The sequence below is a fragment of the Caloramator sp. genome, from assembly GCF_020054765.1.
Lineage (GTDB): Bacteria > Bacillota > Clostridia > Clostridiales > Caloramatoraceae > Thermobrachium > Thermobrachium proteoclasticum.
In genome coordinates this window covers 1-40,732 of the sequence record NZ_JAIHAO010000016.1, presented here as the reverse complement: position 1 = coordinate 40,732, position 40,732 = coordinate 1, and the positions used below count along the sequence as shown (strand labels likewise).

The 40,732-nt window shown below is 31.6% G+C and carries 22 protein-coding genes, 1 pseudogene and 1 riboswitch; of the genes and pseudogenes, 18 read left to right on the top strand and 5 right to left on the bottom strand.

Going from position 1 to position 40,732, the window contains the following annotated elements; genetic code table 11:
- Positions 1-267: 267 nt before the first annotated feature.
- Entirely contained in the window at positions 268-2,229 is a 1,962-nt protein-coding gene (locus JG776_RS07235; RefSeq protein WP_291966108.1) for an LTA synthase family protein, read from the bottom strand.
- Positions 2,230-2,342: 113 nt separating this feature from the next.
- Between JG776_RS07235 and JG776_RS07230 the strand changes: the two genes are divergently transcribed.
- The 3 genes from JG776_RS07230 to hcp all read left to right on the top strand — a co-directional run bounded on the left by JG776_RS07230 (position 2,343) and on the right by hcp (position 5,494).
- Positions 2,343-3,386, top strand: coding sequence for an HD-GYP domain-containing protein (locus JG776_RS07230; protein WP_291966106.1), 1,044 nt, complete (start codon positions 2,343-2,345; stop codon positions 3,384-3,386).
- A 53-nt stretch (positions 3,387-3,439) separates the two neighbouring features.
- The gene (locus tag JG776_RS07225; RefSeq protein ID WP_291966105.1) at positions 3,440-3,709 is read left to right on the top strand and encodes an acylphosphatase; all 270 of its coding nucleotides are present in this window, start codon (positions 3,440-3,442) and stop codon (positions 3,707-3,709) included.
- Positions 3,710-3,853: 144 nt separating this feature from the next.
- On the top strand, positions 3,854-5,494 hold the full coding sequence (hcp, locus tag JG776_RS07220) for a hydroxylamine reductase (RefSeq protein WP_291966102.1): 1,641 nt from the start codon (positions 3,854-3,856) through the stop codon (positions 5,492-5,494).
- Between the two features lie 38 nt (positions 5,495-5,532).
- Here the strand turns inward: hcp and JG776_RS07215 are convergent, their stop codons facing one another.
- Positions 5,533-6,714 (bottom strand): DHHA1 domain-containing protein, encoded by a 1,182-nt coding sequence (locus tag JG776_RS07215; RefSeq protein ID WP_291966100.1) that lies wholly within the window; start codon positions 6,712-6,714, stop codon positions 5,533-5,535.
- Between the two features lie 275 nt (positions 6,715-6,989).
- Here JG776_RS07215 and JG776_RS07210 point away from each other — a divergent pair, with 275 nt between their 5' ends.
- The 7 genes and pseudogenes from JG776_RS07210 (at position 6,990) to treR (ending at position 18,110) form a co-directional block, all read left to right on the top strand.
- Positions 6,990-8,975: a sigma 54-interacting transcriptional regulator gene (locus JG776_RS07210; RefSeq protein WP_291966098.1), complete on the top strand. Its 1,986-nt coding sequence runs from the start codon at positions 6,990-6,992 to the stop codon at positions 8,973-8,975.
- 165 nt (positions 8,976-9,140) lie between these two features.
- The gene (locus JG776_RS07205) at positions 9,141-9,869 is read left to right on the top strand and encodes a gamma-glutamyl-gamma-aminobutyrate hydrolase family protein (protein WP_291966096.1); all 729 of its coding nucleotides are present in this window, start codon (positions 9,141-9,143) and stop codon (positions 9,867-9,869) included.
- Between the two features lie 2 nt (positions 9,870-9,871).
- Positions 9,872-11,166: pseudogene (locus tag JG776_RS07200) on the top strand (APC family permease).
- A gap of 55 nt (positions 11,167-11,221) precedes the next feature.
- A complete protein-coding gene (locus JG776_RS07195) occupies positions 11,222-14,044 on the top strand; it encodes an SNF2-related protein (protein ID WP_291966094.1) in 2,823 nt (940 codons plus the stop codon).
- Positions 14,045-14,190: 146 nt separating this feature from the next.
- Positions 14,191-15,612 (top strand): PTS system trehalose-specific EIIBC component, encoded by a 1,422-nt coding sequence (gene treP / locus JG776_RS07190; protein WP_291966091.1) that lies wholly within the window; start codon positions 14,191-14,193, stop codon positions 15,610-15,612.
- 100 nt (positions 15,613-15,712) lie between these two features.
- Positions 15,713-17,359, top strand: a complete 1,647-nt coding sequence (gene treC, locus JG776_RS07185; protein WP_291966089.1) for an alpha,alpha-phosphotrehalase — start codon at positions 15,713-15,715, stop codon at positions 17,357-17,359.
- A 34-nt stretch (positions 17,360-17,393) separates the two neighbouring features.
- The gene (gene treR / locus JG776_RS07180; protein WP_291966086.1) at positions 17,394-18,110 is read left to right on the top strand and encodes a trehalose operon repressor; all 717 of its coding nucleotides are present in this window, start codon (positions 17,394-17,396) and stop codon (positions 18,108-18,110) included.
- A gap of 108 nt (positions 18,111-18,218) precedes the next feature.
- On the opposite strand, the gene adhE is transcribed toward treR, so the two are convergent.
- Together adhE and eam are read right to left on the bottom strand one after the other, a co-directional pair.
- Entirely contained in the window at positions 18,219-20,804 is a 2,586-nt protein-coding gene (gene adhE, locus JG776_RS07175) for a bifunctional acetaldehyde-CoA/alcohol dehydrogenase (RefSeq protein WP_291966084.1), read from the bottom strand.
- Between the two features lie 248 nt (positions 20,805-21,052).
- The gene (gene eam / locus JG776_RS07170) at positions 21,053-22,276 is read right to left on the bottom strand and encodes a glutamate 2,3-aminomutase (protein ID WP_291966082.1); all 1,224 of its coding nucleotides are present in this window, start codon (positions 22,274-22,276) and stop codon (positions 21,053-21,055) included.
- A riboswitch (cyclic di-AMP (ydaO/yuaA leader) is annotated at positions 22,277-22,405 on the bottom strand.
- Positions 22,406-22,614: 209 nt separating this feature from the next.
- On the opposite strand from eam, the gene JG776_RS07165 reads away from it, so the two are divergent.
- Positions 22,615-23,484, top strand: a complete 870-nt coding sequence (locus tag JG776_RS07165; RefSeq protein ID WP_291966080.1) for a tRNA 2-thiocytidine biosynthesis TtcA family protein — start codon at positions 22,615-22,617, stop codon at positions 23,482-23,484.
- Between the two features lie 214 nt (positions 23,485-23,698).
- Here JG776_RS07165 and pulA read toward each other — a convergent pair whose 3' ends face one another.
- Complete coding sequence (gene pulA, locus JG776_RS07160; RefSeq protein ID WP_291966078.1) at positions 23,699-26,725, bottom strand: type I pullulanase; 3,027 nt, start codon at positions 26,723-26,725, stop codon at positions 23,699-23,701.
- 446 nt (positions 26,726-27,171) lie between these two features.
- Here pulA and JG776_RS07155 point away from each other — a divergent pair, with 446 nt between their 5' ends.
- From JG776_RS07155 to JG776_RS07125, 7 genes are all read left to right on the top strand, one after another.
- Positions 27,172-28,221, top strand: a complete 1,050-nt coding sequence (locus JG776_RS07155; RefSeq protein WP_291966076.1) for a carbamoyl phosphate synthase small subunit — start codon at positions 27,172-27,174, stop codon at positions 28,219-28,221.
- A 10-nt stretch (positions 28,222-28,231) separates the two neighbouring features.
- On the top strand, positions 28,232-31,405 hold the full coding sequence (gene carB / locus JG776_RS07150; protein ID WP_291966074.1) for a carbamoyl-phosphate synthase (glutamine-hydrolyzing) large subunit: 3,174 nt from the start codon (positions 28,232-28,234) through the stop codon (positions 31,403-31,405).
- Positions 31,406-31,843: 438 nt separating this feature from the next.
- Positions 31,844-32,488: an acetoacetate decarboxylase family protein gene (locus tag JG776_RS07145; RefSeq protein WP_291966072.1), complete on the top strand. Its 645-nt coding sequence runs from the start codon at positions 31,844-31,846 to the stop codon at positions 32,486-32,488.
- Positions 32,485-33,249, top strand: coding sequence for an SDR family NAD(P)-dependent oxidoreductase (locus JG776_RS07140; protein ID WP_291966070.1), 765 nt, complete (start codon positions 32,485-32,487; stop codon positions 33,247-33,249). The genes JG776_RS07145 and JG776_RS07140 overlap by 4 nt, the downstream gene beginning before the upstream one ends.
- Before the next feature lie 13 nt (positions 33,250-33,262).
- Positions 33,263-34,000, top strand: a complete 738-nt coding sequence (locus JG776_RS07135; protein ID WP_291966069.1) for an alpha/beta hydrolase — start codon at positions 33,263-33,265, stop codon at positions 33,998-34,000.
- A 26-nt stretch (positions 34,001-34,026) separates the two neighbouring features.
- Positions 34,027-35,160, top strand: a complete 1,134-nt coding sequence (locus JG776_RS07130) for a metallophosphoesterase (protein ID WP_291966066.1) — start codon at positions 34,027-34,029, stop codon at positions 35,158-35,160.
- A 168-nt stretch (positions 35,161-35,328) separates the two neighbouring features.
- Positions 35,329-40,608, top strand: a complete 5,280-nt coding sequence (locus tag JG776_RS07125) for an alpha-amylase family glycosyl hydrolase (protein ID WP_291966064.1) — start codon at positions 35,329-35,331, stop codon at positions 40,606-40,608.
- Positions 40,609-40,732 lie beyond the last annotated feature (124 nt).

Genomic DNA, 40,732 nt, shown 5'->3' with positions numbered 1-40,732 from the left:
GATTTCTTGGGCATCGATTCATTTCGCTAAGCAATTCTAAGCTTTTCTTTGTTTGAAAAAGTCCTACCCTCGCGATGCCATCGTCCTGATGGCCGCTCGCCTCGGCACGTCCTGTGCCGAATTACGGACTTTTTCAAAGTCGAAAAGCAATAATTGCTAAAGCTCATGAAATATGCTATTTTGAAATCCTTTCATGGGGCTTTTCATATTTTAGCTATCAAACATGTTTGTCAACAATCTGAAGGTCGGGTATTAGCCCGACCTTTATTAATTAAATAATTTTCTATAATAATCAAGTTCAAGTATTTTTTCTGATAAGAAAAATTTAATATCAACCATATTTTTAATTCTTTTTATATAATTATCATCTACATTGACACCCTCATTAGGTATAAATTTATTCTGTATTGAATCATACTTACCTTTATCAGTTATGAAGCTTTTATTTTGGAATATAACGAGAGGTTCAGAGTTTGAAAATATATCAGTTCCCATTAAAAGTCTTGAATCATACTCTAAACCTAAAAGGTTTGATATTGTTGGTATAATATCAAGACTTGAACAGGGCTTGTCTATAACTTTAGGTTCAATATTTTTGGTATATATTATAAGGGTACTTTTATAAAGTTCAAAATTTTTCTCAATCCTATGACCAGCAAGTTCGTCTATTGTTTCTTTACTTAAACCATATGGATAGTGGTCTGGGCTTATTACAATTAAAGTTCTTTTTAATAAATCTTTTTCTTCAAGTTTGTTTAAAAGATATTCTAAGGCTCTATCTAATTCTATTTGAGCGGCTATATATGCCTTTGCTTCATCAGAGAGATTTAAATTTTCTACATATTTTTTGTTTTTTAAAGACATTGCATTTCCAGAAAAGGAATAGCGTAAATGTCCACTAACGGTCATATAGTAAACGTGAAAGGGCTCACTATTTATATATTCTGGAATTGTTTTTTCCATCATTTCGAGGTCGGACTCAGGCCAAGATTTTTTTACATCAAGCCCATTGCCAACTCCTTTATATATGTATCCCATATTAGGATGGGATAGATTTCTTTTATAGTATGTATATGTATGGTTGTGGTATGCTAATGTTTTAAAACCAAGCTTTTTAAATTGATTTCCCATTACAAATGGTAAATAGTTTTTAGAGGATTCTTTAAAACTCCAAACTCCAGCTTTAGGAATAAGTCCTGTACAGGCAACGTATTCACCATCAGTTGTACTTACACCCCAAATAGGATTGTAGAAGTCAGTGAACCTATATCCTTCATTTACGAGCTTATATAAAGTTGGAGTTAAATCCTTGTTTACAGCATAAGGAGAAAGACTTTCAGCAGTAATAAATATGAGATTATACCCCTTGTATTTACCTGTATAATCGTTTTTTTCTGTTGGAGATACATTCTTAAAGTATGAATGCATTTTCTTTAATGTTGCATTTTTTTCTTTTGAAATTAACTCATCAAAATTAATATTCATCATATTGTATTCAACTTTTTTTTCTTCTTTCTCTTCGTTTTTTGTTTTTTGTACGTTTTCTTCCTCTTCTAATTTTTGACTTATCGTTTCTATTGATTTAGATTTTGCTTTATTATTAAAAATAAATTTTTTTATATCCATATTAACTGAAGCAAGTAATCCTAATTTGTGAGCTGTGACTGTTGATGAATTAGTGTTGTTTTTAAGTTCAAGCAATAATTCTCTTCTTTCTTTAGAGGCATAGATATATAAAGAGTTTATTATTTGTGATAAAAAGAATAACAATATTAAAAATACTACTTCTAATTTAGACAGTTTATTAGATGATATAATATACTTTTTAAAGAAAATCAAAACAAATAAAGGAACAAAGAATAATAAGATAAAATGTATATTTTTGCCTAATATAAAAAATATATCTCTCCAAAATTCAATTACTTGGGATGCGTTTGCAGCAGAATATAATGTATAAAATGTTTTAAATATCTTAAAATATATAAATTGGCTTGCAAATATTAGGCAAAATATAAAAACTATTATTTTGGAAATAATATAATTAGTTTTTTCGTTAAATAAATTAGATATAAGACAAAAAAATACCGAGATAGTAATACAAAACATAATTGTATAAATAAAAAGAGAATTGAAGGAATGAATATTTGTAAGTATTTTAAACAAAATTTCAAGAAATAAAAATGAACATATATAATACGATAGATTTTTTACAAAATTTACACCATTCATTATAATCCCCCCTAAAATGATTATAAATTAAAATTACAAAAAAATATATATATTATAAAAATTTATGTTATAATTATCTTACATATATTTTCAATTTAAAGGGGTTTGGTATATTGAAAAAAAGATTAATCAAGATTGATGATTGTTGCATTGGTGACAAAGTTGCATTAGATGTAATTACTGAAACAGGAGCAGTAATTGTTACAGAGGGAACAGTTTTAAATGAGTTTATAATAAACAAACTAAGAAATTTAGGGATAAATAATATACATATTTATTCTGAAAGTGAAAATTTAGATAGATCAAATATTGCCTTTGAAAATTTAAGCAAGGAATATTCAAAAAATGTAGATACAGTTAAAAATATAATAGGGGATTTAGCTTTAGGTAAAAAGCTTGACTATGGAGTTATATCAAATATAGCAGAGGATATAAAATTAGAAATGGAAAATAAGGATAATGTGATTAAGTTTTTATCAACATTTAAAGCCTATGATGAATATACATATAATCATAGTCTAAATGTGGCCTTTTACAGTATGCTTCTTGGAAAATGGCTTGGACTTAAAGAAGATGTAATAACAGAATTAACAAAGGCGGCAGTTATGCACGATTTAGGAAAGGCTAAAATACCAGAAGAAATATTAAATAAAAAGGGTCAACTTACTCAAAAAGAATTTGAAATAATGAAAAAGCACGCACAGTATGGTTACGAAATAGCAAAGAAGGATACTCGCATTAGCCTTGAAGTATTAAAGGGAATACTAATGCATCACGAAAATGAAGATGGAACAGGGTATCCTCTAAAAATAAAGGGTGATAAGATAAATTTATTTGCAAAGATTATTTCAATCTGTGATGTATATGATGCATTAACTCAAGAGAGGGTTTATAAGGGTAGAATGACTCCCTTTGATGCCTTTAAGATAATTGAATTAGAGGGATATACTAAGTTTGATACAAAAATATTGTTGACCTTTTTACATAATATTGCAAGTTATTATATAGGAATGCAGGTAGTTTTAAGTAATGGACGAGAAGGTGAAATTGTTTATATTACACCACAAAATGTTGCATATCCAATTGTAAAGGTTGGAGATGAGTTAATAGATTTAATGAATAGAAGGGACTTAAGAATAGTTTCTTTACTCAACTAAAGTGCCACCTACGTGAAATGTGAAATTATCCAATTTTTGTATGGGGTGTTTCTATGAAGAGGTATAGATTTAAATTTTATGGTAGAGTTCAGGGAGTTGGATTTAGGTATTTTGTTTATACAAAAGCATATACTTTAGGATTAAGTGGTTATGTTAAAAATTTAGATGATGGATCAGTTGAGGCAGAAGTTGAGGGAGAAGAGCAAATAATACATAAATTTTTAGATATAGTATTAAAGGGTAATGGATTTTCAAGGATTGATGATATTGAAAAAGAACAAGTAGATGTAAAAGGAGATAAAAAATTTAAGATACTTTACTAATAGTATTTTTGTTTATTAGCACCGTAATTTACGGTGCTTTTTTATAATAAACATATAAAAATTTATTTATGTGATATAAATCACTGAATCCCCAAAATATAGCAAGTATAATTAAGACATAAATAAATTTTAGGAGGGATTTAGATGAGTATGTTCTGTTATCAATGTCAGGAGGCTGCAGGCGGAAAGGGATGTAACTTAAGAGGTGTATGTGGTAAGAATGATATAGTTGCAAAGAGCCAAGACCTACTTATGTATACATTAAAGGGTTTATCAATGGTAAACCTTTCAGCAAAGGAAAATGGTATACAAAGAGATGATGTAGATAAGTTTATAATGGAGAGTTTGTTTGTAACTATTACCAATGTAAATTTTGACGACAAAGTTATATATGAAAGAGTATTAGAAGGTATAAAAATTAGAGAAGATATGAAGAATGAACTTAAGAATAAAGGAATAGATGTAACAAGTTTGTCTCACGATGCAGCAAATTTTGTAGTTTCAATTGAAGATGTACAAAAGAAGGCAGAGGAAGTTTCAATATTAAAAACGGAAAATGAAGATATAAGATCCTTAAGAGAATTAATAACTTATGGTGTTAAGGGGATGGCAGCGTATGCAAACCACGCCTATGTTTTAAAACACGTTGATAAGGAAATATTTAAATTTATGCAAAGGGCACTTGCTTCAACTTTAGATGATACACTTGGTGCAGATGAACTTGTTTCACTTGCACTTGAAACAGGAAAGTATGCTGTTGATGTTATGGCACTCCTTGACAAGGCTAATACATCAACCTATGGTAATCCAGAGATTACAAAGGTAAATATAGGTGTTAGAAACAATCCAGCAATACTAATAAGTGGACACGATTTAAAAGATTTAGAACAGCTACTTGAACAAACAAAGGGAACAGGTGTAGATGTTTATACACACGGAGAGATGCTTCCAGCCCATTACTATCCGGCATTTAAGAAGTATGAACACTTTGTAGGAAACTACGGAAATGCTTGGTGGTTACAAGATAAGGAGTTTGAATTATTCAATGGACCAATTCTAATGACAACAAACTGCTTAGTACCACCAAAGGATTCATATAAGGATAGATTATATACAACAGGTGTTGTAGGATTCCCAGGTGTAAGGCACATTAAGGAAGATGAAAATGGCAATAAAGACTTTAGTGAAATTATAGAACACGCGAAGAGATGTAAGCCACCTGTACAAATAGAAGAAGGTGAAATAATCGGAGGATTTGCCCACAACCAAGTGTTACAGCTTGCTGATAAGGTTGTTGAAGCAGTAAAGAGTGGTGCAATTAGAAAATTTGTTGTTATGGCTGGCTGTGATGGAAGAATGAAGTCAAGAGAATACTACACAGAATTTGCAAAGAAGCTTCCAAAGGACACTGTAATTTTAACAGCAGGATGTGCAAAATATAGATATAACAAGCTTGAACTTGGGGATATAGGAGGAATACCAAGAGTTTTAGATGCGGGGCAATGCAACGATTCATATTCACTTGCAGTAATTGCACTAAAGCTTAAGGAAGTATTTGAATTAAATGACATAAATGAATTGCCAATTGTATATAATATTGCTTGGTATGAACAAAAGGCAGTAACTGTACTTTTAGCTCTATTATACCTTGGAGTTAAGAATATTCACTTAGGACCAACACTACCAGCATTTCTATCACCAAATGTTGCAAAGGTTCTTGTTGAAAACTTTGGTATTGGTGGAATAACAAACGTAGATGATGATATAAAGATGATGATTGGATAATAGATGTAAAAGGACAGTAGGAAAACCTACTGTCCTTTTTAAGTTAAAGATTGCTTTTTTATTTTTTCTATTAATTTTTCAATAAAATTATTGATATCGGTCATATCTTCGAAAATTCCTTGAGCAAATTTTGATCCTCCTCCACCTCTACCATTAAAATTTGGTAAGATTTCCTTGAAAATTTGGCCGCAATTTAATTTTAGTTTTCCACTATGTGTAAGTATAATCTTTTTATCTGGTATAGATGATAAGATAAATATTTTATCACATAATAAAGAGGCTTTATTTCCTATCATTTGTATTTCATCAAATGTTTTATCTTCGAATATTTTTGTTATTATATATTCATCATATTTATCTATTAAGTCCTTTGCAATGTATTCTGAGTTTATTTCCTTTTGTAGATTAAGTTCCTTTGATAATTTTTTTATTTCATTTTGCATTGAATCAACCTTAATTAAAATTTCATTTTGAGGAACTGATAGTTTTTTACTTAAATTATTTATTATTAAATTTTTTTCCTGAAAATCCTTAAGTAGCCTTCTGCCACATTTAAAATACACTCTTGTCATATTCTTATATTTTTCTGTTTTTAATATTTTAACCATTCCAATTTCTCCAAGGCTTTTAACGTGGGTACCACAGCAGGGAGAGAAGTCTATTCCTTCTATTTCAACAATTCTTATATCAACATCTGTAGGTGGAAGTTTTCTTAAAGGCAATTTTTTAGCCTCATTAAAATCTACTATATAGGATTTTACTTGTATATTTTTAAAAATCAGCTCATTTACTCTATCTTCAACCCTTTTAACCATTTCATCTGTTATATTTTCTAAACCTACATCAATGCTTACATAATCATCTCCTAAGTGAAAACTATTAGTTGGAGCATCATAAAGTTCTATAAAAATAGAGGATAGAAGATGCTGACCAGTATGGTTTTGCATATGGTCAAACCTTCTTTCAAAATCAATTTTGCACTTTACAGTATCCTTTTCAATCTTTTTGTTAACAACGTGGCAGATTGTATCATTTTCTTCAAATAAATCAACAACCTCAATCCCATCGATTGTTCCATAGTCCCTTGGCTGTCCACCACCTTCTGGATAAAAGGATGTGGTAGAGAGTTCAACAATATAAAAATTATCCTTTTCCCTTTGGCTTATTATTTCAGCCTCCCATTCAAAAATATATGGATTTTCATAATATAGTTTTTGCATTATATCCTCCCCTTTTCTCAAAAGTGCCACCCAGGTGAATTGTGACATTATCCAATTTTATACAAAACATTATATAAATATTATGTATATTATAACTTTTTTTAGAAAATTGTTAAATGTTATTTTAAACAAATAATTCGATTTTCTTTATAAGAAAATAAAGTTAATGCTTTACTTTTTTTAAAAGTTTTCGATAACAAAAATAAATTACAAATGAAAAAATTTTTTTTAATATAGCTTTATTATATTTTACCTGCACTTAAGGAGGGATAGGTTTGAAGAGTATTGCACTTGTTACAAATAGAAAAGGCCCGCTATCTGAGTTTTTACGTGAAAACTTAAATGAAGTTTTTGCTAATAAGATTGATATAAATAACTATTATTTATATGAAATGAAGGAAGGAGAAAAGATAAAAGATAATGTAATTTTAGTTATGATAGATGAAAAGGCGTACGAAATTCAAAAATTTGTTTCAAAAGAGAGTTGTATTATTGTTATAGAAAGAACACTAAGAGAAAAAGAAATCTATAAAATTGCTGCAATCCCAAATGATACAAAGGTTTTAGTAGTTAATGATACTAAAGAGACTACTATTGAAACAGTTAACTTACTTCATAGAATAGGTATAAGTCATTTAAAACTAATACCTTATTTGGATAATAAAGTTTATGAAGATGTAAAGGTGGCAATAACGCCAGGAGAGAGTGACAAGGTGCCAGATTTTATTGAAACTACAATAGATGTAGGTCATAGGTGTATTGATATAGCAACATTTTTAAAAATATTTAATTGTTTAGAAATAAAAGATAAAGAGATAGAAGAAAATTTAATAAAGTATTCTGAAGGTATTGTAAGCAAGGATATGGGCATAAAAAGACAATATATGGACTTATTTATAAAGGGGCAGCAATTGGAGGTTCTAATTGAACATATACAGGATGCTATTGCTATTGTTGATAATGAGGAAAAGGTTGTTTTAACTAACAGTTCTTTTAATAATTTATTTAACTTTAAAATAGGTAGCAGTTTAATTTTTAATAATGAAGAAATAGATAATTTAATTAAAAAGGATGAGATAAAGGGTGAAATAATAAGGCACAGAAACCAAATTTTTAGTGTCAATAAGGAACCTATTAAATATTTAAATTACAAATCGGGATATATAATAAGCTTTGCAGATATTACAAATATAAAAAGGATAGAACAGAATATATCAAAAAAGATACGAGAAAAGGGTTTTTATGCAAAATACAATTTTGATATGATTATAACATATTCTAATAGGATGAAGGAATGTATAGATATAGCTAAAAAAATTTCAAAATCCGATTATACAGTATTAATTACAGGAGAGAGTGGTACAGGCAAGGAGATGATGGCACAGTCTATTCATAATTATAGTAATCGTTCAAATTATCCATTTGTTGCAGTAAATTGTGCTGCACTGCCTGAAAATTTATTAGAAAGTGAACTTTTTGGATATGAAAAGGGTGCATTTACAGGGGCGTTAAAGGAAGGAAAAACTGGTCTTTTTGAGATAGCAAATAATGGTACAATTTTTTTGGATGAAATAGGGGATATGCCTTTAAAGCTTCAGACAAGGCTTTTAAGGGTTCTTCAGGAGAAACAGATAATGAGGGTTGGTTCAGAGAATATTATTAATGTTAATGTTAGGGTTATTGCGGCTACAAATAAAGATTTAAAAAAATTAGTAGATCAGGGTTTGTTTAGAGAGGATTTGTATTTTAGACTAAATGTATTACCCATAAATTTACCTCCGCTTAGGGAAAGAAGAGAAGATATAATGCCATTATTAAAATGTTATCTTGAAAGAGATATAAAGTTTGAAAATGAAGTAGAGAAGTTACTTTTAAATTATAGATGGCCAGGCAATATAAGGGAACTTAAAAATATTGCTATCTATTTAAATGCAATGGAATTTGAAGGGGTTGCATTAAAGGATTTGCCACAATATATTTTAAACTCAGAACTAAACTTTGATAAGGAATTAGATTTTATAAAAAATAATTATAATCTTGAAAAGGTTTTGGATGTACTTGAATGTATAGAAAAAAGTGAAGGCGTTGGAAGAAGGTGTATAAGTGAAAAATTATCGTATATAGGTGAAGGGGAAGTAAGGGGAATATTAGAATTGATTAATGATTTAGGAATGATTAATAAAAATATAGGCAGAAGTGGAACGAAAATTAATAATAAGGGTAGAATGTTTTTAAATTGGACAAGAAACGGGATAAAATAGGTCTATTTTTATCCCGTTTCTTTTTGATTGTAATGAGGCTAAAATATATAAATTAATTTTATACAATGAATAACGAGGCTAATTTATTATTCAAATTACAAAAAAGTTAGAAATTTTATATTTGGCATCAAATTTGCTTGTTTTTATATAAAGGAGGCGTTGAAGATGAGACCAGTAATCGGAGTATTAGGAAATATACTAATAATGGAAGGAGGAATATTGCCAGGTATTGAGAGAGCATATGTTAATTACGATTATATTGACGCAATAATTAAGGTGGGTGGAGTACCTTATATTGTTCCTATGAATTTGGAGGAAGAAATTATTGCAAAACAAATAAGTTTATTAGATGGGCTAATATTATCAGGAGGATTTGATGTAAATCCACTACTTTATGGTGAACAACCTTCAAAACATCAGGACTATACGTATCCAGAAATAGATGAATTTTATCTTAAGAGCATAAATTTTGCATTGGACAAAAATATACCAATTTTAGGTATATGTAAGGGTATGCAAATGTTAAATGTAGCACTTGGTGGTAGTTTATATCAGGATATATCGCAGGTTGAAGGTTCATATATTAAACACGTACAATCAGCAAAAAGAAGTACACCAACCCATAGTGTTAGTTTTAATAAGGGTTCAAAACTATATGAAATATTTGGTGAAAAGACCTTTATAAACTCATATCATCACCAATGTGTTAAAAAGTTAGGACAAGGACTTATGGCGGTTGCCTTCTCAGATGACAATATAGTTGAAGCAATAGAACTTGAAGGCAAAGATTTTGTAGTAGGAGTTCAATGGCATCCAGAAATGATGGTTCAAAATCCAAAATCAAATATGATAAAACTGTTTGAGGAATTCATTAAATTTGCAGGGAGGGAGTAGTTATGGGAGATAATAAAAAGTTTGGTTTTTGGAGTATAGTTTTATTAGGTATTAATGGTGTTATTGGTTCAGGAATATATCTTTTGCCAGGTAAGGCTATGAAGATAATAGGACCAGGAAGTATATGGATTTATATTTTTGATACTTTGTTGGTTATGTCAATGGCGTTATGTTTTGCTGAAGTTGGTGGTCTTTTTAATAAAAATGGAGGCCCCTATGTATATGCAAGGGAAGCATTTGGAGAATTTGTAGGTTTTGAAGTTGGAATAATGAAATGGGCAATAAGCATCATTGCTTGGGCAACAATGGCAGTAGGATTTGCAACAGCATTATCCAAATTTATACCAGCAGCATCAACGCCCATTGCAAAGAATCTAATTGCAACAACAATTTTGGTGGGACTTGGATTAGTTAATATTTCTGGTGTAAAAGCTACAAAATATTTAAATAATATTGTAACAGTCGCTAAATTATTGCCTCTCATTTTATTTGTAATTATAGGTTTATTCTTTATAAAAGGTGGAAATTTTACTCCTATGTTTCCTAATGGGACAAGCGGTGCAACTATAGGTTCAGCTGCTATTCTAATCTTCTATGCCTTTACAGGTTTTGAATCAATTGCTGTTGCAGCAGAAGATATGGATGAACCACAAAAAATATACCAAGAGCAATTATAGCAACTATGATTTTAGCATCAATTGTCTATATTCTTGTTCAAATTATTGCTGTTGGTATCTTAGGAGGAGCACTTGCTGAAAGTACAACACCTGTAGCTGATGCAGCAAAGGTATTTATGGGAGGTTTAGGTGAAAAGTTTGTAGCAATTGCAACCCTATTATCAATTGGAGGTATAAACATAGCAGCTTCATTTAATGCCCCAAGATCAGGTGTTGCACTTGCAGAGGATGGAATACTTCCAAACTATATAGCAAAGAAAAATAAGCACGACGTACCTTATATAGCTGTAATTATAACTGTTCTTCTTGCAATACCTGTTGCAGTATCAGGTACATTTACACAACTTGCTATGATATCTGTTATATCAAGATTTGCACAATATATTCCAACTTGTCTTTCTGTAATAGTATTTAGAAAACGTGGTATGAAGAGTACTTATAATATGCCTTTTGGCAGCATACTACCAATAATTTCGGTTATAGTTAGTATATGGTTACTAACTAAAGCAACAAAGGAACAAATGTTATGGGGACTTGGTGCACTTATAATAGGAATACCATTATATTTTGTTTTAAAATGGGTACAAAATAGAAATACTGGAGTGGCTAAAGGTATGTAAATAATTTTCACCCCAGACTTCTACATAAAAATCACCATATATAAATATATTATATATGGTGATTTTTTTAGTTATAAAAGTTATAACTGATAAGGGTGAATATGATGCAGATGTTGTTATTGTATGTGTAGGATTTAAACCTTCAACTGAAATGTTTAAAGGTAAACTTAATATGATTTCAAATGGGGCAATAATTGTAGATGAATATATGAGAACATCAAGGGAAGATGTTTTTGCAGCAGGGGATTGTGCAGCAGTTTGGTATAATCCTACTAAGTCATATGAATATATACCGCTTGCAACAAATGCAGTAAGAATGGGAACATTGGCTGCAAGAAATCTTGTAGATAATAGAATTAAGTGGAGAGGAACTCAAGTAACATCGGGTATTAAGATATATGATTATAATATTGCATCAACGGGATTAATAGAAGAGGTTGCAAAACAAAATGGACTAAATATACAATCTGTTACAATAGAAGACAATTATAGACCAGAGTTTATGCCAACATATGAAAAGGCAAAACTTAAAGTGGTTTATGAAAGGGATACAGGAAGAATACTTGGTTCACAGATATTATCAAAACACGATTTGACACCACTTATGAATACAATGTCTGTTTTTATACAAAATGAAATGACAATTGATGATTTAGCCTTTACTGATTTGATGGATAAAAATAATATGATTGAGTTTAGTGGATCCTTAAAAAATGAACTATTGAAACAATTACCTAAAATAATAAAAAGTGATAATGTAATTATAAAAGGGGATTTAAACAAGAAAATTGTTGTAGAAGATTTAAAGACTTTAATTTATATTGATAAATATAAAAAGGGAATAAAATTAGATGTGATATTTAAATATGGAGAAAAAGAGATTAAGGCATTTACAAGTGACGAAAATACTTCTTTAATAATCAGAAATTTTGAAGCAGAGGGTAAAGTATTAAATTTACTTGAACAATCAGGCTTTAAGCAGGTTAATAATTATTTGGTATTAGAAGATGAAGGTGGATTATATATGTTTTTAAAACATATAATGCCGGCCTTAAAAGATTTAGCAGAAATATTCTATACAGATGCTGTTAAAGGAATTTATAGAGAAAGAAGTATATCAGTTAGTACCAAGATAAAAAATAATGGGAGTAATCTTATTGGATTTGAATTTGAAATAAGTGATATAGATAAAAAAGAAATAGTAAATGTATTAAAGTCAATAAAGGAGAAGAAAAATTATCACAGGTTAAAAAGTGGAGAAATAATTTCTTTAGAAGAAAAGAATATAGAAGAAGTAAAAAAGATACTGAACGAATTTGAAGATAGTGAAATAATTGAAAATGAAATTGATATACCAAAATATAGAGCATTAGCATTTTTAAATAAATTTGGTGATCATTTAAATATAGAGGGTAGAAAGGAAATTGATATTTTTTTAAGCAAAATAAAGAATGCAAAAGAAGAGATGATAGAAATTCCTGCATCATTGAAAAATATATTAAGAGATTATCAAGTAATATGTTTTAAATGGTTAAAAACTTTATCTAACCTTGATTTAGGTGGAATCCTTGCGGATGATATGGGGCTTGGTAAAACATTACAAACAATTACATTAATTTTAAGTGAAAACAAAAACAAGAAATTTTTAATTGTTGCACCATCTTCACTGCTATTTAATTGGAAGAGTGAATTTGAAAGGTTTGCTCCTGAAGTAAAGGTTTTGATAGTTGAAGGTGATAGAAAAAAACGAGAAGAACTTATATCAGAAATAGAAAATAACGATGTAATAATAACATCATATCCATTAATAAGAAGAGATATAGAGTTTTATAAAAACTATGAGTTTGATATGTGTATATTAGATGAAGCACAACATATAAAAAATCCTGAATCATTAAATGCCAGAAGTGTAAAAAAGATAAACAGTAGAGTAAGATTTGCGTTAACTGGAACTCCAATGGAAAATAATTTAAGTGAGCTTTGGTCTATATTTGATTTTGTACTACCTGGACTTTTATACTCAAAAAATGAATTTTTAGATAAATATGAAAAACCTATTTTAAAGTATAATGATAAAAATACATTGGAGTATTTAAAAAAGACAATTGCTCCATTTATCTTAAGAAGAAAAAAATCTGACGTGTTAAATGAATTACCTGAAAAGATTGAAACAAAGCTTATATGTGAAATGACAAAAAAACAAAATGAACTTTATAAAGCGTATCTTTTAAAGGCTCGGGAAGATGTAGAAAGGCTCATAAAAAATGGTGAATTTGAATCAAATAAAATACAGGTATTAAAGCTTCTTACAAGGCTTAGACAGATATGTTGTCATCCTTCAATTTTTTTAGAGGATTATAAGGGGGATAGTGGAAAATTTAATCAGCTTGAGGAACTGTTAGAAGAGTTAATCGAAGGAAACCATAAGGTTTTAATATTTTCACAATTCACATCGTTGTTAGATTTAACTAAGAAAATTCTTGAGGAGAAAAAGATAAAATATTCATATTTAGATGGTTCTACTGATGTTTCTAAAAGAAAAGTAATAGTAGATGAGTTTAACAATGGAAAAACAGATATTTTTCTTCTTTCATTAAAGGCAGGAGGGACAGGTTTAAATCTTACAACAGCAGATACTGTAATACATTTAGATCCTTGGTGGAATCCGGCTGTTGAAGAACAAGCATCCGATAGAGCACATAGAATAGGTCAAAAGAAAGTTGTACAAGTATTTAAAATGATAACTAAGGATTCTATTGAAGAAAAAATATATGATTTACAAAATAAGAAAAAAGAATTAATTGATTCTGTAATAAAAGAAGGAGAAGTTTTTATAAGTTCATTATCTGAAAAAGAAATATTGGATATATTAAAATAAGAAAAGATAGGGTGCTTATCACCCTATCTTTTCTTATTTAATTTTTCTTAAAATTTTCAAAAAAATATTGCCTTACTTGTACGTACATGATATTATATAAATGAAAATAAAGTTGTACGTACAAGTTAGGATGGAGGGGAACAAAAGTGAGTAAATTTGCAAATGATGTAAAAGAACTTTTAGAGTATGTGGGAGGAAAAGAAAACATAGCGGCAGTATCCCACTGTGCAACAAGAATGAGATTTGTTTTAAATGATCCAAAGAAGGCAGATGTAAAAAAGATTGATGCGATGAAGGTTGTTAAGGGAACCTTCACTCAAGCAGGACAGTTCCAAGTAATCATTGGAAATGAAGTTGCTGTTTTCTACAATGAGTTTGTTAGATATGCAGGCATCGAAGGTGTTAGCAAAGAAGAAGCAAAGAAGGCAGCAAGACAAAATATGAGTCTAATTCAAAGACTTATATCACATCTTGGTGAAATATTTGCACCACTTATTCCAGCAATTGTTGTTGGAGGTCTTATACTTGGTTTTAGAAATATAATAGGCGATATTAAGATGTTTGAAAATGGAACAAAGAGCTTAACAGAAATATCACAATTTTGGGCTGGAGTTCACCATTTCCTATGGCTTATAGGTGAAGCAATATTCTTCTTCTTACCAGTTGGTATAACGTGGTCAATATCAAAGAAGATGGGTACAACACAAATACTTGGTATAGTACTTGGTATAACACTTGTTTCACCACAGCTACTTAATGCCTATGCGGTTGCAACAGCAAAGGAAATACCAGTATGGAACTTTGGTTTTGCACAAGTTAAGATGATTGGTTACCAAGCCCAAGTAATCCCAGCAATACTAGCAGGATTTACTCTTTCATTCTTTGAATCAAAGCTTAGAGATATAGTTCCTTCATATATATCAATGATAGTAGTTCCATTCTTTGCACTTGTTCCAACTGTGCTAATTGCACATACAATATTAGGACCTCTTGGATGGGCAATAGGTTCAGCAATATCAAAGGTTGTTTATGCAGGACTTACATCAGCATTCGGATGGCTATTTGCAGCAATATTTGGATTTACTTATGCTCCACTTGTTATAACAGGTCTCCACCATATGACAAATGCAATAGACCTACAATTAATGAGCGAACTTGGTGGAACAAACCTATGGCCAATGATTGCACTATCTAATATAGCACAAGGTTCTGCAGTACTTGCAATTATCTATTTAAATAAGCACGATGAAGAAGAAAAGCAAGTTTCAATTCCAGCTTGTATATCCTGCTACCTTGGGGTAACTGAACCCGCAATGTTTGGTATCAATTTAAAATATGTATATCCATTCCTTGCAGCAATGATTGGTTCATCAATTGCAGCAGTATTTTCAGTAGGAACTGGTGTTTTAGCAAACTCAATTGGTGTTGGAGGACTTCCAGGAATCCTTTCAATAAAGCCACAATTTATGTTTAAGTTCTTTATAGCAATGCTAATTGCAATTGTAGTTCCATTTATGCTTACAGTACTGTTTAAGAAGAATAATATTCTTGTTAAGGATAACAAGTAATAATGTTGAATAGACTTTCCCCTAATTTAAAACTCACAATTGGGCTGTTTTCAAAACAGCCCAATTGTGTTAAAAAAAATTAAAGAATAGGAGTGACGAGATGAAGGACTTTAAAAAGAGTGTTGTATATCAAATTTACCCAAAATCCTTTAAAGACTCAAATGGAGATGGTTTTGGAGATTTAAGAGGTGTTATTGAGAAACTTGATTATTTAAAGTTTTTAGGGGTTGACTATATATGGCTAACTCCTTTTTATGTTTCACCCCAAAGGGATAATGGATATGATGTTGCAGATTATTATAATATAGATAGTAGATTTGGAACAATGGAGGATTTTGAAAATTTAGTTACGGAAGCACAAAAGAGGGATATTGGTATAATGCTTGATATGGTTTTAAACCATACTTCGACAGAACACGAGTGGTTTAAAAGAGCTCTTCAGGGTGATGAAAAGTATAAAGGCTTTTATATATTTAAAGAAAAACCAACAAACTGGCAGTCTAAGTTTGGAGGAAGTGCTTGGGAATACGTAGAAAAGTTTGGAGAATATTACCTACACTTGTTTGATGTAACCCAGGCGGATTTAAATTGGGATAACGAAGAGGTAAGAAAAAATGTATATGAAATAGTAAACTTTTGGCTGCAAAAGGGAGTAAAGGGACTAAGATTTGATGTTATAAATCTTATATCAAAACCAGCAGTATTTGAGGATGATTCAATAGGAGATGGAAGAAGATTTTATACTGATGGCCCAAACATTCATAAATATTTAAAGGAGCTTAACCAAAACACATTTGGTAGGTATGATGATATAATTACAGTAGGAGAGATGTCATCTACTTCAATTGATAACTGCATAAAATATACAAACCCAGAAGAAAAAGAACTTTCAATGGTATTTAATTTTCATCATTTAAAGGTAGATTATAAAAATGGTGATAAGTGGGCTCTTATGGATTTTGATTTTAAAGAGCTAAAGAAGATATTTAATGAATGGCAAACTGGTATGCAGAAAGGTAATGGCTGGAGTGCAGTGTTTTGGTGTAACCACGACCAACCAAGAGTTGTTTCAAGATTTGGAGATGATAAAAAATATCATAAAGAATCGGCCAAGATGCTTGCAACCTCAATTCATATGTTAAGGGGAACCCCATATATATACCAAGGTGAAGAAATAGGTATGACAAATCCATATTTTGACAAAATAGAGTACTATAAGGATGTTGAATCTATAAACTATTATAGAATCCTAAAAGAAAAGGGAATGGATGACGAAGAAGTAATGAAGATAATAATGGAAAGGTCAAGGGACAACTCAAGAACTCCAATGCAGTGGGATGATAGTGAGAATGCTGGTTTTACAGATGGACAACCTTGGATATCAGTTTCAAATAATTTTAAAGGAATAAATGTTGAAGCTCAGATAAATGATGCGGATTCAATTTTAAGCCATTACAGGGAACTTATAAGAATAAGAAAAGAGTATGACGTTGTTGCATATGGTGACTATATTCCACTTTGTGTAGAGCACGAAAGAGTATTTGCTTATGCAAGAAGGTATAAAGATGAGCTAATCATAGCTGTAAATAACTTCTATGGAGAGCCTACTAAGGTTAACTTAGAAGGAGAAATAGACATTAAAGGTAGAGTAGAAATATTATTATCAAATTATAAAGACAGTGGAGTAGACTTGTATAATTTAACTTTGAGACCCTATGAATCTGTAGTTTACTATATTGTAAAGTAATGTAAGGCGTGTTACAATATCATTGGTGATGAGAATGGAAAATAGTAAATATCTAATAATATATAATGACATTGTGGAAAAAATAGAAAAGGTAGAATATGAACCTAATGCTAAACTTCCTTCAGAAAACGAACTAATGCAGATGTACGATGTATCAAGGGATACTGTAAGAAAGGCCCTACTGCATCTTGAACAGAATGGATATATACAAAAGATTAAGGGTAAGGGTTCCTTTGTTCTTGATTTAAATAAGTTTGATTTTCAGATATCGGGTCTTATAAGTTTTAAAGAACTTGCAAGTAAAATGGGTGGTTCTGTACAAACAATAGTTGAGGAGCTTGAAGTTATAAGGCCTGATAAATATCTTCAAAAACAGCTTCAAATTAGTGAAAAAGATGAGGTTTGGAGGATAGTTAGGGCAAGAAAAATAAAGGGTAAACGAATAATACTTGATAAGGATTTCATTTTAAAAAGGGTAGCTGATGGATTTACAAAGGAAATATGCCAAAATTCAATATATCAATACATTGAAGAGGTGTTGGGATTAAAAATATCCTTTGCAAAGAAGGAGATAGTTGTAAAAAATGCAACCGATGAGGATAAAAAGTATTTGGATTTAGAAGGATATGACGTTGTTGTTGTCGTAAAAAACTATGTTTACTTAGAAGATATGACTCTATTTCAGTATACAGAGTCGAGGCATAGACCAGATAAATTTAAATTTGTTGATTTTGCAAGAAGGCATAAATAAAGAGCTAACAGAATAAAAACTGTTAGCTCTTTATTATATATCAATAATGCAAGGGGATAAACTATTAGGATAGGGGTAAACTAATGAAAACTATATGGAATTTACTTATTATCTGCCTTCAAAAGCATTTATATACATTTCCTTAATTTCGCTAATTAATGGATATCTTGGGTTTGCACCTGTACATTGATCATCAAATGCTTGTTCAGCCATTTCATCAAGTGTTGCATAGAATTTCTTTTCTGAAACTCCAGCTTCCTTTATTGATTTTGGTATATTTAGCTTTTCCTTAAGCTCATCTATAGCCTTAATTAGAAGTTCTACCTTTTCTTCTTCAGTCTTTCCACCAAGTCCAAGGTAATCTGCAATTCTTGCATATCTCCACTTAGCGTTTGGATACTTATATTGTGGGAATGCAGCCTGCTTTCTTGGATTATCTACTGCATTAAATCTGATTACTTCATTTATTAGTAGAGCATTTGCTATACCGTGTGGTATATGATGCATTGCACCAAGTTTATGTGCCATTGAGTGGCATACACCAAGGAAAGCATTTGCAAATGCCATACCAGCCATAGTTGAAGCGTGTGCCATCTTTTCTCTTGCCTTTTGGTTAGTTGGGCCTTCACTATATGCAAGAGGTAGATACTTAAATATCAATCTTATTGCCTCAAGTGCAAGTCCATTTGTATATTCTGATGCAAGAACTGAAACATAAGCCTCTATTGCGTGAGTTAGAGCATCTATACCTGAAGCTGCTGTTAATCCCTTTGGCATATTCATCATAAGTTCAGTATCAACAATTGCCATATCAGGAGTTAATTCATAATCAGCAAGAGGATACTTAATTCCAGTCTTTTCATCAGTTATAACTGCAAAAGGAGTAACTTCTGAACCTGTACCAGCTGATGTTGGAATTGCCACCATCATAGCCTTTTGTCCAAGTTCTGGGAATCTGTAAACTCTCTTTCTTATATCCATAAATCTCATTGCAAGATCTTCAAATCTAACCTCTGGATGTTCATACATTACCCACATAATCTTTGCAGCATCCATTGGTGAACCACCACCAAGTGCTATTATAACGTCTGGGTTAAATGCTCTCATTAAATCAGCACCCTTTTTAGCACAAGCAAGTGTTGGATCTGGTTCAACTTCAAAGAATACGCTTGTTTCAATTCCTATACTATCTAACACGTTAGTAACCTTCTCAGCATATCCTAAATCAAACAGTACCTTATCAGTTACTATGAATGCTCTTTTCTTGCCCATATCCTTTAGCTCTTGTAGTGCTACAGGAAGACAACCATATTTGAAGTATATCTTTTCTGGTACTCTAAACCAAAGCATATTTTCTCTCCTCTCAGCTACGTTCTTAATGTTTAGAAGATGCTTAACTCCTACATTTTCAGAAACAGAGTTTCCACCCCAAGAACCGCAGCCTAAAGTTAGAGATGGAGCAAGTCTGAAGTTATAAATATCTCCAATTGCACCTTGTGAAGAAGGCATATTTATTATTGTTCTTCCTGTCTTCATTGCCATACTGAACTTTTCAACTCTATCCTTGCACTTTATTGTATCTGTGTATAGAACTGAAGTATGACCAAATCCGCCGTGCTTAACAAGTGTTACTGCCTTATCAAGTGCCTCATCAAAGGAATGAGCTCTATACATTGCAAGAACTGGAGATAACTTTTCATAGGAGAATGGTTCATCAATTTCAACTGAATCAACTTCAGCAATTATTATTCTTGCATTGTCTGGTACCTTAACACCAGCCATTTCACCTATCTTTTGTGGGCTTTGTCCAACTATATTTGGGTTTATTGAGCCGTTAACAAGAAGAATCTTTCTAACCTTGTCAACCTCATCTCCCTTTAAGATATATGCTCCTCTTTCAATAAATTCATTTTTTACTTCATCATATACTTCATCAAGTACTATTACAGATTGTTCTGATGCACAGATAACACCATTGTCAAAGCTCTTTGAAAGAAGTATTGAGTTTACCGCCATTTTAATATGTGCATACTCATCAATTATAGCAGGTGTATTACCAGCACCAACCCCTATTGCAGGCTTTCCTGAAGAATATGCAGCCTTTACCATTCCAGGGCCACCAGTTGCAAGAATTAAGTCAGATTCTGCCATAACAAGCTGTGAAAGTTCAACAGATGGTTCATCAATCCATCCTATAATATTCTTTGGAGCACCAGCCTTAACAGCAGCGTCAAGTATTATTCGTGCAGCTTCTATAGTTGATTTTTTAGCACGTGGGTGAGGAGAGAATATTATACCGTTTCTTGTCTTTAAAGCAAGTAGTGCCTTGAATATTGCTGTTGATGTTGGGTTTGTTGTTGGAACTATAGCAGCAATAACTCCTATTGGTTCTGCTATCTTTGTAAGTCCCATAGTTTCATCCTTTTCAATAACGCCACAAGTCTTTTCATCTTTGTATTTGTTGTAGATGTATTCTGATGCGAAGTGGTTCTTTATAACCTTGTCTTCTACTATACCCATTCCTGTTTCTTCAACAGCCATCTTTGCAAGATATATTCTTGCATTGTTTGCAGCCATTGCTGCTTGTCTGAAAATCTCGTCAACCTGTTCTTGTGTATAGGTTGCAAATTTCTTTTGAGCTTCTCTTATTTCAGAGATTTTTTGAAGTAGTTCCTCTCTGTTTGTTACCGCCATAAAAAACACCTCACTTGTTAAAATAATAACATCATAAGAAATGTCGAAGTATAGTTAAAAGGGTACTTAATACTTGAAAGTTAAAATATTAACAAACTAAATCAAATATTAAGAGCACTAAAAAGTGCACGTATTACAAAAAGATTGTCATATATTTCACAATCATATTATAGTTTATAATTTTTATTTTTGCAATAGTTTTATAAAAAAAATTAGATAGGAAAAATCCTATCTAATTTTTTAATATATTATAAGTCATTTTCAATTTCAAATACATCATTTTTCCAGTTTCTAAATACAACTTTATCTTTTCCAAAATACAACAAATAATTAGGTAAAAGTGGGGTTTTACCTCCGCCTTTAGGAGCATTTACTATATAAGTTGGTATAGCCATACCTGATGTTCTTCCACGTAAACTTTCCATAATTTCCAATCCCTCTTGGAAATTAACCCAAAAATGTTTTGTACCTTTGACTTTTTTAGGATGGAAAATATAATATGGCCTAACTCTGATTTTTAATAGTGATTGGTTTAGTTTTCGAACAACGTATTTATCGTTATTTATGTTATTAAGAAGAACCATTTGATTTCCTAACGGAATACCGGCATTTACTAACAATTCACAAGCTCTTTTTGATTCTTCAGATATTTCTCTAGGATGATTAAAATGAGTATTGAGATATACTGGATGATATTTTTTAATCATATCAACAAGCTGTGGAGTTATTCTTTGAGGTAGAGTAACAGGAGCTCTACTACCAAGCCTAATTATTTCTACATGTGGTATTTCACGTAGAGATTTTAAAATCCATTCCAATTCACTATCTGAAAGCATAAGTGAATCTCCACCAGTTATTAGTATATCTCTAATTTGAGGATTTTGCTTTACATATTCAATTGCATTTTTAATATCATCTTTACAAGTATGTTTATCAGTTTCTCCAATCAAACGTCTTCTTTGACAAAACCTACAAAACATTCCACATATATTTGTAACATTTATTATCATTCTATCGGGATATCTTTGTGTAACTGAGTTAACAGGTGTAGTAAACTCTTCACCCATAGGATCAAGTTCACCAAATTCATCTAATTCTTCAAACTTAGGAATTGATTGAAGCTTAATTGGGCAGTTTGGATCGTTAGGATTAATTAATGATAGATAGTAAGGAGAAATAGCAAATCTGTACTTTTTAGCAACTTCATCGATTTGTTGTGCTTCTTGGTCAGTTAAAGGTATAACATGTTTTAAAATCTCAGAAGAAGTAATCCTATTTCTGAGTTGCCATTTATAGTCATTCCAGTCCTCTTCAGTTGCACCAAATATTTTTAAAATTTTTTGCTTTTGTTGTTCCACAACTTTTTTGTCTTCAAGGGCTGTTTTAATAGTGTCTTTAATTTTTAAATAATCATCAATTGTAGATTTGAGATTATTAAAGTTAGTATGCATGTTTGATTTTGAATTTTGCATAAAAATCCTCCTTTCAGCTTCCGAGGTTAGCTTATGGGTTCGGACTGGAGGTGCCCTACAGAAACAAACTGATTCACCCTAGATGGTTCCCCCGTATCCATTTAAAATGGAATTCAGCTAATAAATTTATCTCAATATTTAATTATAGATATGAGATAATATTGTGCAATAAAATACAAATTTGTAATTAATATTATAAAAATCATTATTAAAATTATAATATAAAAATATTTAGATGTCAAATTATATATTGCAATGCTATATAAATTATATTTGTATTTAAGTTTATGAATATATTATAATATTTGAGTATAAAATAGATTAAGGAGAGATGATGTATGAGTGAAAATAAACTTTCGGGAACTGGTTGTCCCATATTAGTTCCTTTTAGTGAAAGGAAACCTTTAAAGGATATAGAAAGAAGTATAATTAAAACATATAGAAATAAACTTTGGACTAAATTTGTTAAGGCAATAGATGAATTTAAACTTGTTGAAGATGGGGATAAGGTTGCTGTTGCAGTATCAGGTGGAAAAGATAGTATGCTTATGGCAAAGCTTTTTCAAGAGCTAAAAAGACACGGTAAGATTAATTTTGAGCTTGAATTTATAGCAATGGATCCTGGATATCACGAAAGTATAAGAGCACTTCTTATTGACAACTGCAACTATTTAAATATACCAATAAAAATATTTGAATCTGGAATTTTTGAAGTTGCAGATAGAATAGTAAAGGATTATCCCTGCTATATGTGTGCAAGAATGAGAAGAGGTGCCCTATATTCAAAAGCAAAGGAACTTGGATGTAATAAGCTTGCACTTGGTCATCATTTTAATGATGTTATAGAGACTATTATGCTAAATGTTTTGTATTCTGGTAACTTCAAAACAATGATGCCAAAGCTAAAGTCAGAAAACTTTGAGGGGATAGAGTTAATTCGTCCAATGTATTATATAGAAGAGAGACATATAGAACAGTTTACAAAGGCAAATGGTATATGGCCTATAAACTGTGCTTGTATGGTAGCAGCAGAAAAGATTGCAAATAAGAGATACGAAATTAAAGAGCTTATAAAGGAATTGAAAAAGAAGTTTAATGATGTTGATAAATCTATTTTCAATGCTTCAAAAAATGTAAATATGGACTGTATATTAGGCTGGAAAAAGGGAGATAAGGAATATTCCTTTTTAGATTTTTATAATGAATAGGATAAGGTTTAATAGTGAATTTTTAAATTGTTGATAAACCTGTTTGTTAGCTAAAGTATGAAAAAGCCCCATGAAAGGATTTTGAATTGGCATATTTCGTGAGCTTAGAATTGATTAGCGAAATGAACGAATGCCTAAGAAATCCTTCATGGGGCTAATCAATACATAACTTTTTAAACAGCTTGAGCCCTACAAAAGTAGGGCTCTAAATTAATCATCTCTTATTTAATTTGCTGTACATATGGTATCCAACAAATCCCAACATTCCAACAAGAATTATTGCTGACAAAACAAGTGTATAGTTTGTTGTCTTTTCATATAGAACATATGCTGTCTTTGGTGGAAGTGTAAGGGTTCCACCGTTTACAGTTTCAAGTGTTTTAACACCTGCCTTTTGTCCGTTTACAACAACACAATATTTTCCACGGCTTGGAAGAGTAATCTTTTGTTCTTTTTCAGTTCCATTGAAGGCAACTACAATATTCTTCCACTTATCTCCGTTCGCATTGTCCTTTAGAGTATATGCGATAACATTTGTTGGTGTATCTAAAAATTCAAGATGTTTTTTAATCATTTCAGCTGTTGGCATTCTAAAGGCAGGGTGATTTTTTCTAAGCTCTATTAATCCTTTATAATATTCAACTACATCAATGTTTTGGTCTTTTCTATCCCAATCGAGTCTGTTTATTTCGTCGCTTGCATTGTAACTGTTGTCATTTCCTTGTTTTGTTCTCATAAATTCCTGTCCTGCGTGTAGGAATGGAATTCCCTGTGAAGTTAGAACAATTGCACCAGCCAGCTTATGCATAGCTTTTATTTCTTCTTCAGATGCATTTGGATTAGTAAACTTTAGTTTATCATATAGGGTATTGTTGTCGTGGGCTTCACAGTAAACAACAGACTGAACGGGTTCAATATTACCCCAAGTGCTTATTCCACTTGAATAATCTATTCCACCTACAATACCAGACATAACTTTAAATTGTGAAGAACGACTTCCATTAACAAATCCAGGTTCGTTGTGGTTAAATACGCTTCCCTTTATACCATCTCTTATAGTGTCATTAAAATGGGCAATTCTTGGCATCTTTTCAGCATTCTTTTGGTTTGCCTTTAGGCTGTCATCAAGTGCTGTTGAGAGGTTCCAACCTTCTCCTATTATTAAAATAGATGGGTCTATTTTATCAAGTTCAGCTCTTATTGTATTCATAGTTTCAATATCTAAAAGTCCCATTAGGTCAAATCTGAATCCATCAACGTTATATTCCTTAGCCCAATAAACAACAGATTCAACTATAAATTTTCTTGCCATACTTCTTTCAGAAGCGACATCATTTCCACATCCAGAACCATTTGTGAGTTTACCTGATGCATCAGTTCTAAAGAAGTATCCTGGTACAAGTTTGTTAAAATTAGCAGCTTCAGCACTGTACATATGGTTGTAAACTACATCCATAATTACCCTTAAACCATTGTCGTGTAGTGTTTGAACCATAGTCTTAAGCTCAGACACTCTTGACATTGGGTTATATGGGTCAGTTGAGTAGCTTCCCTCTGGTGCATTGTAGTTTTTAGGATCATATCCCCAGTTAAATTGAGGTTTTGTTGAAGTTTCATCAATTGATGCAAAATCAAACATTGGCAGTATTTCTATATGGGTTACCCCTAAACTTTTAATATAATCAAGTCCAGTAGGTGTTCCCTTCTTTGTTTTAGTTCCTGTCTCTGTTAAACCTAAGAACTTTCCTTTGTTTTTAATTCCGCTATCTGGATGAACTGATAAATCCCTTATGTGAAGTTCGCAGATTATAGCATCTACAGGATTTTTAAATTGTGGCTTAGATTTTGGATTCCATTTTTCAGGGTTAGTTCTTGATAAATCAATAACAACTCCCTTATCGCCATTTACTGTAACGCTCTTTGCATAGGGGTCAACAGCTTCGTTCCAGCTGTCGCCTATTTTTACCTTATAGGTATAAATTGTTCCGTTTTGGTCACCATCTAATGTATATGACCATACGCCCTTTTCTTCCTTTTTCATTGCAAGTTCCTTACCCTGTTTATCATCCCATTTTGAGTAGATAACAAGTTTTGCTTCACTTGCAGTTGGTGCCCATACCTTAAAGGTCGTTTTTTCCTTTGAGTAGTTTGCACCAAGGTCATTTCCTGAATAGAAGTAAAGTTCATCAAATTCCTTAGAGCTAAATATTTGACCAAAGGTTGCAGTTTTTGTTCCATAGTCTTTAAATTCTACTGTAATTGTTTTATCAAGTGCTAATTTTTCATTAAGCACTATACTTAGTCTTCTTGCTTTATTGTCAACCTTTGTAGATTCGTCAACTTTTATCTCTTTAATTGTATATGTTTTTTCGTTATCCTTAATAGTTATCTTGTACTTTAGGGTATCATTAATTTCAAATGGGAAGTTAACTTCAATATTTATAGTGCTAATGCCATCAATTGATGCAGAAACTAATTTATGTGTTAAATCAAGTGTATCCATAGAATAGTGAACCCTTTCATCTCCTTGCATTAACCATATTTCAGCAGAACCATCATCTTTAAACTTAGTTATAAATCTATCACCAAATTCCTTTTCAGCCCAGTCATTGTTAGGTTCACTTCTTCTTGTTATGATTCCAAGTTTATCTACGCCTAAGGTATCATCAATAACAAATGTACCAACAACTCCAAAGCTATCCTTGCCTGTAAAATTGTATCCTTTTCCCTGCTTACCAAAAGGCCAAATCCAAAGATTCCATCCATCGTATTTTCCATCGTATCTATAGTAATGAACAGTAACCTTTGTTTTTTCTTTCAGCTCAACAGGTGCAGAATTTTTCTTATCTGGCTTTGAATAATAAATTTCAGGATCTCCAGGAAGCAGCCATATTTCAGCTACACCATCCTTAAACTTATCAACAAATCTGTCCTCTGCAACATCCTTTTCCCAATCATCAGTTCTTACTATAAACCCAACCTTATCATAGCTTTCATCAAATTCTATAACTGCATAGGGACCAAAGTTATCCTTTTTAGTAAACTCATATTTTTTACCATCTTTTCCTGCAGGCCAAATCCAAAGGTTCCAGTCCTTATTGGTATTTGGGTCCTTAGCATAGTGAATGATTAGTTTTGTTTTGCCTTGAGCAAACGTTTGCTTTGGCGGGAAAAAGTAAAATAGATTGATAAGCATAAAAACCACCAAAGTAAACGCAGCAAGTGATTTCTTTTTAGTCATAAAGATTCCCCCTTCTAAATTAACATTCAATTTAATAAAATTCGACACGTACTTTATTTTTCCTTCTTTTGTAGATGTAAATTCTCAATATATAAATATTATTTCTTTTTTAATTTTAGAAAAACAATATTCGGAAAAATTTTAAAATAAAAAATAATTCTTTTTGAATTGACACCGTGTTTATATTAGATTAAAATTTTAAAAAATACACTTTAAATTGGTCCCGTGAGGCCAGAAAGGAGTATGATAAATATGACAATTTTTTGTAATTTAATTAAAACTATTGCTTTGCCAACATATTTTCATGAAACATAATGGACACTTAAGGGATTAGTGTTTATAATCTCTTGAGTGTCCTTTTTAATTCAAAGGAAATATTGTATATGAAAATTATCTAATTTTAAATTATTTAATTTAGCCTCTAAAGAGCTTAAAGGAGGGAAAATATGAAGGCAAAGCTAATACTTGAAAATGGAATAGAGTTCATTGGTAATGCATTTGGAGACCTGCAAGAAACAGTTGGTGAAGTAGTATTTAATACTGGTATGACAGGGTATCAGGAGGTTTTAACTGATCCTTCATATTATGGACAAATAGTCGTTATGACATATCCTCTCATAGGAAATTATGGTATAAACTTTGAAGATGTAGAATCTGAAAATATTAAGGTTAAGGGATTTGTTGTTAAAGAAAAATGTACACTTCCAAGTAATTTTAGGTGTAAATTGAGCTTAGATGAATATTTTAAGAAAAATAAAATAGTAGGATTAGAGGGAATAGATACAAGAGCTTTAACTAAAATACTAAGAGATGCAGGTACAATGAAGGGGGTTATAGTACCTATTGACATTTCTTTTGATAGAGCAAAGGAAATGATGCAAAACTTTTCTAATAAGGATGCAGTGCTTAAGGTAACTACAAATCAAAAATATCAAATAGAAGGAAAAGGTAAGCACGTTGCGGTATATGACTTTGGAGTAAAGCAGAATATAATAAGAAGCTTTATAAAAAGAGGATGCAGATTAACCGTATTTCCAGCTACAGCATCATATAAAGAAATTTTAGAGGTAAACCCTGATTTGGTATTTTTATCAAATGGGCCAGGAGACCCAGAGGAGCTGCAATGTGTTATTCAAAATATAAAAGAATTAATAAATAAAAAACCAATTGTAGGCATATGCTTAGGGCACCAGTTAATAGCCCTAAGTCTTGGAGGAAGAACTAAAAAACTTAAATATGGGCATAGAGGCTGTAATCATCCTGTAAAGGATTTAATGAAAAACAAAATATATATAACATCTCAAAACCACGGATATTATGTTGACATTATTCCAGAAGATATGGAGGCGACACATATTAGCTTAAATGATGGTACAATCGAAGGAATGAGACACAAAAAGCTTCCAATTTATTCAGTTCAATTTCATCCAGAAGCTTGTCCTGGTCCAAAAGATAACGACTATATATTTGATGAATTTTTAAAATTAGTACTATAGGAGGGATATTATGGCACTTAATAGGAATATAAAAAAGGTACTTGTTATAGGTTCAGGGCCAATAGTTATAGGACAAGCAGCAGAGTTTGATTATTCAGGAACTCAAGCATGTATGGCAATAAAGGAGGAAGGAATTGAGGTTGTATTAGTAAATTCAAATCCAGCTACAATTATGACGGATAAAGAGGTGGCAGATAAGGTATACATAGAACCGTTAACAGTGGAGGTTTTAGAGAGGATAATAGAAAAGGAGAGGCCAGATTCACTTCTTGCAGGAATGGGTGGACAGACAGGTCTTAATTTAGCTGTTGAACTTTATGAGAAGGGTATACTTCAAAAATACAATGTTAATGTTATAGGTACAAAGATTGAGGCAATAAAGCGTGGAGAAGATAGGGAATTGTTTAGAGACCTTATGAAAAGAATAAATCAACCAATAATTGAGAGTGAAATTGTTACAAGCCTTGAGGATGGTTTAAAGTTTGCAAAGGAAATTGGATACCCTGTAATAGTAAGACCTGCTTATACATTAGGTGGAACAGGTGGTGGAATTGCAGAAAATGAAGAGGAACTGAAGAAAATTTTAGAAACAGGATTGAAATTAAGTTCGATAGGACAGGTTCTCATAGAAAAGAGTGTAAAGGGATGGAAGGAAATAGAGTATGAGGTTATACGCGATGGTCAAGGAAATTGTATAACTGTGTGCAATATGGAAAATATAGACCCTGTTGGAGTGCACACTGGAGACAGCATAGTTGTTGCACCAAGCCAAACATTATCAGATAGAGAATATCAGATGCTAAGAACAGCAGCAATAGATATAATAAATGCAGTTGGAATTGAGGGAGGATGTAACGTTCAGTTTGCACTAAACCCTAATTCCTTTCAGTATGCAGTAATTGAAATAAATCCAAGGGTGTCGCGTTCATCTGCCCTTGCTTCAAAGGCAACAGGCTATCCTATTGCAAAGGTTGCCACAAAGATTGCCCTTGGATATAGCCTTGATGAGATAAAAAATGAAATAACAAATAAAACCTATGCCTGCTTTGAGCCAAGTTTAGATTATGTAGTTGTAAAGATACCAAAATGGCCTTTTGATAAGTTTGTTCAAGCAGATAACACCCTTGGAACAAAGATGATGGCAACTGGAGAAGTTATGGCAATAGGAAGAAACTTTGAGGAGGCACTTTTAAAGGGAGTCCGTTCCCTTGAGATAGGTGCATATTCATTGGAATTAAAAAAATACAGAAATATAGATATAGATGAATTAAAACAAAGTATAAAGGAGCCTACTGATGAAGGTTTATTTATAATAGCAGAACTTTTAAGAAGGGGCATAGGTACTACAGAAATTTCAAATATAACTAAGATAGATAAATTTTTTATATATAAGATTAAGAATATAGTTGATAAAGAAGAAAAATTAAAGAAGTTAAGTTTAAGGGATGTAAATAGAGAGATACTAAGTGAATATAAAAAGATTGGTTTTTCTGATAGAGCAATTGCCGAATTTTTAAATGTAGATGTAGAAAAGATAAAGAACTTAAGAAGAGAATGGAACATAAATCCAGTCTACAAGATGGTGGATACCTGTGCAGGAGAATTTGAAGCAGAAACTCCATATTACTATTCAACCTATGAGGACTTTGATGAAGTTATAGTGACAAATAATAAAAAAGTTGTAGTAATAGGCTCAGGTCCAATTAGAATAGGTCAGGGTATAGAGTTTGACTACTCCTCAGTTCACTGTGTACTTGCCTTAAAAAGGCTTGGCTTTGAGACTATAATAATAAATAACAACCCTGAAACAGTAAGTACTGATTTTAATATGTCGGATAAATTGTATTTTGAGCCTCTAACAGAAGAAGATGTTTTAAATGTTATAGAAAAGGAGAAACCCTATGGAGTAATACTTCAATTTGGAGGACAGACTGCTATCAAGCTTGCTAAATATTTAGATAAAAGGGAAATAAAAATACTTGGAACTTCATCGGAGCAGATAGATTTAGCAGAGGATAGGGAAAGGTTTGATGAACTTCTTGAAGGGCTAAATATAAAAAGACCAAAGGGAAGGGCAGTGTGGTCAGTAGAGGAAGGAATAAAGGCTTCAAAAGAAATAGGTTTTCCTCTTTTAGTTAGGCCATCCTATGTGCTTGGCGGACAGGGTATGGAGATAACAAGGAGTGAAGATGAACTTAAATTCTATTTAATGTCTGCCTTTGAAAGGAATAATAAAAACCCAGTACTTATTGATAAATATATTTGTGGAAGAGAGATTGAGGTTGATGCAATTTCAGATGGTGAAGATGTGTTAATTCCGGGGATAATGGAACATTTAGAAAGTGCAGGTGTCCATTCAGGAGATAGTATAACAATATATCCAACGCAGGGTGCTTCACAAAAAATAAAGGAGAAGGTTTTAGAATATACAAAAAAGATTTCAAAGGCAATAGGTATTAAAGGAATGCTCAATATACAGTTTATAGAGCATCAAGATGAGCTATATGTTATAGAGGTAAATCCGAGGGCATCAAGAACAGTTCCTTTTATAAGCAAAGTTACAAAAGTTCCAATTGTTGAAGTTGCAACAAGAGTAATGCTTGGGGAAAAATTAAAGGATATAGGATATGGAGTTAATATATATAAAGAATCAGAAATTGTTGCAGTAAAGGTTCCTGTTTTCTCAACCGAAAAACTTAAGAATGCTGAAATTGCATTAGGACCTCAAATGAAGTCTACAGGGGAGGTTTTAGGTGTAGGAAGAAGTTTAAACGAAGCACTTTATAAGGGATTTTTAGGGGTAGGTTTAGATATAAGAAAAATTAAAAATATATTTGCATCAGTAAATGATTATGATAAATATGAATTTATCAATTTAGCCAAGAGATTGAAAAAATTAGGGTGTGAAATATATGCGACAGATGGAACGATGCAGGTACTAAAAAAAGAAGGAATAGACGTAAGATTGGTGAAGGATGATGAGATATTTGATTTTATTGACAGAGAAAATATAAATTTAGTCATAAATACACCGACAAAGGGTAATGATTTAGAAAGAGATGGATTTAAAATAAGAAGAAGAGCAATAGAGAGAAACATTAGGGTATTGACTTCGCTTGACACCTTAAGGGCTGTTATTGAGGTTATGGAAAATAGAGTGGATTATGATGTTTATAATTTGTAAAAATATTAAAATCTGCTTTATGCTATAATTAGAGCTCAGGCTTTTAAAAAAGATATGTATTGATTAGCCCTATGAAGGATTTTTTAGGCATTTGTTCTACGGCTTAAGCAATTCTAAGCTTTTCTTTGTTTGAAAAAGTCCTATCCTCGCGATGCCATCGTCCTGATGGTCTTTCGGCTCGGCACGTCCTGTGCCAAATTACGGACTTTTCTAAAGTCGAAAAGCTAAGAATTGCTAAAGCTAACGAAAGAGCCTGTTGAAATCCTTTCATAGGGCTTTTTCATACTTTAGCTAACAAGTGGGTTATCAACAATTGGAGCTACCTTATGCTTAAAATTATCTGTGTGTTATTATACGTATGTACACAAATTGTTAATACAATTTTAGTAAAAAATGTTATATAATAATTAATAAATAGTTAGTTTAAGGGGGATTTTTATGTATAAGGAGGCACCTTGGAGTTTAAAGGGAGATGGGTATATATTGCTCTATAAATTTAAAAAAAGCTTTATAAAGAATCACATATTTTCACAGGATTTTTTAAAGGATTGTCCCTGTGGTGGTTTAGGGTGTGTTATGATTGTGGACTACAAGGAGTCGGATGTAGGACCATATAGGGAGCTTCTTTTTATACCAGGAAAATTTAAATTCAATGGTAAAAAATTAAATACAATATCAAAAATATATGTAACAACACAAGAAAGCGTTGTAAATGGAATAAGGAATTGGGCTATACCAAAGGAGATTGCGGATTGCAACATAAAACAAAATGGGAATGTGAGTCAAGTAGAATTTTCAAAGGGAGAAGAAAGGATATTAAAAATAACTTTTAAAGATGGAAAAATGAAGTTTCCTGTAAATACAAAACTTTTACCATTTCCATTAGTTCAAAAACAAGAGGACAAATTATATTACACAAATTTTTATGGCAGCGGTAAGGGAAGTTTTGCAAGGATAGAACAAATAGAAATTAATGAAAATTATTTTCCTAATATACAATACTATAAACCAATTGCTGTTATTAAAGTTACTGATTTTAATATTGTATTTCCAAAGGCTGAAATAGAGGGGATGAAAGTATGAATTTAATGGGTAAAAATATTATATTAACAGGTGCATCATCTGGTATAGGTCTTGAACTTTTATATATGCTGTCACAAAAAGGGTGTAAAATAATAGCTGTTTCAAGGGATGTAGATAAAATACCTAAAATAAATAATGTATATCCCTATAAATGTGATGTTTCAAATAAAGAGGAATTAGATAAACTATTTGATTTTGCTTTAGAATTGTTTGATAAAATAGATATATTTATAGCTAATGCAGGTTTTGCATATTATGAAAAAATTGAAGAGGCAAATTATGAACATATAGAAAAGATATTTAAGACAAATGTATTTGCACCAATATATTGTTTAGAGAAGATGAAAAATATAAATAAAAATAATAGTTTTATGTATGTTATAACCGATTCAGCTGTTGCAAAGATGCCTCTTCCTGGATATGCACTTTATTCTGCAACAAAGAGTGCAGTAGATTCTTTTCAAAATGCATACAGATTTGAGATGGATAAAAACTGTCATCTAATGATTGTATACCCTATAGCAACAAGAACAAATTTCTTTAAAACATCAACAAAAACTGCACCAGTACCTTTCCCAAGTCAGTCTGCCCACTATGTTGCAGGATGTATAATAAAAGGTATGGAGAGAAATAAAAAATATGTATATCCATCAAAAACATTTGTTATAATTTCTGTATTAAATAGGATTTTTCCTTTTATTTATAAACTTTATCAGAAATCTCAGTATCATAAATTTAAGAGATGGTTAGAAAAGGTATAAGAGGTGAGAAGATTTGAAGAAGGCTAAAAAAATTGCAGGAGTCTTTTTAAGCTTACTTTGCATATTGACTGTGATGTTTTTAGTATGGGCAGTTCCAGCATACAAACCAAATTTTGATGTAGAAGCATTTATAAAATCTAATGAAAAAGTAAAAATACAAATAGACAGAAACATTGTTATAAATCCTTTAGATAAAAAAGCAGAAAAGGGAGTTATATTTTATCCTGGAGGGAAGGTTGAACCTTCAGCATATATTAAGATAGCATCTAAAATTGCAGAAAAAGGTTATAGGGTAGTTATAACCCCTATGCCCCTTAATTTAGCGATATTTGGTAAAAATAGGGCGGATGAAGTTATAAAGAAAAATAGCGATATAGACATTTGGGTTATAGGAGGCCATTCTTTAGGAGGAGTTATGGCATCAGACTATGCCTACAATCATTTAGATAAAATAAAGGGGCTTTTTCTTCTTGCATCCTATCCACAGGAAAAATTTAATTTTAAAGATAAAGATATAAAGGCTCTTTCAATATGGGGAAGCGAAGATAAAGTAGCAAATTTAGATAAAGTAAAATCTGCAAAAGATATTTTGCCTAATGATACAGTATTTGTAGAAATAAGAGGTGGAAATCACGGTCAGTTTGGAAGCTATGGAAAGCAAAAGGGAGATGGGGAAGCAAAAATAAGTGAAGAAGAGCAGCAGAATATAACATCTGAATATATCGTAAAGTTTTTGGATATAATCAAATAGAAAATATATACAAATGAGGAGATGTTATGATAGTTTTTTTTATACTAATAACAATTGTTGTATATGGACTTGGCAATTATTATTTAGGACTTAGAATGTTTAGAAACATAAAAAGAATAATGCCCTTTTTAAGTGCAAAGCTTTATTGGGTTGTAATTATATTTTTGTCCTTGAGTTTTATACTTGAGAGGTTTTTAAGGAAATACCTATCAAAAAATTTAAATTACATTATAAGCCTTATAGGTTCCTATTATATAGCTGTTTTATTTTATGTAATGATTGCCTTCTTTTTGGTAGATATCTTAAGGTTTGCACTTAAAATTTTAGTAAAGGGGTACGAAACACCCACAGCTCTGGCCTATGCTAATATTTTCGTTGCAGCCTTTATTATGCTTTTAATAATTATTGGTACAATTAATGCACTAAATACTAAAGTTACAGAATACAAATTAACAACTAAAAAAGAGGTTGATAAAGATTTAAATATAGTTATGGTAAGTGATGTTCATCTTGGAACAATCATCACAGAGAGAAGATTAAATAAACTTGTCAATCTAATTAACAGCCAATCTCCTGATATTGTAATATTTGCAGGGGATTTGATAGATGATGATATTAATATCTTTGAAAAAAGAAGATATGTCGATGTGCTTAAAAATATAAAGTCAAAATATGGTGTTTATGCTGTACTTGGAAATCACGAATATATATCAAGGGATATAGAGAAAGTAAAAAAATGTTATTATGAGGCAGGTATAGAATTGCTTATTGATGATGTGAAGAAAGTAGGTGGAGTATATTTAGTAGGTAGAGATGACCTATCTTCATCAAGGGTTAATGGAAAAGAGAGAAGGAGTATAAAGGATTTAGTAGAAGGTTTAAATAAAAATGAATATATAATGGTAGTTGACCATCAGCCAAGAAATATACAGGAGGTAAAAGAGGCAGGAGTAGATTTGCAATTAAGTGGTCACACCCATAAGGGTCAGTTCTTCCCTATAAATTATATTACAGGAAAGATATATGATATTGACCACGGTATAATGCATGATGGTGATTTTACTCTCGTTGTTTCAAGTGGATATGGTACTTGGGGACCACCGATTAGAGTTGCAACAATGAGTGAAATTGTAAGCATAAAAGTTTCAAAAAGTAAATAAAAATTTTTGAAAGAGTCCTATGTAAGATTAAAAATCTTAAATGGGACTCTTTTAATGTTTACAAACTTAATTTTTTAATAAAAAATAAGTTTGTAAATTATTGAAAAAAATTCAAAAATTCTTTACAATTATAATGAACAAACGATTGCATAGAGGGGGGACTAAAAAATGCAAAAAATCAAAAAACCTCTAAGTTGGCTATTGGTGTTCTTTTTTATGTTCACTCTATTTCCAAGGTTAACACCAAGGGCAAGTGCAGAGGTAAACTATTTATCTGCTGACTTAATCGTTTCACTTGTTGGTAACTTTACTCCAGATGGCGACAATAAGGATTCAAACTGGAGGCCAGATAATCCTGAAGGTTTTATGAAACTATACCAAAATGGTGTTTATGAAAAGGCAGTAACCTTCAAAAAAGCAGGAGACTATGAGTATAAGGTGGCCTTCAATGGTAAGTGGGATGGATGTATCCCAGGAGGGGATAACAGAAAATTAAAGGTTCCTGCTGACAATACTAAGGTAATTTTCAGATTTGATGCAAAAAATAAGGAAGTTTATGATTCCATTAATGAATCTCAAAGATTTAAAAAAAGTGCAACACTTGTAGGTACACTTAATGGATTTTTAGAAAATGGACAAGATTGGAACCCAGCAGATACAAATTTTGACCTTGAGTATATAGGTGGAGGATTCTATAAGGGTACATTTACTTTAACTCCTCAGGATAAGGACTTTGAATATAAGGTTGCCTACAATCACGTTTGGGGAGCAGGAGAAATACAAGGAAGCAATAGACTTATTAAAAAGGATAAGTTAACAGATAAGGTGGATGTTACATTCCTTGCTAATCCAGAATTAAATGTATGTGTAGATTCAGTAAACAATCCAGAGATTAGTACTGTTGTTTCACTAATTGGGCCAATAAGAGAAGTCCAAAGTGGAGAGTGGGATGCAGCACTTAAGGGATTTGAGTTTTATTATTTAGATGGACAAGGAAAATTTATCTTTTCAAAATATTTTGCACCACAGAGTGAAGATAGAACCTTTGATTATAAGGTTTGTGAGAATTACAGCTGGGATGGAGGAGGCATACCTTCAAGTGGTAATTTAAGAGTGACAATACCAAAGGAAGGTAAAATAGTCTACTTCATTGCTGATGTAAAGGAAAGAAAACTTTATGATAGCATAAATAATACTGATAAAGTTGCAGAAATATTAGGACTTGAGGCACCTATTATAAGTCCAGAAATTTATCCAGATGGAAGAGTTGTATTTAGATATAAAAATAATAATGCTAATAAAGTTTATTTAGCTGGAGATTTTAATGGATGGAATGCAGAAAAGGATTTAATGGTAAAGGATGAAAAGGGAGTTTGGAGTATTGAATTAACTTTAAACCCTGGTGAATATAAATATAAATTTGTAGTAGATGGAAATTGGATAACTGATCCATCAAATCCAAACCAAGCAGATGATGGATATGGTGGCAAAAATTCAGTTGTTAAGGTTCCAGCAAGGGTTAAAAGCCCAGTAGTAAATGGAACAAGTGTTACTTTTAATTACTTAGATTTGACAGGAAAGGTTAAGAAGGTAGAACTTGCAGGTTCAATATTAGATGAAGACTGGAAGGAAAGAAGAACCTTTGAAAAGCAAGGAGACATATTTACAATAACTTTAGATAATATACTGCCAGGGATTTATCAATATAAGTTTATTGTTGATGGTAACTGGATTTTTGACCCTGTAAATCCAAGAAAAACAGGGGATGGTACCTTTGATAATTCAGTTGTTTATGTTCCAGGATTAATTGATCTACATGTTCCTTTTGAAGTGCAAATGGATTCAGAACTTACTTTAAAGGGAAGAGTACTTAAAGAGGATGGAAGTGTAGAAGATTATTTAGATGTTGAATGGAGTCTTGTTGAAAATCCAAATAATATTGCAAAAATAGAAAATGGAAAGCTTGTTGTTTCAACATTACCAGAGGGTGTTGAAGAGGTTGTTTTAAAATTAAAGGGAAAGGATAAAAATTCAGGTATTGAATTAACAAAGGAAACAAAGATTGTTAGAGAGCTTTCTGAAGTTCCTGGTGGAAGAACAGTAATATTAGTAGGTACGCTACAGCATTTTGTAGGCGGAGGAGACTGGGATCCATCAAATCAAAATACAAGAATGAAGCATATAGGAGACAATCTATATAAATTAACAATTAAAAATCTTCCAGTAGGTATATATGAATATAAAGTTGCTATGGGTTCTTGGAATGAAAACTACGGAAACAATGGAGAAAGAAACGGTGCAAACATAACAATGCAAAACCCAAAGACTCAGGATGTAACCTTCTACTATTCTGATATAAGCCATATAGTAACAGATTCAACAAAATATATACCAAGGCTATCAGATGAAGAAAGACCAAAATTAGTAATAGATAATAAAGAATATGTTATGAAGGACTTAGAGTTAAGAGGTGTTTATTCAACAGAGGTTGAATTAGGTGCAGCAACTTATTCAAATATCAAAGTTAAGGTAGATGATAAAGAATTTGTTTACCCAGATATTACATTAACAGAAGGTAAAAGCGTTAAATTCAGCTATGATTTAATCACAGGTTTAATATTTAATAATGCTGTTTCAAGTTCAATTGATGTATCTAAGATTTACTATGATTCAAGAAGCAGTGAATATAAGGTTCCATTTGGTGCAGTAAAGGTTGGTGAAGAGGTAACATTTAGACTAAAGACAGGTAGAGATATAGCACAGGCAAAGCTTGTTGTATTTACTCCAAATGGACAATTAAGTTTTGATATGACAAGGGAACAAAAGGATGAATATTACCTATGGACAGCAAGATTTACTCCAAATGAAAAGGGAATGTATAAATACTACTTTATAGTTTCAAATGGCTCAGATGTTAAGGCCTATGGTGATGATGATGGTCTTTACGGTAGGGGTAAGGCAGATGAGCTTGGCAAGGTAATGTACTATGGTTTGAATGTTTATTTAAATGACTATAAGACACCAGACTGGATGAAGAATGCTGTTATATATCATATATTCCCTGATAGATTCTACAATGGAGATAAAAATAATGATTTTGCACAGAAATTAGCAAGAGGTTTCTTGCCATACGAGTTCTATGAAGATTGGTATGCAATACCTGAAGTTCCTTCAATAGAAAACAATGATGGTTATAAAGGAACCAAGGGTGATGGTGAATGGTGCAATGAAATGTATGGTGGAGATATCAGGGGAGTAATTCAAAAGCTTGACTATCTACAATCTTTAGGTGTAAATGTCTTATACTTTAACCCAATATCAAAATCAATTTCAAACCACAGATATGATGCAACAGACTATAGAGAACTTGATCCACTACTTGGTTCAATGGATGACTTTGTAGAACTTGCAAATAAGGCAAAAGAAAGAGGAATGAAGATAATATTAGATGGAGTATTTAACCACGTTTCAGACGACTCAATTTACTTTGACAGATATGGTAAACATATGACAAAGGGTAAACCTCTTGGTGCATACCAATATTGGTCAAGGGTTTACGACTTAATGAACGAAAAGGGACTAACTCAACAAGAGGCAGAAAAACAAGTACAAGATTACTTTAAATCAATTGGAATAACAGATTTCCACTACAAAGATTGGTTTAAGATTGAAAATAGGAAAGTTGATGTAGGTACAAAGAATGAACATTATGCCTATGAGGGCTGGTGGGGATTTGATTCAATGCCAGTAATTCAAGCATTAAATGGTTCAGAGTATAAGGTTGAGTCTTGGGCAGATGAAATAATTGATGGACAGGATTCAAATACAAGATTTTGGCTAAGACAAGGTTCAAACGGTTGGAGACTTGATGTTGCAAATGAAGTATCAGATGAAACTTGGCAGCATTTTAGAAGTGCAGTAAAGCAAGAGGGCGACAATGTAATAATAGGCGAAATATGGGACGATGCATCAAGATACTTGCTTGGAGATATGTATGATTCTGTTATGAACTATAGATTTAGAGCTGCTGTTTTAGATTATCTAATGGGTAAAAAGGATGCAAAAGAAACAATGGAAGTCTTAGAATTAATAAGAGAACAATATCCAAAAGAAGCTTTCTATGCATTGTTTAACTTAATAGATTCCCACGATACACAAAGGGCAATTTCTGCCTTTGATGGCTATGAAAAGAGCCAAAAAGCTGTTGCAGAGGCTCCAACTGAAAATGCAAAGAAGCTTCTAAAGCTTGCCGTACTAATGCAAATGACTTATCCAGGTGCACCAGTTATTTATTATGGAGATGAAGCAGCATTATATGGTGCAGATGATCCAGATAACAGAAGGGCATTCCCTTGGGGTAAGGGCGACAAGGATATGGTTGAATGGTATGCTAAACTTGCAAATATGAGAAATACTTATGAAGTGTTAAGAACAGGAGAAATAACACCGATAGAAATTGATGGTGTATTTGCCTTTAAGAGAACACTAAAAAATGAAACTGCCTTTGTATTAATAAATAATGGTGAAACAAAAACAATTGAATTAGATGTACCACAAAACATAAGTAAGTTAACAGATGCTGTTACTGGAAGAGAATATGCTGTACAAAATGGTAAGGTTAGTATACAAGTTTTAGAAAAACAAGGTGTTGTATTAGTAGATAACTTTAGACAGGTTGCTGTTGATTCAGAAAAACTAAAGGATGCATATGATTCAAACTTTATAGTAAATAAAAAAGATGTAGCAAACGTTATGGATGAAATTAATACTATTTTAAGTTTAGATACTAAGGAAAGTTCAGAGGTAAAGGTAAATTTAGATGTTGATAAAGTATTAAGAGATGTATTATCATTGGCAGCAACTAAGAATTTAACACTTGTTGTAGATGTAAATGGAGTAGAGTTTAAATTTAATGCAAAGGATATTGTAATAAATGTAGATGGAGACTTAAAACTTTCAGTTGAAGAAAAATTAGATAATATTGATGTAGTAGATAAGCTACTTAAAAATAGTTACTATATTCCATTAAATATTAAGAGTAACTTTGGAATTTTAGTTGGAACTGATGTAAAGGTATCTGTTAAAGTAGATAATGATAAGTTTAGTGAAAAGAAAGCTTATGTATATTACTTTAACCCAACAACACAAAAGTTTGAAGAAATTGAATGTACCTTTGAAAATGGAGTAGTTACATTTGCAATAACCCACTGTAGCGACTATATAATAACAAATAAAAAGATTGAGGTAAAAGAAGATTTAAAGGATAAAGAAGAAAAAGAGCAAAAGGATAATGGAAAAATTAATGACAAACAGAATGAAAATGACAAACTTCCAAAAACAGGTGGATTCCCGTTAGAAGGAGTAGTATTAATATCTTTAACATTAATAATAACAGGTATATTTATTTTAAGAAACTCTTCAAATAAGTTATTGCATAATAGAGGCTGATAAATTTCAGCCTCTCAAGCTGTTGAAAAGTTATATATTGATTAGCCCCATGAAGGATTTCTTGGGCATTCGTTCATTTCGCTAATCAATTCTAAGCTTTTCTTTGTTTGAAAAAGTCCTACCC

What these genes read in the sequence shown, in the direction of transcription:
- JG776_RS07235 (WP_291966108.1), bottom strand. Translation starts at nt 2,229, where the DNA reads ATGAATGGTGTAAATTTTGTAAAAAATCTATCGTATTATATATGTTCA.
- JG776_RS07225 (WP_291966105.1), top strand. Translation starts at nt 3,440, where the DNA reads ATGAAGAGGTATAGATTTAAATTTTATGGTAGAGTTCAGGGAGTTGGA.
- hcp (WP_291966102.1), top strand. Translation starts at nt 3,854, where the DNA reads ATGAGTATGTTCTGTTATCAATGTCAGGAGGCTGCAGGCGGAAAGGGA.
- JG776_RS07215 (WP_291966100.1), bottom strand. Translation starts at nt 6,714, where the DNA reads ATGCAAAAACTATATTATGAAAATCCATATATTTTTGAATGGGAGGCT.
- JG776_RS07205 (WP_291966096.1), top strand. Translation starts at nt 9,141, where the DNA reads ATGAGACCAGTAATCGGAGTATTAGGAAATATACTAATAATGGAAGGA.
- JG776_RS07195 (WP_291966094.1), top strand. Translation starts at nt 11,222, where the DNA reads ATGGTGATTTTTTTAGTTATAAAAGTTATAACTGATAAGGGTGAATAT.
- treC (WP_291966089.1), top strand. Translation starts at nt 15,713, where the DNA reads ATGAAGGACTTTAAAAAGAGTGTTGTATATCAAATTTACCCAAAATCC.
- treR (WP_291966086.1), top strand. Translation starts at nt 17,394, where the DNA reads ATGGAAAATAGTAAATATCTAATAATATATAATGACATTGTGGAAAAA.
- adhE (WP_291966084.1), bottom strand. Translation starts at nt 20,804, where the DNA reads ATGGCGGTAACAAACAGAGAGGAACTACTTCAAAAAATCTCTGAAATA.
- eam (WP_291966082.1), bottom strand. Translation starts at nt 22,276, where the DNA reads ATGCAAAATTCAAAATCAAACATGCATACTAACTTTAATAATCTCAAA.
- JG776_RS07165 (WP_291966080.1), top strand. Translation starts at nt 22,615, where the DNA reads ATGAGTGAAAATAAACTTTCGGGAACTGGTTGTCCCATATTAGTTCCT.
- pulA (WP_291966078.1), bottom strand. Translation starts at nt 26,725, where the DNA reads ATGACTAAAAAGAAATCACTTGCTGCGTTTACTTTGGTGGTTTTTATG.
- JG776_RS07155 (WP_291966076.1), top strand. Translation starts at nt 27,172, where the DNA reads ATGAAGGCAAAGCTAATACTTGAAAATGGAATAGAGTTCATTGGTAAT.
- carB (WP_291966074.1), top strand. Translation starts at nt 28,232, where the DNA reads ATGGCACTTAATAGGAATATAAAAAAGGTACTTGTTATAGGTTCAGGG.
- JG776_RS07145 (WP_291966072.1), top strand. Translation starts at nt 31,844, where the DNA reads ATGTATAAGGAGGCACCTTGGAGTTTAAAGGGAGATGGGTATATATTG.
- JG776_RS07140 (WP_291966070.1), top strand. Translation starts at nt 32,485, where the DNA reads ATGAATTTAATGGGTAAAAATATTATATTAACAGGTGCATCATCTGGT.
- JG776_RS07130 (WP_291966066.1), top strand. Translation starts at nt 34,027, where the DNA reads ATGATAGTTTTTTTTATACTAATAACAATTGTTGTATATGGACTTGGC.
- JG776_RS07125 (WP_291966064.1), top strand. Translation starts at nt 35,329, where the DNA reads ATGCAAAAAATCAAAAAACCTCTAAGTTGGCTATTGGTGTTCTTTTTT.